We start from the raw sequence: 57,671 nt of genomic DNA on the forward strand, positions 1-57,671 counted from the left end.
TGGTAGGCCACTACCCCACCAACAAGCTGATAGGCCGCGAGCCCATCCCTGACCGAAAAAACTTTCCACACCCATCCGATGCCGGAAGATGTCGTATCCGGTATTAGACCCAGTTTCCCAGGCTTATCCCAGAGTCAGGGGCAGGTTACTCACGTGTTACTCACCCGTTCGCCGCTCGAGTACCCCGAAGGGCCTTTCCGCTCGACTTGCATGTGTTAAGCACGCCGCCAGCGTTCGTCCTGAGCCAGGATCAAACTCTCCAAAAGATGTCTTCAGAGATGTTCTCCCAGCCAACATTCGTCATGAATGTCAACCAAAGGAATCCGTCATCAAATGACGGGGTTGTGCATCATGCACTGGCTTTTAGCACACTGTTGAGTTCTCAAGAAACGGACTTGCATTTTGTCTTACTTTGTGCCTTTATCTTCTCAGTCGTCCCAGTTAGTGTCAAATCCAGCGACTTGACTTCTGAGCTCGTACCCGAGAGGAATTCGGCCGCTCCCGTTTGAGAGCAACCCCTCTAACTTACCAGCGATCGGAGCGGAAGGCGAACCAGCCGCACGAACGTTGAGTTCAGGGGATGAAGCAGCCCATGCCAGATCCGCCGTGAGGCGAGTGGATGGGGTTTCGCCGGACCAGGCCGACACGAGAAGACTAACAGTTCCCCCGACCACTCACGCCACAAACGACTGCCGAGGCCTGACAACCAACCTGGTCACTCGCGCATCTAAGTAGCACCGGTTCGAGAGCGGCCCGCATGACCTCGGTGAAGGCAAGCCGATGTCAAGCCGACCGCAATCCCTCCGGGATACGAATGAGATGCGGGAGTCACCCGGCGCCAACCCGGCGTCTGGACCCCCGCCGTGGAGGTGGCCATCATGACGCAGCGGTCGGAGTTCGACGACATCCGCGCCCACATCACGGCCGAGGCCGGGCATGCCGGCGATCTTCTGAGGATCGCCCGGGAGTTGCTCGACGACCTGGAGCAGGCGCGCATGCGTGAGGCGTCCCTGCGCAACTACTACCTCGCCCTCCTGACGGCGAGTCGCGCCACGGTCGCCGCCAACGCCGCCGGCGACGCCGAGCCGTTGACCTTCCTTGAGCACGAACTGGCCAAGAACGGCCAGCTGCCCGTGGGCGAGGAGGCCGCCCGGGTGCTCGCCGACGCCAAGACCGCCCAGGCCCTGGTCGCCGCGCTCGACGAGCAGCCGGTCCGCGAGCCCCGCCGCATGGGCCCGGCCAGCAGCCGGCTGCGCCGCTGCGTCAGCGTCCACCGCAGCCTCCCGCACTGACCACAGCCGTAGAGCCCGAAGCCACCGCGGCGTAACGCGGAAGGCGACCGCACCGGGGGCTGCCACCCCCGCGGCCGCCCTCCGCCGATGGCCCGCACCCCACACCCACACCGGGGTCCGGCCGGCCCGGTTCCGATCCCTATCGGAACCGGGCCACCCAAGCACCACTGAGGGGGAACGGGGGCCCGTCTCCGGGGGGTCGGAGTCGGGCCCCACACCCATGAGCGGAGACCGGCTCCCCCTCCGGACACGACAACCCCCGATTCGTGTACGAAGCCCGCGCGCCCTCTGCCCAGACGGCAACTCCCACCGTGCGGAAGCATCACTCGTCACCCCGGCTACTGCTGGGCGCAAGCGCCACCCATGACGCCGCTCCAGGCAACTGCGCAGGTGCGTGGTCGCGCTCGCGCCGGTCGCCGTGACATCTGCCGGTTTCGGCGGCCGAGCATCCAGACATCACAGCCCGCGCGCTGAAGCATCCACTCTCAGACGCGAAATTGCTTGTGGCGGCAGCCCCGCTGGTGCTGTGACCGGAAAGGTTCACCAAGTTCGGGATCGTCACAAGCCAACAGCAGCTTCTACGGCACGGCAAAGGTTTGCGGTCACCGCGCCAGACGCCAGGGGCGCAGGCTGTCAGTCAAGTCATGACCGCCCGTCGTCATTCCACGAACGTCGACAGCGCCACCGGACTCGCCGCCCGCGTTACACACCCCGCGGACTCAGACGTCCTCGTAGCAAGCCGGTGTTGGACCGACGTCGATGGCTTTTCGGGCAACGTCATCCATCGCACTTTCGCGGACCAGCGGGTTGCTGATCATGAACCGTGCGGTCCGTCTCGTCTGCCGTCGCAGCTATAGGCGTCCGGGGCCTCAAGTACGGTTCCGCACGTTGCCTGCCTGATGGTCATCCGGTTGCGTGCGACGTCAGGACCGGCCCGCGCGACAGAGTGTTCGGGTGTGGGGATGCCGAAACCCCTCATCGGAAAACCGACGTGAATTCCCGATATGACCGGCTAAGACACCACGCAGGAATTTCACCTGCATGACCCATCCGGAGAACTCACGAAATCCGGTGACCAGCGGAACTCGTACAGAAAAAACAAAGTGGCCCGGTTCCAGGGAACCGGGCCACTTTCTCTGTAGCGGGGACAGGATTTGAACCTGCGACCTCTGGGTTATGAGCCCAGCGAGCTACCGAGCTGCTCCACCCCGCGTCGGTATGCAGTAACACTATCCACGAACTGCGAGTGACGCAAATCAATAGACCGAACACGCGCCGGCTGAAAACGAAGCGGCCCGGCTCCAGGATCTGGAACCGGGCCGTTCACTTCAGTAGCGGGGACAGGATTTGAACCTGCGACCTCTGGGTTATGAGCCCAGCGAGCTACCGAGCTGCTCCACCCCGCGTCGGTGTGTCTAAAGACTATCCGGTGCGGGGTGGTGCGGCAAATCGGAGCTCAGATCAGGGCGTTTGCGGCGGTGACGGGGTCGGCGTCGGTGTCGCCGAGCCGGTCGCGCTCGGGGTCGCCGACGGGCTGGGCGCGGGTGTCGGAGTGACGCCCTGGGCCTTGGCCAGTTCGTCGAGCGCGGCCTTCAGGTCGGCCTGGGCGGTGCCGTAGGCGTTCCAGTTGGGCGGGTTGGCCGACAGGGCCGCCTGGGCGTCCTCGTAGGCCTTCTGCGCCTTGTCGAGAGCCGTGGTGACCGAGGCCTGCTGGGCCGGGGTCTCGGGCTGCTGCGGCTGTTCCGGCTGGTTCTCGGTGTTGGTCGGCTGGTTGGGGCCGGCCTCGCCGAAGACCTGTCTGAGCGCGTCGTCGAGGTTGTCGCCGAATCCGACCTTCTGGCCGTAGAGGACCAGGACCTTCTGGAGGGTCGGGAAGCGGCCGGAGGTCTCCTCCCTCGGCTGCACGTAGACCGGCTCGACGTAGAGCAGGCCGCCGCCGAACGGGAGGGTCAGGAGGTTGCCGTAGAGGACCTCCGTCGCGCCGCCCGTGCCTCTCAGGAGGTTGAGCTCCTGGGAGACCGTCGGGTTCGTCAGGAACGTGTTCTGTGCCTGTGGCGGACCCTGGATCGTCGTCGTGCTGGGCAGCTGGAGGATCTGGAGCGTGGCGTTCTTGGAGTCGGCCGAGGCGTCGACCGCCATGAACGCGGCCATGTTCTGCCGGCCGTTCGGGACGAACGTGGTCGTCAGCGAGAACTTCTCCTCGGCGGCGCCCGGCATCTTCATGGTCACGTAGTAGGGCGGCTGCTTGCTCTTCTTCGTCGCCGGGTCCTCCGGGACCTTCCAGAAGTCCTGGCCGCCGAAGAACGCGTCGGCGTCGGTGACGTGGTACTGCGTGAGGATCTCGCGCTGGGCCTTGAACAGGTCGGCCGGGTAGCGCAGGTGGTCACGCAGGTCCTGGGAGATCTCCGAGGCGGGCCTGATGATGCCGCCGAAGGCCTTCTGCCAGGTCTTCAGCACCGGGTCGGTGTCGTCCCACGCGTAGAGGGTGACGGTGCCGTCGTAGGCGTCGACCGTGGCCTTGACCGAGTTGCGGATGTAGTTGATGTTGTCGCGCGGCACCTGCGGCACGCCGGGCTGCAGCGAGGAGGTCACGTCGGTCGTGAGGGTCTCGAGGCTGCGCGGCTCGGAGTAGGGGAAGGCGTCGGAGGTGGTGTAGGCGTCGACGATCCACTTGATGCGGCCGTCGACGATGGCCGGGTAGGGGTCGCGGTCGAGCGTGAGGAACGGGGCGACGGCCTGGATCCGCTCGATGGGCTTGCGGATGTACATGATCCGCGACTCTTCGTTGATGCTGGAGTTCAGCAGCAGGTTGGTCTCGCCGTATTTCAGGGCGTAGAGGAACCGGGTGAACAGGCCGCCGATCGGCACGCCGCCGTTGCCGTTGTAGGTGTTGTTCTTCTGCCCGTTGGTGCCCTGCTCGGGATAGTCGAGCTCGTCGGCGCGGGCGCCGTCGGGGGCTCCGACGATCGAGTATTCGGGCGAGTTCTCGCCGAAGTAGATCCGCGGCTCGTATTTGCCGAGGACCTGGGTGGGCGGGATGTCCTTCTCGTTGAAGTTGGGCACGCCGCTGCCGTCGACCGCGTTGCCGGGGGCGGCGACGAAGCCGAACCCGTGGGTGTAGACCAGGTGGTCGTTGATCCAGTTGCGCTGGTCGAGCGGGACGCCCATCTCGCGGACCGCCACGACCGTGTCCTGGGCCTTGCCCGTGGTCGGGTTCTTGTAACGGTCGATGTCGAGCTGCTCGGGGAACTGGTAGTAGCCGCGGATCTGCTGCCGCTGCTGGTAGGTCGGGCTGAGCACGCTCGGGTCGAGCAGGCGCAGCGCCGGGATCTGCGACGACTCGGCCTGGAGCACCTCGGGCTTGGCCTCGGTGGCCGCGCCGTATTGGGTGACTTTCGCGTTGTCGACCCCGTAGGCGGATCTGGTCGCCTCGATGTTCCGGGCGATGTAGTCGCGCTCCTTGGCCTGCTGGTTCGGCTTGACCTGGAACTGCTCGACGAGCGCCGGGTAGACGCCGCCGATCAGGACGGCCGACAGGACGAGCAGGCCGAGGGCCACTCCGGGCAGCATGCCGCCGGGGCGGATCACGCCGGCGAAGAACAGCGCGGCGCAGATCAGGGCGACGAACGCCAGGATGGTCTTGGCCGGGAGCACCGCGTTGACGTCGGTGAACGAGGCGCCGAAGACCTTGCCCCGGTCGGAGAAGACCAGGCCGTAGGTGTCGAGCCAGTAGGCCAGCGCCTTCAGCAGCACGAACACGCCCAGTAGCACCGACAGGTGGACCCGCGCGCCGCGCGAGGCGTGGACCCCGCCGGGGGTCTGGATGCGGAAGCCGCCGTAGAGGTAGTGGACCAGCGCCGCCGCGATCGCGGACAGGACGACCGCGATGAACAGGAAGTTCAGCACCATCCGCAGGAACGGGAAGGTGAACGTGAAGAACGAGATGTCGATCCCGAACTCGGCGTCGACCTTGCCGAACGGCGTGGCGTTCTGGAACAGCAGCCAGGTCTTCCACTGACCCGAGGTGGACGACCCCGCGAACAGTGCGAGGATCGCCATCCCGACCAGGAAGATGATCTTCCGGTGCGGGTCGACGGCCAGCCGGTAGCGGTCGGCTCCCTGTGCGTTGCCGAACATGCCGGGGCCGAACATGGGACGGACCCGGAAGGCCAGCGCCATGTTCCCGCCGACGATGCCGACCATCAGCGCGGCGCCGACGACGAACAGCAGGATCTGGGTGATCAGCATGGTCGAGAAGACCGAGCTGAAATCGACCGAGTCATACCAGAGATAGTCGGTATAGAACCCGGCGAAGATGTAAAGGACGATCACGACCGCGACGATCGCGATTCCCACGGGAATGAGCAGGCGGGGCCGGCGGGGCACGCGCATCGCCCGACCGGCTCCGGGGCTCCGGAAGCTCAACGCCAAACCCCTTTGGTCAAAAGCACAAACGGTCTGTGCCTGGCAACCTACACCGCGTTCGGCAGTGCTGCGCTTCTGGAAACCCCTCGGGAAAGCGTTCAGGAAGTGCAGGCGGGGACGGATCCGGATCCGGTGCGAATCGCGTCGAGGGCCTTGATGGCGCCGTCGAGTGTGTCCACCTTGACCAGGCGCAATCCGTCGGGGACGGCCGCGGCGGCGGCGGGGCAGTTCGCGGAGGGCGTGAGGAAGACGGTCGCGCCGGCCTTCTTGGCCCCGACCATCTTCTGCTCGATGCCGCCGATGGCGCCGACCTTGCCGTCGCCGTCCATCGTGCCGGTGCCGGCGATGGCCTTGCCGCCGGTCAGCGGGCCGGGGGTGAGTTTGTCGTAGATGCCCAGGGAGAACATCAGGCCCGCGCTCGGGCCGCCGACGTCGCCGACGCTGATGTTGACGGTGAAGGGGAACTTGTACGACATGCCCATGCGGACGCCCACGATCGCCTGGCCGTCGGCGCCCGCGACGGTTTTCACGGTCACGTCCTGTTTGACGTTCTTGCGTTCGATGCCGAACACCACGTCGTCGCCGGGTTTGCGGGCCCGGACGGCCTTCGCGACCGCGTCCATGTCGGTGGCCGGGGTTCCGTCGACGGCGGTGATCAGGTCACCCGCCAGGAGCTTGCCCTCGGCGGGGGTGCCCTTGTCGGTGCTGGCGACCTTGACCACGTTTTGATAGGCGATCTTGAGTTCGCGCAGGGCGGCGGCGGTGGAGGTCTCCTGGGAGGTCGCCATCTCGGCGGTGTTCTCCTCCTCGACCTCCTCCACGGTCTGCTCCCTGGGGAAGATCGTCTCCTCGGGGACGACCGCGATGGTGTCGTCGAGCCAGCCGCGCAGGGCGGTCAGCAGGCCGATGCGGTTGCCGGGGCCGCCCTGGTAGGCGACGGTGACCATGCTGAGCATGCCCGATGTGGGGAAGGTCTCGTGGCCGGCGACGGTGATCACCGGCTTGCCCTTCACGTCGCCGATCGTGTTCTCGGTCGGGCCGGGTGACAGCACGACGTAGGGAACCGGGAGCATCGCGCCGCCCACAGCAAGCGCGAGCGTGAGGAAACCCGCCACGAGCAGGGTGAGGGCACGTCGGGACATGCCAGAACTCTAAAGGCTCTTCGATAAGGCGCGGCTAACAGGCGCCGACCCACTCGGCCGATCCGTCGGCGAAGCGCTGGTTCTTCCAGATCGGCACCTCGTGCTTGAGGTCGTCGATCAGCCGCCGGGACGCCGCGAACGCCTCGGCACGGTGGGGGCAGGCCACCGCGACGATCACCGCGATGTCGCCCAGCGCCAGGTCTCCGACCCGGTGGACGGCGGCCAGGGCGGTCACCGGGAACTCGGCGACGATCTTCCCCGCCACCCGCTCCAGCTCGTCGAGGGCGGTCGGGTGGGCCGAGTAGGACAGCCCGCTGACCTCCTTGCCGCCGTCGAGGTCGCGGACGGTGCCGACGAACAGGACCGTGCCCCCGGCGGCGGCGTCGCCGACGGCCGCGAAGACCTCGTCGACCGAGAGGGGGGTGTCGCGAATGGCCAGGAGGCGGATGACGTCCACCTGATCAGTCTAAATCTTCTTCTTCCTGCGGGCCGCGCGGACGATCGCCGCGGTGCCGATGACGGCGACGGTGGCGCCGGCGGCGGTGATGGTGGCGTCCTTGCCGCTCAGGCGGCGGCCGACGACGGCGTGTTTGCCCTCGCGGTAGGTCATGAGCTCGCGCAGGGCGGCCTCGTTGGTCCAGGTGGGCTTCCAGCCCGCCGCCCGCAGCGTCGCGCCGTCGACCACCCAGGGGTAGACGACGTAGTGGAGGTCGGTGGCCGGGGCCGGGGTGATGCCGAGGCGGTGGAGGCGCTGGGCCGTGGAGAAGGTCAGGCCGGCCGGGAGCTCGAAGCGGCGGACGCCGGAGACCTCCTCGACCTGGTCCATCTCCAGCCAGCCCTCGGAGCCGACCGCGACCACGCCGTTGACGTGGCCGAGCGCGGCCATCTCCAGGGCCGAGACGAGGTCGTCGATGTGGCAGAACTGCCAGCGCGGCAGGCAGCCCTTGACCACCAGCAGGCGCGGGGCCTCGAAGTGGCGGGTGACCACGGTGTCGACCTCGGGGCCGACCAGCGCGGCCGGGCGCAGCACCACGACCTCCAGGCCGGGGTGGGCCCGCAGCGAGCGGCGGACCAGCGACTCGATCTCCAGGTGGTCGCCGACCACGCCGGTGTCGGGCTCGGCCGCCACGGGGGCGTCTTCGGGCAGCGGGACGGGGTTGTCGGCGTCGGCGCCGTACACCATCGCGCTGGTGACCACGACGACCCGGCGCACCCGGGCGGCGGCCGAGGCGGTGAGGACGGTCTGGGCGGCCCGCAGGTTGTAGGCCCGGCGTTCGGTGGGGTCGCCGTCGAGGGTGAAGTCGCCCCCGAGGTGGACGAGCACGTCGACGTCGGAGATCCGGTTCGCCAAGAGCGGATCGCGGATGTCGAGCACCCGCCAGGTCACGTCGGTGACGTCGCCGCGTTGCTCGTCGATCGCCACCACACGGCGGAAATCCGCAGACGAGGCGACCTTCGACAGGAACGCCCTGCCTACTCCCGAGGCCGCGCCGGTGACGGCGACGACGGGCGGACGATGGCGTTTCGAGACTGGCACGCGGTCCTCACTTTGCGCTGACACGCCCCACGACGGATAACGTGGCGGATGTGGACTCCTCCATCCTGCACGAGGTGGCGCGGTGACTGACCTGCCAGGTCGCGAAAACGATCCTAACGAGAACCCGTTCGCCATGTTCGGCAACCCCGAGCAGATGGCCCAGGCGATGCGTCAGTTCGCCGACATGCTCTCGGCCCCACCCGGCTCAGGCCCGGTGAACTGGGAGATGGCGAAGAACATCGCCCGCCATGCCGTGGTCGCCGACGGCGGTGACCCCAGTGTGATGGAAGGGGAGAAACGCCAGATCGTCGACGCGCTGAACCTGGCCGACCTGTGGCTCAACGAAGCCACGACGTTGCCCAGCGGCGTGTCGAACCCGCAGGCGTGGAGCCGGTCGGAGTGGATCGAGAAGACCACCCCGATCTGGGGCCAGCTGTGCGACCCGGTGGCCGCCAAGATGGTGGAGACCATGGGCGGCAGCCTCGGCGCCGCCGGTCTTCCCGCCGAGGCCCAGGCCATGGCCGGGCCGCTGATGGGCATGCTGAAGCAGATGGGCGGCATGATGGTCGGCCAGCAGATCGGCCAGGCCCTCGGCACCCTCGCCCGTGAGGTGATCGGCACCAGCGACATCGGCCTGCCGCTGTCCGACACCGCCGCGCTGCTGCCCGGCGGGATCGCCGCGTTCAGCCAGGGGCTCGAACTGCCCGCCGAGGAGATCCGGCTCTACCTGGCCCTGCGCGAGGCGGCCCATCACCGGCTGTTCCAGCACGTGCCGTGGCTGAAGTCACACCTGCTCGGGGCGATCGAGGAGTACGCCCGCGGCATCACCGTCGACGTGTCGGCGCTCCAGGACAAGCTCCAGGGGCTCGACATCAACGACCCGTCGCGTCTTCAGGAGATCCTGTCGGGCGGCGACCTGCTCAAGCCGGCCGAGACCGAGCGCCAGAAGGTCGCGCTGAAGCGACTGGAGACCACGCTCGCGCTGGTCGAGGGCTGGGTCGCCACGGTGGTCGACGCCGCCGCGTCGGGCAAGCTGCCCTCGTCCGGGGCGCTGGGCGAGACCGTCCGCCGCCGCCGGGCCTCCGGCGGGCCGGCCGAGCTCACGTTCTCCACGCTGGTCGGCCTCGAACTGCGGCCCCGGCGGCTGCGTGAGGCGGCGGCGCTGTGGAAGGCGGTCGGCGACGCGCGCGGCATCGACGAGCGCGACGCCATCTGGGGCCACCCCGACCTCATGCCGACCCCGGCCGACCTCGACAACCCCGAGGCGTTCGTGGCCGGCAAGGAGGACTTCGACCTCGGGCTGCTCAAGCTCCTCGAAGAAAACGACGACGACGACAAGTGACCCTCCGCGACGAAGCCGCGGCGCTGCTCGCGGCCTGGACCGGCCCGACCCCCGAAGAGGAGACGCTCCGCCAGGAGTTCCTCCGTCATCTGGCCGACCACGAGAACGGGATGTGGCGCGAGTGCGTGCCGGGGCATCTGACCGCCACGACGGCGGTGCTGTCCCATGACGGCGCCCGGGTGCTGCTCACCTTCCACCACAAGGCGAAGATGTGGCTCCCGATGGGCGGCCACTGCGAGCCGGGCGATCTGACGCTGCCCGACGTCGCGCTGCGGGAGGCGGTCGAGGAGTCGGGCATCCCCGGCCTGACCCTGCTGCCCGGTCCGCTGGCGCTCGACCGCCACGAGGTGTGGTGTCATCCGCCGCAGTGCTGGCACCTCGACGTGGAGTTCGGCGCGGTGGCTCCCGAAGGGGCCGAGTTCGTGATCAGCGACGAGTCGCTCGCGCTCGATTGGTTCCCGGTCGACGAGATCCCGGATCCGAGCGACATGGCCACCCGGCGGCTGGCGAGCAGGGCCCGCGCCGTGCTCGCGCACAACCTTCACAATTGACTTACACGTCCTCTGCACACCGCTGGCTAGGGTTTTCGGCGTGGACACTCAGGTGGGCGTCGAAGTCGGCGGGGAGATCCGCTCCCCTGCCCCCTCGCGGGGGCGCAAGCGCCGGGCGTTCGCCTGGGTGCTCGCCGGGACCAGCGTGCTGTGGGCCTTCTTCCGGCTGACCGGCATCGAGCTGACCGGTTTCGGAACGCTCCTGTCGACGGGCACGCCCTACGCGCTGCTCGGGACCGTCGTGGCCGTGCTGGTCGCGGTGCTGGCCCGCGCGCGGTGGGCCGCCGTCGCGGCGCTGGCCTCGGTGATCGGGCTGTCGCTGGTGGTCGTGCCCCGGGCGCTGCCCTCGGAGCAGCCCGTCGTCGACGGGCCGTCGCTGCGGGTGCTGTCGGTCAACATGCGCTTCGGGCGCGCCGACGTGGGGTCTCTGATGGCTCTCGTACGGTCGGCGCGCCCCGATGTGATCTCGGTGCAGGAGCTGAGCCCCCGGGCGGTCGAGGGGCTGGCGGCGGCCGGGCTGGGGTCCCTGATGCCGTACGACCATCTGGAACCCCACTACAGCGCCTCGGGGTCGGGCATCTACTCGCGGTTCCCGGTGACGCCTCTGCCGGGGTTCGCCCCCGGTGACGGGCACCGGATGCCGTACGCGAGGATCGCGGTTCCCGGCGCTCCGCCGGTCGAGCTGATCGACGTGCACACGGTCGCGCCGCTGGGGCGTGACCTGGGGCTGTGGCGCGACGGGCTGCGGTCGCTGCCCCGGCCCGACGCGGGGACGATCCGCATCCTGGCCGGCGACTACAACGCGACGCTCGACCACGCCGAGTTCCGGGCGGTGGTCGGGCAGGGCTGGGTCGACGCCGCCGACGCGACCGGCAAGGGCCTGGTCACCACCTGGCCCGCCGGACGCCGTCCGCCGCCCCTCATCACGATCGACCACGTGCTGGTGGATCCGCGCGTGGCGGTCGACCACGTCTCCATCCACGACGTGGCGGGCACCGACCACCGGGCGTTCTTCACCGCGCTGCGGCTGCCGGCCGCGCTCTAGCCCTTGCGCGGCTGGTTGAAGCGCAGCAGGTTGCCTGAGGGGTCGCGGAAGGCGCAGTCGCGGACGCCGTAGAACTGGTCGATCGGCTCCTGGAGGACCTCGGCGCCGGAGGCGGCGATCTTCTCGAAGGTGGCGTCGCAGTCGTCGGTGGAGAAGATGAGGCCGCGCAGCAGGCCCTTGGCCAGCAGCTCCGACATGGTCTCCTTGTCCTCGGCCGAGGCGCCGGGGTCGGCCAGCGGCGGTTCGAGCACGATCTCCACGTCGGGCTGGGACGGCGGGCCGACGGTGACCCATCGCATGCCCTCGTAGGAGACGTCGTTGCGGACTTCCAGACCGAGCACGTCGCGGTAGAAGGCGAGCGCGGTGTCGTGGTCGTCGACGGCGATGAAGCACGTGCGGAGTTTGATGTCCATGCGTCTCACGCTACGGCGCGGCCGGTGACTTGGCTTCTCCGTTCCTGACCGGCCTGGTGTAGATCTTCGCGATGCAGGGCGGGATGGCGGCGGCGTCGTCGTGGGAGCGGGCGCGGTAGGCGCTGGGGCTCTCCCCGACCAGCTCGGTGAAGCGGGAGCTGAAGGAGCCGAGCGACGTACAGCCGACGGCGAAGCAGACCTCGGTGACCGACAGCACCCCGGCCCGCAGCAGCGCCTTGGCGCGCTCTATCCGGCGGGTCATCAGGTAGCTGTAGGGCGTCTCGCCGAAGGCGGCCCGGAAGCTGCGGGAGAAGTGGCCCGGCGACATGAGCGCGGCCTGCGCGAGGGCGGGGACGTCGAGGGGCTCGGCGTAGTCTCGGTCCATCATGTCGCGGACCCTGCGCAGGCGGACCAGGTCGTCGCGGTTCACGCCATCACCAGGGCCCGGGTGGAGTCCCAGCCCTCCAGGCCCGGGTCGAGGCGGGCGATGTCGGCGGGGGTGCGGAGCCGGTGCCAGCCCGGCCCGGTGGCGATCTTGCGTGGGCCCGGGGCCTGGGCGCGCAGCGCCTTGACGATCTCCGGGTGGTCGACGTCGAGGGTCGCCCAATCGGGGAACGGCAGGTGGGCGGCGACCGCGACGGCTCCCCCGTTGTCGGCCGGGCAGACGGCGATCTCGGCGCGGCCGAGCTCGCGGAAGAGCTTGCCGATCAGCAGCGGCGGCAGGTCGGGCGCGTCGCCGCAGACCACGACCGCCTGGTCGGCGGGCGGGAGGGCGGCGAAGGCCCGGTCGGCGGAGTCGACGGAGATCACCGGCGTGCCCGGCCAGGCGATCTCCTCCAAACCTGGAACTCCAACCGCTATGATCACTGGGGTGACCAGGTCGAGCCCGGCGACCATCTCGTAGGTGTCCTCGGCCACCGCGCGCAGGAACTCGTCGCGGCCGACACCCGGCGGGGCGGCGTCGCCGGTCGACGGGGTCACCAGCACGGCGACCAGCCGGTCGGTCAACACTCCTCCGGGGTGCCGCTGGCGGCCATGGAGAAACCCTCCAGGAAACCGCGCGCGCGTTCGGCCTTGGGGTAACGTTCGACCAGCGCCCAGAAGCGAGGGCCGTGACTCGGCACCAGCAGGTGCACCAGCTCATGCATGATCACGTAGTCTACGACCCACGCGGGCATACCCCGGAGTCTCACCGACAGCCGGATCGTGCCATGATCTGGAGTGCATGACCCCCATCGGTGGAGCTGGTTCTCGACCCAGCGGACACTCGACGGCGCGGCCCTGCCGTCCAGATACCGAGCCGACAGTTCCCGCGCGCGATCGAGCAGGTCGTCGTCGCTGGGTCTTTTACGCTGCTCCTTCGCCGCCAGGCGTTCGAGCATGCGGCGTACCCACTGCTCCTCGTCGGTCGTGCTCAGACCGGCAGGCAGCAGCACGATGGTTTTGTCTCCATCGCGGTACGCGGAAACGGTTCGCCGCCGACGTGCGCTCCGACGAACCTCGACTGTCTCGGGGGGCACATATGCACGGTACTCGACACGCGCGGAATTCCACAGGGGGTCAACGGCGTTCCCGCTGGTCAATCAACGTTTCCCGCATGTTAAGCCGACACACTGGCCACGTTGGTCATCCGTAGGACCGCTGGTGAGAGCGCCGGGAAAGGCCGATGCGCACCAGGTTTCCCCTGTTAAGGGGGCAACGGACGGTTATGGCCAGATGCCGAAACGCAAACTTTTTTCCTTTACGGCTCCGCCCGCCCGGCCCCGGCCGCCGTCTCCGGCCGCGCCCCGCATCCGGCGCCGACCGGCCGCGCCCGCTCCGGTTCCGGAGCGTCGGAAGGGTTATCCACAGGCGGCTCGAAAGCCTCTCGGCGGGTGCGCGGGGTATGACAGTTTCCCCGCCATGACACCACTGCTGGGCATGGCCAGCCGTCCGAGAGTGAAGCCCGCCATCGGGGTCGCGGCGCGCGACGAGGAGACGCTCCAGTTCGGCCTGCACCCCGCGCGGGCGGTCCTGCTGACCGGGCTCGACGAGCGGGCGCGGCGTTTCGTGGCCGCCCTCGACGGCACACGGACGCTGGCGCAGGCCGTCGCCGGGTCCGGGCTCGACGAGACGACCGCCACCCGGATCATCGAACTCCTCGCCGGCCGGGGCCTGCTCGACGACGTCTCGGGCCCCGCGCCGCTGACCTCGCTCAGCCGGGAGGAGCGCGACCGGTTCAGGCCCGACCTGGAGGCACTGTCGCTCCCGCCCACCGTCTACGAACTCCCCGCCGACCAGACAGCCCCTCCGGCGGCCCTGGACGGCGGCCTGAGGGCCTTTACCGCCCGACAAGGGTCATATGTCCGGATTTATGGCGGAGGCCGGATAGGGGCCCGTGTGGCCGCCCTGCTCGCGGCGGCCGGGGTCGGGCGGATCTGCGTCCTCGACCCCGAACCCGCGCGGCCCGAAGACGTGGTCCCGGGCGGGCTCGGCTGGGAACACGTCGGCAGGCCCCGCGAGGAGGGCGCGGTCAAGGTGGCCTCCACGGTGGCGCCGAGCGTCACGGCCTGGGAGGGGCGGGCCGCCGCCGGGCTGATGGACGGCGCGGCCACCCCCGACATGGTCGTGCTGGCTCCCGTCGGGGCGGCCGATCCGCTGCTGGCCCACGACCTCACCACGCTGGGCATCCCCCACCTCCTGGCCACCTGCGCCGAGGGATGCGGTTCGGTGGGGCCGGTGGTGGTCCCGGGGAGGTCGCCGTGCCTGGGCTGCATCGAGCTGACCCGGCGCGACCGCGATCCGGGCTGGCCGACGGTCCGGGCGGCCATCCGGGCGCAGACCGGATGCGACACCGTCACCTCGGGTCTCGTCGCGGGTCAGGCGGCCGGCCACGTGCTCGCGTTCCTCGACGGACGCGGCGTCGACGCGATCGGGACGGCGGAGATCCTGCCGGATTTACAGTGGCGGCGCCGGGTGTGGCCGCGTCATCCCCGATGCCGTTGTAGTCGAAACGACCAGGCTGGGCTAACAATGGTCGCGTGAGTGACCTTCCGCGCAACGCCGTGACGCGCTCGGCGAAGCTGGCGGCCCTGCCCCTGGGGTTCGCTGGGCGCACCGCTCTCGGCCTGGGGAAACGGATCGGCGGGAAATCCGCGGAAATCGTCGCCCAGGAGATCCAGGACCGTACCGCGGCGCAGATTTTCAAGATTCTCGGTGAGCTCAAGGGCGGGGCGATGAAGCTCGGCCAGGCTCTGTCGATCTTCGAGGCGGCGCTGCCGAGCGAGATCGCCGGGCCCTACCGAGCCACCCTGACCAAACTCCAGGACGCCGCGCCCCCGCTGCCCGCCGCGACCGTGCATCGGGTGCTGGCCGAGGAACTGGGGGCCGACTGGCGGGAGAACTTCCTCTCCTTCGACGACCGGCCGGCCGCCGCCGCCTCGATCGGGCAGGTCCACCGGGCGGTCTGGCACGACGGCCGCGAGGTCGCCGTGAAGATCCAGTATCCCGGGGCCGGGAAGGCGCTGATCGCCGACTTCAACCAGCTCGCCCGGCTGGGGAAGATGTTCGGGGCGCTGCTGCCGGGGCTCGACGTCAAGGCGGTGCTGGCCGAGCTGAAGGACCGGGTGGTCGAGGAGCTCGACTACTTCCTGGAGGCCGAGGCGCAGCACGCCTTCGCGGTCGGCTTCAAGGACGACCCCGACTTCCGCGTCCCCGACGTGATCGCGGCCAACGAGCACGTCCTGGTGACCGAGTGGATCGACGGCACCCCCCTGTCGAAGGTGATCACCGACGGCACCCCCGAGGAGCGCGACCGGGCCGGCCTGCTGCTGACCCGGTTCCTGTTCAGCTCTCCCGCCCGGGTGGGGATGCTGCACGCCGACCCGCACCCCGGGAACTTCCGCATGCTGCCCGACGGGCGGCTGGGGGTGCTCGACTTCGGCGCGGTCAACCGCCTGCCCGACGGCTATCCGCCGGTGTTCGGCCGCCTGGTGCGGATCTTCAACCAGGGCGACATGGAGACGGTCGTCGAGGGCCTGCGCGAAGAGGGCTTCATCCGCCCCCACATCGACGTCGACACCGAGGCGCTCCGGGCCTTCCTCGCCCCCTACGTCGAGCCGACCCAGGTCGAGGAGTTCACCTTCAGCCGGGCGTGGCTCCAGGCCCAGGCCGCCAGCGCCACCGACCTCCGCTCGACCAACGTGGTCCGCCAGCTGAACCTGCCCGCGACCTATGTCCTGATCCACCGCGTCCACGCGGCGGGCGTGGGCGTGCTCTGCCAGCTCGGCACCACCGCCCGCTTCCGCGACGAGGTCGCGACCTGGGTCCCCGGCTTCACCGACGAGACCGACTGAGGACGAAAGCCTGGGGGAAGCCGCGCTTCTCGTCCTCGCTCGGCGCGATGACCAGCCGCGCGAGTCCGTCATGGCCGTGAGCATGCAGAAAGGCCCGGGTGTGTAGTGGTACACCCGGGCCTTTTTCTGCAAGTGGCCGTTAGAGCCTCGACAGGGCCGCCTGGAGGGCGGCGGTCGCGCGGGCGGCTCGTTCACGCGCTTTGTTCGCGTTCGCTACCCGGCTGGCGAGGCGGTGCTCCGCGGCTTCCCGCTGGAGCCCTCGTATTCGCTCATCTACCAGTTCCTGGAAGAAATGTGGCGCCGAGGTGGTGTGGAAGGTCATCGGACTTCTCTTTTCTGTGGCTGTTCGTCGGTCGGGTGGTGAATTCGTCGTCAGAGCGGGAGCGGGGTCTTCCGCGGACGGCCACGGGGCCGCTTGCGCGGAACGACAGTGCCTCGCAGGATCAGCTCGCCGCCCCAGACACCCCAGGGCTCCTCACGCTCGAGGGCCCGGGCCAGGCAGGTCTCCCTGATGGGGCAGCCGCCGCAGAGCGCCTTCGCGAACTCGACGTCTTCGGGAGACTCGGCGAACCAGAGGTCGGGGTCGGTACGACAGGGGATCTCGGCTTCGATCAGGTCCATGACCGGGGCCGCCATCTGCGTCACCTCTTTGTGAATCGGGTTGGTCGTTTTGTCCTCTGCAGTGGGGGGATTCGAGGCCGGAAAACAAGAAGGCCGCGGATCCTGTGTGGGGATCCGCGGCCTGGAGGCTGATTGACCGGTCAGGTTGTGACTGGTCGACTCCAGGCAGGACGCGGACGCCCCACTCCACCGTTGCGGGTGGTGTGGACGGTCTGCTCGATACGCATGCGCCGGACTAGCTGGATCGGCGCGAAGGCGCGCTTGGCGCCGTGGGTGCCGCCGTCGACGCGCAGTTTGGCCTGCGGGCCATAACCGGACGCATCGGTGGCAGGGCATGCGGCGGCGAGCCACGGCGTGGCGCTCGAGAGAGTGATGTTCAGCACGGGGCTCACCTCCTGGTGGTTCTCATCGGGGGGCCGGACAGTACTGTCCGACTCGCATGTGCATGACCCTAAACGGCAAGCAGCCGAGTGGGCAACACATTTTCGACCTGCGATTTCACGGAAGTTTTCGGGGTTCAGCCAACCCGGATCAAGCACTCCTGGACGACCGACACGGCCAGTTCGCCGGAGGCGGTGAACATCTGGCCCTGGGCGAGCCCGCGCGCGCCTCCGGACCAGGGGGATTCCTGCGCGTACAGGATCCAGTCGTCGGCGCGGATCGGGCGGTGGAACCACATGGCGTGGTCGAGCGAGGCGCCGGAGATGTTCGACGGGCCCCAGGCCAGGCCGTGGGCCAACAACACTGTGTCCACGAGGGTGTAGTCGCTCGCGTAGGCGGCCAGGACGACGTGGAGCAGGGGGTCGTCGGGGAGGTCGGCGTCGTAGCGGAACCAGACCTGGTTCTCCGGGCCGATCAGGCTCGGGTCGCGGTTGGCCTCCCACGTGAGCGGGGTGACGTACCGGGCGTCGAGCGGGCGGGGGCGCGACAGCCAGGCCGACCACTGGGGGTCGTCGCCGATGAGCCTGCGCAGGCGCTCGTGGAGCGGGGCGAGCGTCTCGGCGGGCGGGACCTCGGGCATCACCGCCGCCTGGTGGTGGACGCCCTCCTCCTCGATGTGGAAGGAGGCGGACATCGTGAAGATGACCTTGCCGTGCTGGACGGCGACCACGCGGCGGGTGCTGAACGAACGCCCGTCGCGGACGCGGTCGACCGTGTAGACGATCGGCACGGCCGGGTCGCCGGGACGGATGAAGTAGGCGTGCAGCGAGTGGACCTGGCGTTCGCGGCCGACCGTGCGGGCCGCGGCCATGAGAGCCTGGGCGGCGACCTGGCCGCCGAAGACCCGCTGGAAGCTCTCCTCGGGACTGCGGCCACGGAAGATGTCGAGCTCGATCTGCTCGAGGTCGAGCAGGTCGAGCAACTCCTTGAGGGCGGAGTTCACGAGGCCTCCAGGCGGCGTCGGACGAGGGAGAGTACGGCATGACCGTATCGCTCCAGTTTGACGCGGCCGATCCCGGCTATCGCCAGGAGGGCCTCCTCGGTCGCCGGGGCGCGTTCGGCGATGGCCTGGAGGGTGACGTCGGTGAACACGACGTAGCTCGGTACCTTCGCCTCCTTGGCGGCTTCGGCGCGCCACGCCTTGAGTTCCTCCAGCAGCGCCTCGTCGTATTCGGCGGGGCAGGTCGCGCAGCGGCCGAGCTTCTGCTCGGGGCCCGTGGCCAGGGTGCGGGCGCAGATCCGGCAGGTCACGGGGGCGGCGACGGTCCTTCTGGCCGGCTGGGGGAAGGAGGGGGGCGGGGCGGAGGGCGTGCCGGAGAGGCTTTCGACGAAGCGCGACGGGCGGCGGGATCGACGGCCGCCGGGTGAGCGGGCCAGGGCCCACGACAGGTTCAGGTGGACGCGGGCCCGGGTGATCCCCACATAGAGGAGGCGGCGCTCCTCCTCGATCTGGTCGGGGGTCTCGGCGTACACGATCGGGAGCATGCCCTCGGTGAGGCCGATGAGGAAGACGGCGTCCCATTCGAGGCCCTTGGCGGCGTGGAGCGAGGCCAGGGTGACGCCCTCGACGGGCGGGGCGTGCTGCTCGGCGGCGCGGCGTTCCAGGTCGGCGACGAACGCGGGCAGGTCGCCGCCCCGGGCGGCCAGGTCCTCGGCGAGCTCGGCGATGGCGTTGAGCGACTCCCACTTCGCGCGGGCGGTGCCGCCGCCCGGACGCTCCGGGGTCAGCCCGATGCCGGCCAGGATCGCGTGGACGGCCGGCGCCAGCGGCTCCTCGTCGTTGGCCGAGCGGGCGGCGCCGCGCAGCAGGACCACGGCCTGGCGCACCTCGGGACGCTCGAAGAAGCGCTCGGCGCCGCGCAGCAGGTAGGGGACGCCCGCCTGGGTGAAGGCCTGTTCGTAGGCCTCCGACTGCGCGTTGACCCGGAACAGCACGGCGATCTCCCGCGCCGGGACGCCGTCGGCCATCAGCTTCTTGACCCGCAGCGCCACGCCCAGCGCCTCGGCGGGCTCGTCGTCGTATTCGGTGAAGACCGGTTCGGGGCCCTGCTCGCGCTGGGCGACCAGCTCCAGGCGGTGGGGGCTGCGGGCCATCACCCGGTTGGCCAGCGTGACCACCTCGGGGGTCGAGCGGTAGTCGCGCACCAGCCTGACGACCGCCGCGTTGGGGTGTTCGACGCCGAAGCCGGTCAGGAAATGAGGGCTGGCGCCGGTGAAGCTGTAGATCGTCTGGTTGGGGTCGCCGACCACGCAGACGTCGTCGCGGCCGCCGAGCCAGGTGTCGAGCAGGAGCTTCTGGAGCGGGTTGACGTCCTGGTATTCGTCGACCACGAAGTAGCGGTACTGCGAGCGGATCTGGGCGGCGACCTCGCGGTGCTCGGTCATCACGGCGGCGGTGAGTTCGAGGATGGTCTCGAAGTCGACCAGGTGGCGGGCGCGGCGGAGCTTCTCGTACTGGTCGAAGAGGCGGGCGAGCTCCTCGGCCGGGATCGGCGGGGTGCGGCGGGCCTTGGCGGCGGCGGCCGGATAGTCCTCGGGGGCGTGCTGGGTGACCTTGGCCCACTCGATCTCGCTGGCGACGTCGCGGAGCTCGGCGCGGTCGGGGTTGCGGCGCAGCATCCGGGCCGCCTCGATCAGCAGCGGCAGCTTCGACTCGATCACCTGGGGCGGGTCGCCGCCGATGACGCGCGGCCAGAAGTAGGTGAGCTGACGCAGCGCGGCGGCGTGGAAGGTGCGCGCCTGGACGCCGGGCGCGCCGAGCTCGCGCAGCCGGTGGCGGAGCTCCCCGGCGGCGCGGGTGGTGAACGTCACAGCCAGCACGCTGGGCGCGTCGGCGATACCGGTTCGCACCGCATGGGCGATCCGGTGGGTGATGGCCCTGGTCTTGCCGGTCCCCGCCCCGGCCAGCACGCACACCGGCCCGCGCAGGGTTTCGGCCACCGCGCGCTGCTCGGGATCGAGGCCCGAAAGGACGTCCAAATAAGGCTCCCAACGTGCGCGGCGGGTGATCTGCTGGCATCATCCTTGCAGCACCCGGCCAAGCGCGTCTCAAGAGCCGGGCTGCCACAGGCAAAGAGGGAGCGTTCCCGGCGGGCACGACGGGGCGCGCGCGGGGAGGTTTCAGACCGTTGAAGAAAGCGGCCGTCGCCGGTGCGCTCGCACTCGCCGCCCTTGGTCTCAGCGTTCCGGTGAGCGCCCACGCGACCACCGTCAGCCCGCAGCCGACGGCCTCGGTCTCGCCGACGCCGAGCCCGTCGTCGTCGACGGCCCCGTCGCCCTCGCCGAGCACGACCTCGACGCCGCCGCCGGTGCAGGAGCGCAAGACGCTCGTCAAGTACGGCAGGCACGTCAAGCAGCGGATGGACGTCTACTGGCGCGCCAACGACCCGCTGACCCGCCCCGTCGTGTTCATGATCCACGGCGGCTGGTGGTCGGGCGGCGACAAGGCCTACATGAAGGCCGTCACCCGCAGCTACTTCGACCTCGGCTACGTCGTGGTCAACATCAACTACCGCCTGTCGGGTGACGCGAGGTGGCCGGCGCAGCGCGACGACGCGCTCGACGCGATCGCCACCGCGCGCCTGATGGCGGGCCAGTTCGGCCTCGACGCCGACCGCTACGCCATCATCGGCTTCTCGGCCGGGGGCCACATCGCCGCGTCGGTGGGCACCTACGGCGACGGCCTGCCCGGGTTACGCGCGGTCGTCGGCGTCTCGCCGGTCATCTCCCCGCTGAGCGCCTACGCCGACGGCGGCGCCGACGCCACCCACGAGCAGCGCAAGCTCCGCCAGGCCGCCGTGGCGCTGGCCGGAGGCTGCCGCCCCACCCGGTGCCCGCGCGTCTGGTCGAGCATGGAGGTGCCGTTCCACGCCTCCGCGGGTGACGCGCCGATGCTCAGCGTCCACTCGACCAGGGAGTTCGTGCCGCCCTACCAGAGCGAACTGCTGCGCGAGTCGCTGGCGCCCTACGGGGTGAACATGTCGGTCCGGAAGTACCCTGGCCACTACCACAGCTCGCCGCTCTTCCGGGAGCCCGGTGTGGCCGAGACGATCCAGACGTGGGTCATCGGACATCTGGCGTACTAGTGGGAAGATGAGTGCCATCCGTTGTGTTGGCAATGTCTGCCGACAGAAAGGGACGACAATGGCGCTCACGGTATACACCACCACGTGGTGTGGCCCATGCAAGCGGCTCAAGAGCCAGCTCACCCGCGAGGGCATCGCCTACCGGGAGGTCGACGTCGAAGCCGATCCCCAGGCGGCCTCGTTCGTGGAGAGCGTCAACAAGGGCAACCGCGTCGTCCCGACCGTGGTCTTCCCGGACGGCAGCGCGGCGACCAACCCCTCGGTGATCGAGGTCAAGCGCCGTCTCGAGTCGCTGGGCCAGTCGATCTAGTCGCCTCTCGACGACCGATGCGCGAACCGGTCGACCCCGACGTCGATCTCCATGTGCCCGCTCAGCGGAGCGAGCTGTCCTGGCCGACGATCGGGGCGATCTCGGCCGGTGGGGTCGCGGGGTCTCTGGTCCGCTACGGACTGGGGGTGCTCTTCCCGAGCGCCCCCGGTTTCCCGTGGACGACCCTCGCGATCAACGTCACCGGATGCCTGCTGATCGGCGTGCTCATGGTGGCGATCACCGAGATCTGGTCCGCGCCCCCGTGGGTGCGCCCGCTGCTGGGGGTCGGCGTGCTGGGCGGCTACACCACGTTCTCGACCTACATCGCCGACGTCGGCCTGCTGTTCGACGGCGGCGCGCCCCGGGAGGCGCTGATCTACCTGCTGGTCACGCCGCTGCTGGCGCTGGCCGCCGTGTGGGCGGGCGCGGCGGCGACCCGGCGGCTCGGGGGGAGAGCCCGGTGACCGGTCTGCTGACCGCGCTGCTGGTGGCGGCGGGGGCGGCGGTCGGCGCGCCGCTGCGTTACCTGACCGACCGGTACATCCAGTCGCGCCACGACAGCGTGTTCCCGTGGGGGACGTTCGGAGTCAACCTGGCCGGGTCGGCCCTGCTCGGCTTCCTGGTCGCGCTGCCCGCCGACGGCGCGGTGAGGGCGCTGGCCGGGATCGGCTTCTGCGGGGCCCTCACCACCTATTCGACGTTCAGCTACGAGACGCTGCGGCTGGTCCAGGAAGGGGCGCGGTTCGCAGCCGCGGCCAACGTCGTGGCGAGCGTCGCGGGCGGGCTGGGGGCCGGGGTGTGCGGGGTGCTGCTCGCCCGCGCCGTCACCGGGTGACGGGTCAGCGGCTCCAGGTCCCCTCGCCGTCGATCGCCGAGCCGTACCAGGTCTCGATCAGGCGTCTGGCGATGGAGACGGGGGGCGGGATGCGGAGCTCGCCGGTGGCCATGGCGACGCGCATCTCCTCGCGGGTGAACCAGCGGGCCTCGGCGATCTCCTTCGGGTCGAGGGTCAGCTCGCTGTCGAGGGCGCGGGCGAAGAAGCCCAGCATCAGGCTCCTCGGGAACGGCCACGGCTGGCTGCCGAGGTAGCGGGGGTCGGCCACCCGTACGCCCACTTCCTCGAAGACCTCCCGGGCCAGGGCCGCCTCCAGGGACTCCCCCGGCTCGACGAAACCGGCCAGGACCGACATGCGGCCCTCGGGCCACTGCGGGCCGCGGGCCAGCAGGATCCGGTCGTCGTGGTCGCGGATCAGCATGATCACGGCGGGGTCGACGCGGGGGAAGTGCTGGCTGCCGTCGTTGGGGCAGACGCGGACGTGGCCGCCCTGGGTGACCGTCGTCTCGGCGCCGCACCGCGGGCAGAAGCGGTGGGTCGAGTGCCACGCCTCCAGCGCCACGGCGTAGACGAACAGGCCGGCGTCACGGTCGTCGAGCAGGGAACCGGCCTCGCGCAGGCCGGCCGCGTCGGCGTCGGCGGGCAGCTGCGCCGAGACGGAGAAGTAGGCGACCCCGTCGGCGACGCCCAGCAGGTGGCGCCGGCCCTCGGGGGCCCGGTCGGTCGGGAGCAGGACGATCGTGGCCTCGTCGCCGCTCCGCTTGATCATCGTCTGACCGTCGGAGATCACCAGGACCCGGGTGGACGGATCACTCCACACCCGGTCGAGCCAGGCGGGGTCGTGCCGGAGCTGGGCGGATCGGTCGATGGTGCTTCGGCTGAGCAGCAGGGGGCCCAAGAGCCCCTCGGTGATGTCCACAGGGATATCCTTGCGTATTGCCGCACGCCGACGGCTGTACCCCAGTACAGTTCTAGAGGTTAGGTAAGCCTTACCTCAGGGGATGCACTTGCGGCTGTACCTCACTTCGCTCAACCCCACCGACTCGGTCTCGCGGGGATTCCTGCCCGCCGCCAAGGCCCTCGGCTGGGAGATCACCGTCCTGACCGACCACCCCGGCTCCTATCCCGGGTACGACGTGATCGACACCGACGTCCGTGACCCGAAGACCGTCATCGACGTGATCGCGCGCCACCACCGGCCGGACGTGATCTTCTCCAACTCCGACCACCTCCAGGTCGAGACCGCTCTGGCCGCCGACTACTTCGGCCTGCCGGGCAAGGACTGGCGGGCCTGCCTGACCGCCAAGAACAAGGCGCTCACCCGGCGCGCGCTCGGCGACGTGCGCTCGGCCCGGCTGGTGCCGGGCGAACCGCTGCCCGACGTGGACCTCCCCGTCGTGCTGAAACCGCGCGAGGGGGTGGCCAGCGAGGACGTCGTGCTGGTCAGGGAGGGCCTCCGCGAGAAGGCCGAGGACATCTGGACCCGGCGGCCGGGGGCCGTGCTGGTCGCGGAGGAGTACCTCGACGGGCCGCTGATGACCCTTGAGACGCTGGGCGACGGGCGGACGACCAGGATCCTCGGCGGGTTCCGCACCACCCTCGGCCCGCTGCCCCACTTCGTGGAGGAGCGGCTCGACTGGTCGCCGGACCTGCCGGGGGCCGCCGAGGTGCTGGCCCGGCTCGACGCCATGAACGTCGGATTCGGCGCCTGTCACACCGAATACGTCCTGACCGACGAGGGGCCGAGGATCGTCGAGGTCAACTACCGGGTCATCGGCGACAACTGCGACCTGCTGCTGGCCGACCACCTCGACGTGCCGCTGTTCGAGTGGATCCTGCGGGTGCACGCCGGCGAACCCGCCCCCGAGGTGCCACAGGTGACCGGGCACGCCGCCACGATCAGCGTGCTGGCCACCCGGTCGGGCACGATCATGAAGGCGCCCCGGGAGCTCACCGGGTCCCACGAGGACGTGCGGCTCTGGCACCTGCCGCTGAAGGAGGCCGGGCAGCCGGTCTCGGTGACCCACACCAACCGCGACTACCTGGCGCTGCTGCGCGCGGTCGGGCCCGATCCCGGCGCCGTCGACGCGGCGGCCAAGGCCTTCCTGGACGCCCACCCCTGGGTGGTCGCGTGACGAACGCCACTGCGGTGCGGGTGGGGCGGGAGACCTACCTGGCGGCGCGGGTGCTCAACGCTCTCGTCCGGGAGAACGTGGGAGGTCTCGCGGGCCGGTTGAGCTGGGACAAGGCGGGCGCCTACGTGCCGCTGTCGGCCTCCCGCCGGGTGCGGCTCGCGCCGGGGTTCCCCTCCGGTGGCCTCGACGGGCTGTTCCAGGACTTCACCGTCGCGCCGGGCGAGCGGCTGCGGCTGCGCGAGGTGCTGGCGACGCTGGGCCGGATCGCCGACCCGGCCGACGCCGAGGGGGTGGCGGCCTTCCGTGAGGAGTGCCGCCAGACGCTGACCGGCCTGGAGCTGCTCGACCGCCACCGCGCGTCGGTGGAGGACCGGCTGCCCGAGCTCGGGCAGATCCGCTACGAGGTACTGGCCGCGTTCACCGACCACCCGATCTACCCGACCGCGCGCTGCCGCCACGGGCTGAGCGAGGAGGAGCTGCTCGCCTACGCGCCCGAGTTCGCGCCGCGCTTCACCCTGCGCTGGGCGGCCGTGCCAGGAGCGGGGCCCGTTCCGGAGTTCTTCCCCTCGTTCGCCGCCGTCGGGCTGCCGCCCGGCCTGGCCGCGACCCATCGCCTCTTCCCGGTGCATCCGCTGTCGCTGCCGCGCGTGAACGCCGTGGTCGCGCCGCTGGACTTCCTGCCGGTACGCCCCACGCTGTCGATGCGGACCGTCGAGGTCGCGCCGCGCACCCACCTGAAGATGCCGCTCGCCACCGCGACGCTCGGCGCGCGCAACCGGCGGTCGATCAAGCCGGGTGTGCTCGACGACGGCGCCCGTGCCGAACGGCTGCTCGCCGAGGTCCTCGACCGGCATCCGGGGATGCGGGTGTGCCTGGCCGGGGAGCAGGAGTTCGCCCATTCGGGCGATGAGTTCCTGGCCTGGATGGCCCGGCGGCTGCCCGAGGGCGAGATCGTGTCGGTGGCCGCGCTGACCGTGCCGGGCGTCGCCGAAGCGCTGGCCGACCGCCACTACCGGGGCGACGCCGAGGCGCTCCTCACCGACTACCTCCGGGCGCTGCTGAGCTGGAACGTCGCCCTGTTCGTCCGCTACGGCGTCGCATTGGAGGCGCACCAGCAGAACCTCGCGCTGGTCTTCGGCGACGGGCCCATGCGGCTGCTGGTCAAGGACAACGACGGGCTGCTGGCCTCCCCCGACCACCTGGCCGCCGCCGGGATCGACGTGCCCGCCTTCGCCGACGAGCGCATGCTCACCGGCGACCCCCACGCGCTGGCCGACGTGTTCGTCACGATCACCCTGCATCTCGCCGCCGCCGCGGTGACCCTGCGGCCCGGCCTGGTCAGGGCCGTGCTGGCCGAGACGCTGGCGGCCTACGGCGACCACCCGATGGCCCGGCTGCTGCGCAACCGCACCCTGGAGGCCGCCCGGCTGGTCGGCAAGAGCATGGTCACCGCCGGGAGCCTGGTCTCCAAGGCCCGGTCGGGGGCCAAGGACATCAACAAGTTCTACGGGACCAGCGGCCCGAACTATCTCCGCCCCGTCGATCAGAGAAGGGGGTCCCCCGGCCCATGTACATAGACGTCGCGGAGCGCGCCACCGTCGCGGCTCTGTTCCGGTGCTGCGTCCGCGAGTTGCCCGGCCAGGCGTTCCCGGCGGGGGCGTACACGATGGTGCGGGTCGGCGGGGTGTGGCTCAGGGCGCTGACCGGCGGCGGGACGGCCGTCCGCCTCAGCGGCCCGCAGCGCCTGACCGGTTCGGCGTGGGAGCCGCTGACGTCGGCCGATCTGGTGGAGCTGATCGGGCGGGAGCTCCCGGGCGTCAACGGGGAGTTCGCCGAGCAGGTGACCGGGAGCCGGAAGGTCATCGAGCGGGTGCTGGCGGCGCGGGCCCACGCGAAGCCGCCCGCCGACCCGTGGATGGCCTCCGAGCAGGAACTCGTGTTCGGGCACCCGTTCCACCCGGCGCCCAAGGCGCGGGAGGCGGTCAAGGGCGACTGGATCGACTACGCGCCCGAGGCGCACGCCACCTTCCCGCTGCGGCTGCTGGCGGTCCGCGAGGACCTGGTCGTCGAAGAGGGCGACGTGAGCGCCGTCGACCGGATCCCGGCGGAGGTGCCGCCGGGCTACCGGCTGCTGCCGGTGCATCCCTGGCAGTACGAGCTGATCCAGCCGCCCCTCGGCGATTCGGGGCTGCTCGACCTGGGGTGGGCCGACCACGAGGTGCTGCCGACGTCGTCGGTGCGGACCGTCTACGACCCGCTGCTCGACAAGTGCCTCAAGTTCTCCCTCGACGTGCGGATCACCAACTGCGTGCGGAAGAACGCCTGGTACGAGCTGTCGGGCGCGGTCGAGCTGTCACGGCGGCTGGCGCCGGTCTTCGCCGCCCTCACCGAGCGGTTCCCGGGGACCCGGTGGCTGCCGGAGCCCGGCTACCGGAGCGTCGACCTCGGCAGGGAGATGCTCGAAGGGCTCGGGGTGCTGGTGCGGTGCAGCCCTCACGGGCGGTGCGGGCCGGGGGTGACGCCGGTGCTCGCGGGGGCGCTGGCGCTGCGCGACATCGGGGGCGGCGACCCCGTGTCGTGGTGGCGGGCCTACGTCGAGGTGGTCGCGCTGCCGGTGCTGGAGGCCTACTTCCGGCACGGGGTGGTGCTGGAGCCGCATCTGCAGAACGTGCTCGTCGGGCTCGACCCGGCCGGGTGGCCGGTGCAGGCGGTGTTCCGGGACCTGGAGGGGACCAAGCTCGTCGGGCACGACCTGGCGGGGGTGCCCGGGGAGGTGGCGGCGGCGATGACGTACACGCCGGAGAAGGGATGGGACCGGGTGGTCTACTGCCTGGTCGTCAACCATCTGGCCGAGATCGCGGCCTCGCTGGGGGCGCCGCTGGAGACGTTGTGGGGCGTGGCGGCGGAGGAGATCTCCGCCTACGGCGACTCGATCGGGTGGCCGGAACCCCTCCGGCGGCTCATGTCGGGGGTGCCGCTGCCGGCCAAGGCCAACCTGACCGTGCGGTGGGCGCGGCGGGCCGATCGGGCGGCGACGTACGTGCCGGTGGCGAACCCGCTGGTGGTCGCGTGACCGCCGAGCTCCGGGAGATCGCCGGGCGTCTGGGTGACGTCCCGGCCTACGTGTACGACCTCGCCGCGCTCGACGCGCACGCCGCCCGGGTCCGGGAGGCCATGCGCGGGACCGAGGTCTACTACGCCGTCAAGGCCAACCCCGACCCGGCGGTCCTGCGGACCCTCGCGCCCCACGTCGACGGGTTCGAGGTGTCGTCGGGCGGCGAGTTCGACCACGTCTCGGCGCTGTTCCCGGGCAGGCGGCTGGCCTTCGGCGGGCCGGGGAAGACCGCCGCCGACCTGGCCCGCAGGCCCTACCGGTTCCATGTGGAGAGCCCCCGGGAGCTCGACCTGCTCACCGGGGACGTGCTGCTGCGGGTGAATCTCCGGGTGGCCTCGGAGGGCGCCGCGCTGGCGATGAGCGGGCCGTTCGGGATGGACCCGGAGATGGTGGCCGAGTGCAGGAACAGGTCCGGAGATTTCCGGATCAGGGGCATCCACGCCCACCTCGCCAGCGGCCTCGACGCCCCCGCCCTCCTCGGCCTGGCCAAGACGATCGCCGACCACGCCCTTCCCGGCGAGGAGATGTGCGTCGGGGGCGGGATGGCCGTCGACTACACCGATCCGGCGAACGTCTTCGACTGGGAGACCTACGGCGAGGGCCTGCGCGGTCTGGGCAGGCCGGTGATCAGGATCGAGCCCGGCCGGGCCATGACCGCCTACTGCGGCTGGTACCTGACGAAGGTCCTCGACGTGAAGCGCGTCCACGGCGAGCTGTTCGCCGTCCTCACCGGCGGCACCCACCATCTCCGCACCCCGGTGACCAAGGGCCACGACCAGCCCTTCACGGTCTTCGGCTCAGCGGGCCAGGACGAGGAGATCACCCTCGTCGGCCAGCTCTGCACCCCGAAGGACGTCTTCGCCCGCCGGGTCAGGGCCGCGCTGCGGCCGGGTGACGTCGTGGCCTTCGCGATGGCGGGGGCCTACGCGTACAACATCTCCCACCACGACTTCCTGATGCACCCGAAGCCGGAGTTCCACTACGTCTCGGGGATGCCGTAGATCAGCGCCGTCAGGTCGTCGAGGTCCATGAGGTCGACCGGCCGGACGGTGCGGTTCTCCAGCACGTAGTGGAAGGCCGCGCCGACCCGCGTCACCGGCACCTCGGCCAGCTTCGACCAGGCCAGCCGGTAGGCCGCGAGCTGGATGGCCTGGATGCGGGCGGCGGCGGAGTTGCGCGGCCGGTGCCCGGTCTTCCAGTCGACGACCACGTAGCCGCCGTCCCGCCACGGGAAGACGGCGTCCATGCGTCCCCGGACCAGCCGGTCGGCGATCACGGTCTCGAACGGGACCTCCAGGTCGACGGGCGTGCGGTCGGCCCACTCGCTCTCCTCGAACCGCTCCTGGAGTTCGCGGAGCTGGTTGTCGGCCTCGTTGACCTCGTCGGCCGCGCCGGGCAGGTCGAGTTCGTCGATGAGCCGCTGCTGGCCCCACCGGGTCTCCAGCCAGCGGTGGAAGGAGGTGCCCCGCCGGGCCAGCGGCGCGGGCTTGTGCGGCAGCGGGCGGCGGACCTCCCGGGCGTACGCGGAGGGGTCCTTGGCCAGCGACACCAGCGAGGAGACCGACAGGCGCAGCGGCAGTTCGACGAGGTTGCCCTCCCGGCGGCGGTCGCGCTCGCGCAGCAGCAGCGTCGTGTCGCGCGCCCACGACTGCATGCGCTCCTGCTCCCACTGGCGCAGTTCGCCGACGCCCTCCTCGTCGAGCCCGTCGAGGGCCTCCCGGATGAACCTGGCCCCTTCGGCGATCCCGTCGCGGACGGCCACCGAGGGCCAGTCGGCGGTGGCGGGCTCGGCCAGCAGTGGGTTCTCCACGGCGTCGTCCTCGGTCCAGACCGGGACCGTGGACGCGGTGTCGCGCACCTCCAGCAGGAACCGCGACGGCTCCAGCGGCCGGGACGCGGTCCCCCACCGGTAGCCCGAGGCGATCAGCAGGTAGTGCGCCCTGGTCACCGCCACGTAGGCCAGCCGGCGTTCCTCCCGCAGGTCACGCTCCCGGCAGGCCTCGTCGAAGGCGGCCAGGTCCTCCTTGGCCAGCCCTTCGAGGGCGGGCAGGTCGCGGGCGTCGCCCCGCAGCGCGTAGGGCAGTTTGCGCGGGTTGTCGGTCCACCGCGAGTTGGTCACCGGGGTCGCCGGGAAGATGCTGCCCCGGGCCAGCCCGCCGGCCGCCGTGGTCACCTCCGACAGGCCGGGCACGATCACGATCGGCCATTCGAGGCCCTTGGAGGCGTGCACGGTCATCAGCTTGACGCTGTTGGTCTCGCCCACCCGGCCGCCTTCCAGGCCGAACTCCTCGGTCTCGGCGGCCTTGAGATAGGCCAGGAACGCCCCGAGCGTCGGGTCCTCCGCGTCGCCGGCGAACCGGGCCGCCGCGTCGAGGAAGGCGTCGAGGTCGGCGCGGGCGGCCAGCGGGCTGCCGCCCCGGGAGGCCACCTCGACGTCGAGGCCGGTCCGGCGTTCGACCTCGGAGATCAGGTCGGGCAGCGGCAGCCCGGCGTGGGAGCGCAGGGTCCGCAGCTCCAGGGCGAGCACCGGCAGCCGCTCGCGGGCCAGCGGGGAGAAGGGGTCGAGCCAGTCGGGCCGGTCGGGCAGCTCGTCGAGGGCGTCGATGATGCTGCCGCGTTCGGACTCCAGGTCGGCGACCACCTGGTCGAGCGGGTCGCTGGGCCGCCCGCCGCGCTGGTCGCGCTCGCGGTTGAGCTCCCGGGACAGGTCGCCGAGCTGTTTCAGGTCGGCCGGGCCGATGCGCCAGCGCGGCCCCGCCAGCAGCCGGATCAGGGCGTCGCCGGCGGTGGGGTCGTACATGACCCGGAGGGTGGAGACGATGTCGGCCACCTCGGGCACGGTGAGGAGCCCGCCGAGCCCGACCACCTCGACCGGGATGCCGCGCGCCTCCAGCGCCCGGCGCAGGGTGGGGAACTGCGAGCGCTTGCGCGCCAGGATCGCCACGTCGCCGGGCTGGATCGCCGGTCCCTGACGGGGCTTGCTCCGCTCGCCCTCCCCCCACGGAAGGCCGTCGGGCGCGATCTCCAGGCCCAGCTGCCTCTGCACGCCCTCCGCGATCCACTCGGCCTCGTCGTGAGCGGTGGCATGGTAGGCGGCCACCACGCGCCCCCGGTCGGCCCGGTTCTCCCCCGGCGTCAGCACGGGCACCTCGGCGGTCTCCCGCCGCAGGTCGGTCTGGACCCGGGCGGCGACGTCGAGGACCCGCTCGCCGTTGCGGAAGCTGATCGACAGCTGCCGGACCGGCGCGGGCTCCCCCTGGACGGTCGGGAAGTCGTGCGGGAACCGGGACAGGTTGCCCGCCGAGGCCCCGCGCCAGCCGTAGATCGACTGGCAGGGGTCGCCGACGGCCGTGACGGGGTGCCCGCCCCGGAACAGCGACCGCAGCAATACGAGCTGGGCGTGGCTGGTGTCCTGGTATTCGTCGAGCAGCACGACCGTGAAGCGCTCGCGCTCGACCTCGCCGACCTCGTCGTGCCGGGAGGCGATGCGGGCGGCCAGCGCCATCTGGTCGCCGTAGTCGATCACCTCGCGGGCCTGCTTGAGCCGCTGGTACGCCTCAACGAGCGGCAGCAGCTGCTCGCGCATGGCCTGGATCTGCACCGGCTTGCGCTGGGCCGCGGTGACCCGGCCCGGGAGCAGCGCCAGCCGTTCGGCCCAGCGCTTCCCGTAGTCGCGGACCTCGCCGGCGGTGGTCAGGTGTTCGGCCATCTCCCCGGCCAGGTCGAGCACGGCGGCGGTGACGCTCGGGGGGCCGAGGTCGACCTGGTCCATCGGGCCGTCGTACTGGCCGACCACGCGGGCCGCCATCTGCCAGGCGACGGCCGGGGTGACCAGGCGCATCGTCGGTTCCATCGCCTCGCGCAGGGCGTTGTCGGTGACCAGGCGGGCGGCGAAGGCGTGGTAGGTCGAGATCGTCGGCTCGACCTCCAGGTCCATCGGCGTCTCGGTCTTCTCGGCGAGGGTCGTCAGCCGCTTGTGCACGCGCTCGGCGAGCTCGGCCGCCGCCTTGCGGGTGAAGGTGAGGCCGAGGATCTGCTCGGGCTTGGCGAAGCCGTTGGCGACGAGCCAGACGACCCGCCCGGCCATGGTCTCGGACTTGCCCGACCCGGCCCCGGCGATGACGACCATCGGCCCGAGGTCGGCGGAGATCACGGCGGCCTGCTCGGCGGTGGGCGGTGGCACTCCCAGCGTCGCCGCCAGGTCGAACGGGCTCAGCACACCTGGCCCCCGCCGTCGTTCACCGGGCACGACAGCCGGGCCGCGCAGGTGCGGCAGCCGTCGTTGACCTTGGCCACGAACAGGTTGGCCGACATCCCGGCCGCGACCGTGGTGACCAGGTCGTTGGCCCACTCTGGGTCGACGTCGTCGCGGAGCGGGATCTGCGACTGCTCCTTGGCCAGCGGGCCCGTGCCGGCCGCCTTGCCGACCTGGAGCAGCGCGGCCCCGCCGGGCTCGGTCATGCCGTGGCGCTCGAACGCGCCCAGCACGGTCGCGAGCTGGTAGACGCCGAGCTGCGGGTGGCGGTCGAGCTCGTCGTCGCGCGGCTTGGCGGTGCCGGTCTTGATGTCGATGATGACCGCCCGGCCGTCGCCGTCGCGCTCCACCCGGTCGACCCGGCCCTTGATGACGACCCCGTCAGAGACCACCTGGGTGAACGACTCCTCGAAGCCGACCAGCTCGCGCGGGTTCTCCCGGTGCCAGGTGAGGAAGCGGTCGACCATCTTCTCGGCGACGTGACGCTGCTTGCGGTTGAACCAGATGCCGCCGAAGTCGAGCTCGTCCCACACGTCGTCGAGCCGTTTGGCCAGCTCGTCGGTGGAGTGTTCCTCGGCCGCGAGGACGGCGATGGCGTGGATGACGTTGCCGAAGACCTGGGGGACGCTCTCGCCGCCCGTGCCGACCGCCGTCTCCAGGATCCACCGCAGGCCGCACTTGGTGAACTTCTCCACCGCCGACGGCGAGATCTGGACCACCCCGTCGGGCCAGCCGAGAGGGCGGTCGTCGGAGATCTCGGTGAGGGCGTACCAGGTCTTGGGGTCGGCCCCCGGCACGCCCTCGTCGGCGAGCCGGGCGAGGTGGCGGGCGGCGGCGCGGCGCATCGGCTCGGGCCTGGTCGGGTCGCAGACGGCCGCGCGCAGGTCGGCCACCAGGGCGGGCATGCTGAGCCAGCGGGCCCGGTCGTCGACGGTGGCGTTCTCCAGGCCGCCGGGCACGAGCTCGTTGAGGAACCGGGAGGGGCGCTCCTCGGCGTCCTCGCCGCCGACCGCGGTGACGACGATCCTGGTCCGGGCCCGGGTGGCGGCGACGTAGAACAGCCGGCGCTCCTCGGCCAGCATCTTGGCGCCGAGCGCGGCCCTGACCTGGTCGGTGCCGTCGAGCGCGACCCCGCCGGAGACCTCGACCAGCGACTCGACGCCCAGCAGCGACCCGCGCACCCGCAGGTCGGGCCAGACGCCCTCCTGCACCCCGGCGGCGACGACGACGTCCCATTCGAGGCCCTTGGAGCGGTGGGCGGTGAGGATGCGGACGGCCTCGCCGTCGGGCGCCTGGGCGGCCAGCGAGTCGGCCGGGATCTCCTGGGCCATCAGGTCGTCGACGAACACCTCGACCCCGGCCTGCGGCAGCCGGTCGACGAACTTGGCGACGTAGTCGAACAGGTTCACCACGGCGTCGAGGTCGCGGTCGGCCTGGCCGCCCCGCGCGCCGCCGCCGAGGCTGGAGTGGGTCCAGCGGTCGGACAGGCCGCTGGCCTTCCAGACCTCCCAGAGCGCGTCCTCGGCCGACATCTCCTGGACCACGGTCTCGCGGGCGGTGGCGAGCAGGTCGGCCAGCCTCTGCGCCGGACCGGCGACATGGGGTTCCAGCAGGATCAGCTCGCGCGGGTCCTGCACCGCCGCCACCAGCAGCTCGTCACTCGATCTCGGCGGTACGGCCCCCGCCTCGTGCTCGGCGATCCGCAGCCCGCGCCGCAGCCGGCGGACCCCGATCATGTCGGTGCCCCCGAGCGGGCCGGTCAGCAGCTCCTCGGCGGTGGCCACGTCGAGCGACTCGGGCCGCGCCGCCGCCTTCAGCAGCAGGATGAACGGCCGCACGCCCGGCTCGGTGATCAGCGGCCCCTCGTCGCCCGTGACGACCACGGGCACCCCCGCCGTCTGGAGCGCCCGGCGCAGCATCGGCACCTGCCGGGTGGCGCTGCGCACCAGCACCGCCATCCGCTGCCACGGCACGCCGTCGAGCAGATGCGCCCGGCGCAGCGTGTCGGCGACCACGGCGGCCTCCTGGGCGACGCTGTCGGCGATCACGACCCGGACCGACCCGGGCTCCAGCCCCTCGACGGCGTGGATGTCCCGGTGGGGCGCGTCGCGCATGCCGCGCGGCACCGGCAGCCGGGCGGCCACCCGGCGGGAGGCGGCCAGCAGGTCCTCGCCGCTGCGGCGGCAGGTGCGCAGCGCCACGATCGGCGCGGGCCGGTCGTCGAGGGTCCGGAACCGCTCGGGGAAGTCGAGGATGTTCTGCACCTCGGCGCCCCGGAAGCCGTAGATGGCCTGGTCGGGGTCGCCGACCACGATGAGGTCGCGGCCGTCTCCGGCCAGGCCGCGCAGCAGCGCCTCCTGGGCCGGGTCGGTGTCCTGGTATTCGTCCACGAACACCACGTCGTAGGCCGAGCGTTCGCGATCGCGCACGGGACCGTCGGCCAGCAGCGCGGCGGCCTCCCTGACCAGTTCGGCGTAGTCGAGCGTCCAGATCGGGTCGAGGTCGAACCGCTCCTGGTAGCGGGCGGCGAACCGGCCCACCGCCACCCAGTCGGAGCGCCCGTGGGTGTGGCCCAGCTCGACGAGTGCGCGCCCGTCGAGGCCGCGCTCGCGGGCGCGGGCCAGGAAGTCGCGGACCTCCTCGGCGAACCCGCGGGTCTTGAGCCACTCGCGCATCGCCTCGGGCCACCGCGTGGCGCCGTCCTCCAGCTCGCCGTGGAGCAGGCGGCGCACCTCCAGCAGCTGTTCGGGGCCGGTGAGCAGCCGGGGCGGCGGCTGGCCCGCTTCGAGGGCCTCGCGGCGCAGCAGGGCGAAGGCGTAGCTGTGGAAGGTCAGCGCGAGCGGGGTGCGGGTGGTGCGGCGCAGCCGCGCGGTCACACGGTCGCGCAGGTCCCCGGCGGCGCGGCGGCTGAAGGTCAGCACGAGGACGCGCTCGGGGTCGATCCCCCGCGCCTCGACCCGGTCGACGACGCTCTCGACTATGGTGGTCGTCTTCCCGGCGCCCGGCCCGGCCAGCACGAGCAACGGCCCGCTCTCATGTGCCACCACGGCCCGCTGGTGCTCGTCGAGCACAGGACCGGGCCCACGCCCCACGCCCCCACGCCGCACCAGCCGGTAGTTCATAACCCGTCATTTCATCACGTCACGGCCACGTGATGCGCGGCGAACGGTGGTAGTCGACCCCCCATCGGTCCCAGACGGTCGCAATCGGGGCCAGACGGGCCGCGAACGCGTCGAACGAGCGCTCACCCTGCGGCGTCCACGCGACCTCGGCGACGGCCGGGAGGCGGGGGAAGGCGAGGTGCTCGACGTCGTCGAGGGTGACGACGGTCTCGGTCCACAGGGCCATCTCGACGCCCTCGATCCGGTCTTCGCCGACGCCGTCGATCAGGGTCGCCGGGTCCCAGTCGTAGGCGTCGTCGATCTCGGTGGTGCCGGCCCAGGTCTGGCCGATCCGGGTCGTGTCGTCGTACTTCATGTCGAGGTAGACCTTGCTCGCCGGGGACATGATGACCCTCGCCCCCTGGGCGACCGCGCGTTCGACGTCCTCGGGGCCGCCGTTGGTCTGCCAGTACTGGACCAGCGAGCCGGGCGGCAGCGCGGTCTTGCCCGCCTCCTGCCAGGCGACGACCTGCTTGCGGTTGGCGGTCACCGCGTGGGCGGCCTGCTCGACGATCTGGGCGTATTCGGCGTCGCTGAGCTTCTCGACCTCGTCGCCGCCGATGTGCACGTAGGGCCCGACGGTGCGCAGGGCCACCTCGGTCAGCACCTTGGTGAGGAAGCGCTCCGTCTCGGGTTTCCCCGGGCACAGCGCCGAGAACCCGACCTTGATCCCCGTGTACGGTTCGGGCGCCACCCCGTCGCAGTTGAGCTCCGGGAGGGAGGCCAGGGCGGCGTTGGTGTGGCCGGGCAGGTCGATCTCGGGCACGACCGTGATGAAGCGCAGCCCGGCGTACGCGGCGATGTCCATGTACTGCTCGACCGTGTAGAACCCGCCGGGCCCGCCGCCCACCTCGGTCGAGCCGCCGACCTCGGTCAGCTCGGGACGGCCGGGGATCGCGACCCGCCAGCCCTGGTCGTCGGTCAGGTGCAGGTGCAGGACGTTGAGCTTGTAGGCGGCCATCAGGTCGATGAAGCGCTTGACGTCCTCGACCGGGCGGAAGTGCCGGGCCACGTCGAGCATCGCGCCGCGCCAGCGGAAGCGGGGCCGGTCGGAGATCCGCACCCCCGGGACGGTCCGGTCGCGGGCGAGCTGCCGGAGGGTCTGCACGCCCCGGAACAGCCCCTCGACGGTCGCGGCGCTGATCCGCGCGCCGTTCTCGTCGGCGGTCAGCTCATAGCCCTCAGGCCCGGCCTGGGCGGCGTCGAGGTCGAGTTTGATCCGGCCGCCCGCGCCGAGAGCGAGCTCCACCCCGGTGTCGGCCAGCACCCCGCTGACCACGAAACCGCCGATCGTCGCGTCCGGCGCGGTCACCACGTCGCCGGAGGCCAGGGTGAAGCCTTCGCCCTGCCGGGTCACCGAGGCGGGATAGGGCACCAGGGAGAGCTGGGGTTCCGCCGGGGTACCCGAACCGCACGACGTCACCGAAATCACCAGTCCCAACAGAAGCCGCCGCCACACGACCCTCATTGGACCATGTGACGGCGGCAACTGGAAAGTTTCTTTAACGTTATCCGGTGAAGACGTGGTCGACCAGGCGGGCCGTCGCCTTCCCGGAGTCGTGCGGGGCGTACGTCCGGGCGAAGGCCAGATACCGGTCGGCGAGCCGGACCGACACCGAGTCGATGGTGCGCAGCACCTCGACCACCTCGGCCGAGCTGGCCAGGCGCGGGCCGGGCCGCTGGGCCTCCAGGTCGAGGTACAGACCCCGGCTGTTGCGGTACTTGTCCAGGTCGGGCGTGAACAGCACGACCGGCCGTCCGGTGGCCACGAAGTCGAACAGGCACGACGAGTAGTCCGTCACCAGCACGTCGGCGACGAGCATCAGGTCGGCCATGTCGGGATAGGTGGTCACGTCGATCGCGAACCCGCCGAGCGACTGGACGTGCGGGAACGCCTGCATCATGTGCCCGCGCACCAGGATCACGTGGTCGTCGCCCAGCGCCCGCTGCGCGTCGGCCAGGTCGAGCTTGACCGAGGCGTTGCGGCGGTCCCAGTCACGGAAGGTCGGGGCGTACAGCACGACCCGCTTGCCCTCAGGGATGCCCAGGCGGCGGCGGATGGCCGGGGCCAGCGCGTCGCGGTCGAACAGCACGTCGTTGCGCGGGTTGCCGCATTCGAGGATCTCGCCCTCGTAGCCGAACGCCTTGCGCAGGACGCCCGAGGCCCACGGCGACTGCGAGATCAGCAGGTCCCACTGGCGGACCTCGGTGGTCTGGCGGGCGTACACCGGCGGGCGCGGCTCGCGCCGCATGTGGGGCAGGTCGCGGCCGATGTGCTTGACCGGGGTGCCGTGCCAGGTCTGGACGTAGACCTGGTCGTCCCTGGCCCGGAACCACTGCGGCAGGAACTGGTTGGCCACGATGTAGCGGGCGCGGGCCAGGGCCTCGTAGTGCTCCCGGCTGCCCTCCCGCACGACCGTCGGCACGATGCCCTCGCCGAGCCCCAGCTCCGCCGAGCCCGGCGGCACGAAGGCGCCGTCGCGGACGACCCAGATGTGCTCGCCCTCGTCGCCCCGGCGCACCCGCTCCTCGTAGATGGCGCGCGGGTTGTCGGAGTAGGACCGGCCGTCGAAGGAGGCGTAGACCGTGGCCTCGCGGATCGGCTTGGCCTTCTCGGCCGGGTAGAACGTGCGGCTGAGCGCCCACACCCCGGCCGCGCTGCGCTCGTCGCCGGGCCGCTCCTCGGCCGCCACCAGGACGGGCACGTCGTAGCGGGTGGCGACGAACCGGTAGACCCGGCCGCCGACGGTCCGCTGCTCCTCGTCCAGGGTGGCGAGGGCGGCGTGGTCGACGCGGACGGGGACCATCGCGGGGCCGTACTTGCCGGGCGGGGCCACCGACATCGTCCAGGTGCCCTCGCTCAGCGCGGTGGTGGCGGCGAAGCGGGGCATCGCGCCGGGCGCGAACTCCACCGAGAAGGCGGTGCCCTCGCGGCGCAGCGGCACCCGGTAGGTCAGCCCGCCCCGGTGCCGCAGCACCAGGTCGCGCTCGCCCGCCTCGGCCGGGTATTCGCCCTTGAGCTCCAGCGCGCCGTCGCGCCAGGCCATGCTCTTGATGACCGGCAGCACCTTGTGGCCCGAGACGACCACGCGGTCGCGCCGGTCGCCCTGGACGGTGATCTCGCGGTCGCCCAGCAGCAGCCGGGTCTCCGGGGTGCCCTCCAGCATGACCGAGGCCGCCGGGTCGCCCTTCGGCTCGACCCACAGCCGCCGCGCGTCGGCGGTCAGCAGGGTCTGCACGCCCAGCGAGAGCGAGAAGACGCTGCCGCCCTCGGCGGGGGTGAACTCGGCCGGCATGCGGTGGCCGCCGACGCGGGCCTTGCCCTTGTCCACGGGACGCCCCGGCAGGAAGCCGGTCAGCTCGATCTGATCGCCGTCGATCTTGACGCCGGTCAGCTCGGCCCGGGTGGGCTGGAGCACGATCTGGAGCGCCTTGTCGGAGGTCCAGACCGGCCGCACCCACCAGCGGTCGCGGGTCTTGAGACCGGCGGGCCGCTCGACCCGGCCGATGGACGGACCCCGCAGCACGCCCTTGGCGCGGGCGGCCCGCGACCAGATCACGATCTCGGCCCGCCAGGTGGTGGTGTCCTGGACGGTGTGGCGCCGCTTGATCATCCGCTTGGCGCCGCGGACCATCGCCCGCAGCCCGGCCCGCCAGCGCAGCGAGAACGGGTTGAGCTCGGCCTGGAAGCCGGCCCAGTCGTAGTTGCAGCCGGGTTCCTTGGCGTCGTGGGTGGCCTCGGGCCGGAAGACGCGGGTGGTCTTCATCGTGACCGGCGGCAGCCAGCGCGGCCCCCGCAGCACCACGGTGGCCCGGTTGAACCGCCGGGACCGCACGGAGAGCCCGGCCAGGTAGGCGTGGCCGGTGACGCGGAGCGTGCCGCCTTCCCAGGTGATGTCGTCGATCTGGGTGACCGGCACCATGTCGGCGGGCCGCAGGCGCAGCAGCGACTGGTCGTCGACCTCGACGGGGAGGTCGGCGTACCAGCGCAGGCCCTTGCGGACGCGGCGGGACGGCTCGGCGGCCGCGGCGGCCAGCTTGGCCAGCGCGTCGCCGTCGGCCAGCGCCTTGGCGTCGGCGGTCTCGACCAGGTGGAAGGCCACCCTCCGGCCGACCGGCAGGTCGCGCTTGACCTTGGGGTCGACGGAGGCCAGGTAGGGGCGCAGCACCTCGATGGCCTGGGCCCGGCGGGCGGGGCCGCGCTTGGCGGCGGCGTCGAGCCGGGCGCCCAGGCAGCCGGCCAGCACCTCGGCGTCGAGCCGGGCGCGCTCGGCGCCCGTCAGGCCCTCCGCGCGGACGAGCTCCACCAGGGCGTCGAGTGGCTCGCCCCGGTCATAGAGCTCCTGGACAGCCCGCAGTCGATCGGCGACGGAATCGCCCTGGCGAGCGGGTGTCATAAGGGGGCACCACCCTTCGGATGACCGGTGTTTCAGAAATGGTAATGCCGGTTAAAAGGGGATTCCGTCCCATCGAGCCTCACGCATCAATGCGCGTTCCCCTTTCACCGGTGTTCCTTCCGCACGCCACCTGCGGAGACATTCGGCCTCCAGCCCCGGCGGCGGGCTCCCATCCGTTCTGATCACTCGCCACCATGAGACGGCTCCGCCCCATGTGGCCATCACCCGCCCCACCTGCCGGGGCCCGCCCTCACCGAGGAACTCGGCCACGTCTCCGTACGACATGACCCTCCCGGGCGGGATCCGGTCGACCAGGTCGAGGACCCGGTCGGCGAAAGGTGGCGGGTGATCGTTCATTGGCTCCAGCTCGTCGGCCCGGCGTAGAGGAGGTCCTCCACCTTGCCGAACTCGACGTCGCCCTGCTCCAGAATTCCGTCGCGGACGCCGTAGGTCTCGCCGTCCTCGCCGACCAGTCGCCCGCCCAGCAGCTCGGCGACGCGCGCCAGGTGGGCGAGGTGCCAGTCGGAGGCGGGCGAGCCGGTCAGCCGGCCCGACCACACGGCCACCTGGTGACCTTCGTCGCCGTGCCGCGCGACGACCTCTCCCGCCTCGGCCGATCCGCGCACCTCGACGTCGGAGTGGCCCGACAGCGCGCGGACGAGTTCGGCGTAGGCGAGCGGTGATTCACGCTCGACGCGCAGCTCGTAACCCATGGTGCGCGACGATAGCGAACCTTTGCCCCTTGTTGTGATGAGAAAGGGCAAGTTTCCCTCTAAGTCGTCATCTCCTTCTGCGCACCAGCAGCGCCGCGAGAAGACCGAAGGCCGCCAGGCTCAGCACGGCCCCCGCGCCGTAGACCCAGAGCCGCAGCGGGTCGGCGCCGGGCGGCTGCGGACCGGCCGACTTGGGCCCGCCGCCGAAGTAGAGGTCGTCGCCGACCGGCGCGGCCGGCTGGTATCTCGCCAGCTCACCGGCGCGGGTGAGGGCTCCGGCGGCGTTCACCACGCCGAAGCCGATCTTGTCGTCGTAGCCGTTCTTCGGATGCGGCCCGGCCGAGTCGGACATCGCCCGGACGACCAGTTCGGCGGGCAGCCGGGGGAACTTGGACCGGATCAACGCGGCCACCCCGCCCACCATGGCGCTCGCCGCCTGGGTGCCGTTCACCGCCGGCGGCCGGCCTCCCGCCTGGCCCGCCGGGACGCGCACGCCCGGAGCGGCGACCAGCACCGACAGGTTGTCGGAGCTGTCGGGGGCGCGGACCCCGGCGTCGTCCACGGCGGCCACCCCGATCACGCCGGGGAACCCGGCCGGGAACTGCCAGTAGGAGGTGCCGTTGGCGGTGGACGAGGGCCACCGGCCGACGTCGCCCGCCCCCGAGACGATCACGACGTCACGCTGGAGGGCGTAGGCGACCGCGTCGCGCTCGACCCGGCCGACGCCGAAGATGCCCATCGGCACCACGATGACCTGGGCGCCGTGGTTGACGGCGTAGCGCACGCCCCGGGCGATCGGGCTGTCGAGCGGCGTGCCGGGGGCCGCCTCGGGGTCGACCAGGTCGCCGTCGAGGGGCGCCGCGGTGATCGGCACCGACAGCACCGAGGCCTCGGGCGCGGTGCCCTGACGGCCGCCGCCCGCCCCGTCGCCCGCGACCAGCCCGGCCAGGACGGTCGAGTAGTCGTTGACGCGCATCTCGTCGCCCTCGAAGAAGGTGCCCGTCATGTCGGGCGCCTGGACGACCCTGCCCTTGAGCTCGGCCGGTTCGCCCACCCGGTCGTGGAGCAGCGCGACGGTCACCCCGGCGCCCTTGGTCTGGGCCCAGGCGGCGTCGATGTTCAGTTCGTCGAGCGGCGCCGGCGCGGCCGCGACGACCAGGAGCGCGGCCACCGCGACGGCTGCGGGTCTCAAGGCGGGTCTCAACACTCGTTCCCCTGGGTGCAGCGCGGAACCTCGGGCTCCTCGCCCAGAGACCGGGCGACCCGGCCGCCGAGGGCCTGCGCGGTCGGCCACAGCTCGCTGTGCAACAGCTCCTCCTGCGGGATCGCGTCACGGGTCCGCCCGTCGGTGTACCCGGCGGTGAAGAAGACGATGTACGGCCCAACCCCGACCCAGCCCGAACGCTGCCGCTGGGCCGCGCCGAACAGGTCGGTGACGGTGCCGGGGAAGGCCACCGGCCGCACCCCCACCCGGTCGTCGACGGGCAGCTTGGCCGAGGCGGCGGTGCGGGCGTCCTCGTCGGCCATGACGGCCACGCCGACGGTGATCGCGAAGGCGCCCGACTGGTCGACGTAGGTCGCCCGGAGCAGCGACCGGCAGGACACCTCGCGGAAGACCGAGGCGACCGACCGGTCGACCCCGGCCCAGCAGGGGATCTCGGGCGCGATGCCGACCCGGCGGGCGAACTGCTGAGACCGGGCCAGGCCGACGTATTCGAGCTCGTCGGGGAAGACCATGGACGCCGGCCAGTCGTGCCAGCGGCGGGCGACGTCCTGCTTCACGTAGTCGGCGCGCTCCTCGCCGGTCAGCGGGCGGGAACGGGTCTCCTGGACCACGCCGATGCCGCCGACGACCGCGTTGACGGCGGCCACGAGCACGGCGGCCGTCAGCAGACTGGTGACGATCCCCCGTCGGCGGACGCCCTTCTCGAGCTCCCGCCGCTCCTTGGCGGCCTGGACCGCCGCCGCGCGCCCGCGCGTGGCCGGCCATGAGCGCACCCGGGTCCGCGGGGCCCGAGGCTGCTGTGGCGACATTCCTCAATGTTACGCCGAAGACTCCATACGCCAACGATTCGGTAGAGGTCTCCTACGTGGCGATTTCTGGTGAAGCCTCCCGGCGCCTGGCCCGGCGGGCCACGACGACGATCACCGCGACCGCTCCACCTGCGCCGATCAGCCCGGCGACCCCGGCGCCGCCGTAGAGGGCGATCATCCGGCGGTCGCGCTTCACCATCGCGATCGGCTGAGGGGAGGCGGTGGAGAAGGGACGGTCGGGATCGTGGGCCCTCTTCCCCGAAGCGGTCGGTCCATACCCGGCGAGCCGGGCGGCCGCGGTCAGCGCGCGGCCGGCGTTCACCACGCCGAAGCCGGTGGCGGTGTTGTAGCCGGCGCCCTTGGGGGCGACGGCCGAGCCGGAGAGGGCCTGGGCCACCAGCGCGGGCGACATCTTCGGGTGCTCGGCCTTGATCAGGGCGGCCACCCCCGACACCAGGGCGGTCGCCTGCGACGTGCCCCGGCCGACCCAGTATTCGTCGCCGGGCCCGGCCCCGAGGATGTCGACGCCCGGCGCCGCCAGCATCACCGAGGCGTTGCGGGTGGAGAAGAAGGCCCGCCGCATCGTGCCGGTCACCGCCGCGACCGAGATCACCCCGGGCAGCGAGGCCGGGTAGGAGTAGTGGCCGCCGGTGTCCTCCGCGCCGTCGTTGCCGGCCGCCGCGACCAGGACCACGTTCCTGGAGATCGCGTACGCCACCGCGGCCCGGTCGGCCTCCGTCGCGGCGCCCTTCGCGATCGACAGGTTGATGACGTCGGCGCCCTCCTCGACGGCGTAGCGGATGCCCCGGGCCATCACGCCCTCGTAGCGCTCGTCCATGTTGAACTTCTTGAAGCCCGGCTCGTCGTCCTCCAGGATCACCCGGACCGACAGGATCCGCGCCTCGGGCGCGACCCCGATCACACCGTCGCGCCCGCCGGGGCCGTGGCCGTGCCCGGCGATGAGCGAGGCCATGTACGTGCCGTGGAGCCGCTGGGGCGCGACGTCGGCCGGGTTGGCGCCCTTGGTGAAGTCGCGGCCCACCCGGACCGACCCCGCGAGGTCGCGGTGGCCGGGGTCGACCCCGGAGTCGAGCACGGCCACCAGCACGCCGTCGCCCTTGGTGACCCGCCAGGCCTGGTCGATGCCGATCGTGCCGAGCGTGCCGGTCTGCCCGCTCCGGACCTCGTCGGCGGCGGCGGCCGTGCCGAGGAAGGGCCCGGTCAGCACGACGAGGGCGGCCAGCGCCCGTCTCAGCACAGGAAGCCCTCCGACTGACAGCCCGTCGGCACCGGGGCGACCAGGGTGCGGGCGATCTGCTCCGACAGCTCGTCGGTGAAGGTGAACATCGAGGTCAGCGGGCGGCCCAGCGCCTTGGCGGGGCGGCCGTCGACCTGCCCGGCGGTGACCATCACGAGGTAGGGCCCGGCCCGGTGGTAGGTGCCGTACTGACGCCCGGCGGCGGTGAAGAGCTCGGTGACCGTCTTGGGGAAGGGCAGCGGGCGCAGCCCCGGCGAGGGGCGGTGTTCGCGGGGCAGCGCGGTGGTGGCGGCCATCACGGCGGTGGCGTCCCGGAAGGCGCCGACCCCGATGGTGACCACGACGCCCTGGACGGCGTCGAGATAGGTGGCGCGGATGACCCCCCGGCAGCCGGCCGCCTCCATCGAGGCTCTCAGCGCGGCGTCGACGGCCGCGGCGCAGCCGGTGCCCGTGCCGATGCCGACCCGCCGGGCGACCTCACGGCCGCCCTGCTCGGAGGTGTAGCCGAGGCGTTCGGGAAAGATCTTTCCGGCCGGCCAGGTGCGCCAGCGGCGGGCCAGTTCCTCGGCCGCCGCGGCGCGGTGTTCCTGCTTGCTGGGCCCCCGGGTCAGCTCGGTCATCGCCGAACTGACCCCGACCCCCGCGACGACCGCGCAGCTCACCGTGAGGGCCGACGCCACGACGAGCGCCGGCCAACTGCGTCTTTCCGTCACGGACCGACTTTAACCGGCCCAGATGGGTCGTATCAGTAAGTCGGCAGAGACGGGTCTACCGTCTTGACCCAGCTCAAAACGCCTCCACCCACGTGGACGGCGTCGGCGAACCCGGCGTTCTTCAGCACCGCGAGCACCTCGGCCGAGCGCGCGCCCGACTTGCAGTGCAGGACGATCTTCTTGTCCTGCGGCATCTTCTCCAGGGCCGAGCCGTTGAGGAACTCGCCCTTGGGGATGAGGGTCGCGCCGGGGATGCTGACGATCTCGTACTCGCCCTGCTCGCGGACGTCGACGAGGTAGATGTTCTCGCCCTCGTCCTGCCACTTCTTGAGCTCGGCGGCGGTGATCGTCGAGCCCTGGGCGGCCTGCTGGGCCTCGTCGGAGACGACGCCGCAGAACGCCTCGTAGTCTTCGAGCAGCGCGGTGACGGTGGGGTTCTTGCCGCACAGCACGCACTCGGGGTCCTTGCGGACCTTGACGTCGCGGTACTTCATCTCCAGCGCGTCGTAGATCATCAGACGGCCGACCAGCGGGTCGCCGATGCCCGTCAGCAGCTTGATGGCCTCGTTGACCTGGATCGAGCCGATCGAGGCGCACAGCACGCCGAGCACGCCGCCCTCGGCGCAGGAGGGGACCATGCCGGGGGGCGGGGGCTCCGGGTAGAGGCAGCGGTAGCAGGGGCCGTGCTCGGCCCAGAAGACGCTGGCCTGGCCGTCGAAGCGGTAGATCGAGCCCCAGACGTAGGGCTTGCCGAGCAGGACCGCCGCGTCGTTGACCATGTAGCGGGTGGCGAAGTTGTCGGTGCCGTCGACGATGAGGTCGTAGCCCGAGAAGATGTCCATCACGTTGTCGGTGGTGAGGGCCACGTTGTGGATCACCACGTTGACGAGCGGGTTGATCTCGCGCACGGTCGCGGCGGCCGACTCGGCCTTGAGACGGCCGACGTCGGACTGGCCGTGGATGATCTGACGCTGCAGGTTCGACTCGTCGACGACGTCGAAGTCGATGACGCCGAGCGTGCCCACACCTGCCGCGGCCAGGTACATCAGGGCCGGGGAACCGAGGCCGCCGGCGCCCACACACAGGACCTTGGCGTTCTTCAGCCGCTTCTGGCCGGTCATCCCCACGTCGGGGATGATCAGGTGGCGCGAGTAGCGGCGCACCTCGTCGACGGTGAGCTCGGGGGCCGGCTCGACCAGCGGTGGCAACGACACAGTTCCACTCCCGTTTCAGGGCAATCGAGGGTCTGGCTCGTGCCCCCGAGGGGGCACGCTCCACATCACAACCTAACCGGCGCGTCCGCGCATTCCCGAATCAGCGCCCGCGCCTCGCGGGCGACGATCTGAGGCGACTCCATCTGGGCCACGTGACCGGCCCACGGCAGCGTCACGATGCGGACGTCGCGGAACGCGCGCGAGGCGCGGGCGGCCATGCGCGCGTCGACGATGCGGTCGCGGCGCCCGTGGATGACCAGGGTGGGGGCCTCGACCCGGGCCGCCTCACGCCAGAGGTCGGGCCGGAAGTACTCGCGCACGATGCCCCGGGCCGAGCCGATCATGGCCGAGGCGGAGTAGGGGAGGTCGTCGCGGCGGCGCAGCTCCTCGACGGCGGCGGCCAGCCGGTCGGGGTGCACGCAGCCGACCTCGCCGTAACACATCGACATGGTGGCCTGGATGCGCTTCTCCGGCGGGACCGCCGCCGACATCCGGCCGATCACGAACTCGGCCACCCCCGGCACCGCCGTCAGGGCCACCCGCGCCGGGCCCACCCGGGGCAGCAGGTCGGGCATCGCCGGTGAGACCAGGGTGAGCGACTTCACCAGGTCGGGCCGCCAGGCGGCCACCCGCACCGACACCGCCCCACCCAGCGAGTTGCCGAACAGGTGGACCGGGCCGCCCACCCACTCGATGAAGCGGATCATCGAGCGCGCGTGCGCGGAGACCGAGTAGTCGCGGTCGGCCGGTTCCGGCGACCATCCCGCTCCCGGCAGGTCGGGCGCGAAGGAGCGCACCTCCTCCTTGAGCAGGTCGGACAGGTCGGTCCAGTTGGTCCCCGACCCCGCGAGCCCGTGGATCATCACGGCCCTCTCCGAGGGTCCCGCCGGTGTCGCCCGGTAGCTGAGCCGCAGGTCGCCCAGGTCGGTCCGCTCGCTGGGCCAGTCGGGGACCGGGCCCGAGATCCCCGCAGAAATCGGGCTTTTGGTGCGGTCTGTCACGTCACGTCCTCCCGCCGTTTACGGACAATCCACCCCATCGTACTCCATGACTACGCTAAGTGACCGTAAAGGCCGGATACTGCCCGTTTTGTCACGCAGAGTGAGGACATAACACGATCAGGCACCAGCCAATCACAAGGAGTAATTGATGCAGCTCAAGAAGCTCGCCAGCACCCTGGCTACCGCCGCCCTCGTCGGTGGCGGCGCCATCCTGGCCCTCGCGACCCCTGCCGCCGCCGGCGACGGAGGCTACGAGTGGGCTGGCGACGACTACGGCCACAACTACGGCCGTGGCCACCACCACGGTCACCACAACCACACCTGCGTCTTCAAGGTCCGCGAGGGCAGCCACCACGCCGACCCGAAGCTGCACCACGGCGTCTTCCCGGCGGGCCGCTTCCGTCACTACGTCAAGGTCCACCACCACCCGACGCACCGCAGCCGCATCGTCGGTTACCTGCACGCCGGTGGTTACACCATCGGTAAGTGCCACCCGGTTCGCCACGGTCACCACGGTCACCACGGTGGCTGGGACGGCGGGGACTGGGACGGCGGCGGCGACTGGGGCGGCGGCGGTGACTGGGGCCACGGCTGGCACCACGGCCACCACTTCCACAAGGTCAAGTCGCACTTCAAGCGTCACCGCTGGAGCCCGCGTACCGGCTTCACCGAGGGCTGGCACCTCCAGAAGCAGTACCGCTGGCACCGCAACTAGTTTCACCTGATCACAGGATGACCTACGTCGTCTCCTGAGATCGCCGCGACGATCGTGCCGCGATGACTCCAAGTCATCGCGGCACGTTTCGTTTGGTCACACAGGGTTATCACCGAGAGCATCACGATGATTACTAGGAGTGATGATGGTTACCCGTCTGACTGGAATCGCCCTCGCGGCGGCCCTGGCCTCCGGCGCCCTGGTGACGGCGGCGGCCCCCGCGGGCGCGACGGCCTGCTCGTACCAGCTCGTCAAGGGCGCGGCGAGCATGTTCAACGCGGGCGCGCCCGTCCACCAGTACCCGAGCGTCAAGAGCAAAGTGATCGACGACCTCTACAACCTCGGTGACTTCATGACCGGCGGCTGCCGGTTCTACGGCAACGGCCAGTGGCGCAAGATCGTGGGCGTGGGCAACGGCCGGGTGGGCTACACCCTGGCGGCCTACCTGAAGAGGGGCAACAGGTTCCAGCTCGACCCCTACGACAACAGGTGACTAGGCGCTCTTGCGGGTCTTCTTCTTGGGCTCCGCCTTCTTCTTCTGCGTGCCCTCGCGCTCGCGCTTGGCCGCGTCGACGCTGGCCCGCAGAGCGGCCATGAGGTCGACGGCCGGGCCCGCCTCGGCCGGCCCCTCGACCTGGACGACCTCGCGCCCGGCCACCTTGGCGTCGATGACCTCCTGGAGCGCCTCGCGGTAGGCGTCCTTGTACTCCGAGGGGTCGAAGTCGGCCACCATCGTCTCGATCAGCGACTCGGCCATCTTGAGCTCCTGCGGGCGCAGGTCGATGTCCTCGTCGAGGAAGCCGAAGTCGGCGGTGCGGACCTCGTCGGGCCAGAGCATCGTCTCCAGGACGAAGATCCCGTCGCGGACGCGGAGGGTGGCCAGCGATTCGCGCTGGCGCAGCGCGACCTTCACGATCGCGACCTGGCCCGACCGTTCGAGCGCGTCGCGCAGCAGCACGTAGGGCTTCGCGCCCTGGGCGTCCGGCTCCAGGAAGTAGGACTTGGCGAAGTAGATGGGGTCGATCTGGTCGACGGGGGTGAACTGGAGGACGTCGATGCGGCGCGAGCTCGACAGCGGAAGGTCGGCGAAGTCGTCGTCGGTCAGCACCACCATGTCGCCGGTGGGCAGTTCGTAGCCCTTGGCGATGTCGGCGTAGGCGACCTCCTCGCCGTCGACCGTGCAGACCCGCTTGTAGCGGATGCGCCCGCCGTCCTCCCGGTGCACCTGGTGGAAGGAGACGTCCTTCTGCTCGGTCGCCGAGTAGAGCTTGACCGGGATCGTCACCAGCCCGAACGAGATGGCGCCCTTCCAGATGCTGCGCATGGCCACATTCTCGTCTCTGTGTTCGAATCACGCTATGTCGGGATTCAAGGGACTTACCTAAGGGGGACATACCCTCTGTGGCACTGTCATATCCGGTCGAACCGATGCTCGCCGTACCCGGCGCACTGCCGTCGGACGGTTCCCGGTACGTGCTCGAGGTCAAGTGGGACGGCATCCGCGTCCTGGCCTACCTGGAGGGCTCGCCGCGCCTGTTCGGGCGCAAGGGGGTCGAGGTCACCGGGCGGTATCCCGAGGTCTGCCGCCTGGAGGTGCCCGGTCACCGGGTCGTGCTCGACGGCGAGGTGGTCGCCTTCGACCACGAGGGGAAGCCGTCGTTCGAGCTGGTCCAGCGGCGGATGCACGTCGGCGATCCGGCCGCCCACGGGCTGCTGGGGACGGTGCCGGTCACGTACATGCCCTTCGACCTGCTCGCCCTCGACGGCGCGCCGCTGCTCGACCGGCCCTACTACGAGCGGCGCGCCCTGCTGGAGTCGCTCGGGATCACGGTCGCGCCCACCTTCCCGTGCCATCCCGACGTCGTGGCCGCGACGAGGCAGCAGGGGCTCGAAGGGGTGGTGGCCAAGCACGTCGACTCGCGCTACCGGCCGGGCACCCGGTCACCGTGGTGGGTCAAGGTGAAGAACGTGACCGAGCGCGAGGTCGTGATCGGCGGGTGGCGGCCGGGCCGGGGGCGGCGCTCCGGCGGGATCGGGTCGCTGCTGATGGGCGCCTTCGGGCCCGAGGGCCTCGTCTTCCTCGGCCACGTCGGCACGGGGTTCAGCGACGCCGCCCTCGACGAACTGCTCGCGCTGCTCGCGCCGCTGGAGATCCCGCGCAGCGCGTACGCGAAGGTGCTGCCACGGGAGATCGCCAGAGACGCCCGCTGGGTGCGCCCGGAGATCGTCGGCGAGGTCACCTACGCCAACCAGACCACCGAGGGCCGCCTGCGCGCCCCCTCCTGGCGCGGGCTGCGCCCGGACAAGATCCCGGCGGAGGTACGGCTGTGAAGAAGGTCCCCGTCCAGGTCGAGGGCCGTGACCTGGTGCTGAGCAACCTCGACAAGGTCCTCTATCCCGAGGTGGGCTTCACCAAGGCCGAGGTGATCGACTACTACACCCGGATCTCCCCCGTGCTGCTCCCCCACCTGAGGGGCCGCCCGCTGACGGTGAAGCGCTACCCGAACGGCGTCGGCGGCGCCTTCTTCTTCGAGAAGAACGCGCCCCGCCACACCCCGTCGTGGATCAGGACGGTACGCCTGCCCGTCCCCGGCAGCACGAAGGACCGCGAGACCATCGACTTCCCCGTCGTCGACGACCTGCCCACGCTGGTCTACTTCGCGAATCTGGCGGCCCTGGAGCTCCACGTGCCCATGTGGCGGGTTTCGGACGCGGGCGAGGCGCTGCCGCCCGATCTGCTCGTCTTCGACCTCGACCCCGGCGAGCCGGCCACCATCGTCGAGTGCTGCGCGGTCGCCCTGCTGCTCCGCGACGCCCTCGCCGAGGACGGCCACGAGTGCTTCCCCAAGACCAGCGGCAACAAGGGCATGCAACTCCACGTGCCGTGGGACTCCCAGGAGAGCACCTCCGCCTACGCGAAGGCCCTCGCCGAACGGCTCGCCCGCAAATACGACTTCGTCACCGCCGTGATGGCTAAGCGAGAGCGCCCGGGGAAGGTGTTCATCGACTGGAGCCAGAACAACCCCGCCAAGACCACCGTCGCCGTCTACTCGATCCGCGCCAACCCGCAACCGACCGTCTCCACCCCGCTGACCTGGGACGAGGTCGCCGACTGCGACGACCCCGACCAGCTCAGACTCACCACGGCCGACGTGCTGGCACGGGTCAGGGCACACGGGGACCTGTTCCCGTAATGTGAGCCGGAAGGAGGACATCATGTCCGAGAGTGGAAGCGAGGCCCCCGAGGCCGACGTCGCCGAGCAGAACCGCCCGCTCGACGACGAGCCCGAGGAGAACCCCTGGCCGGAGGATCTGCCCCTGGAGGCCGACCCGGCGGACGCCACCGACCAGAACCGGACATACGACGACGACGAGGACGACTATCGCTGACCTGGTGGCCCAGCCGTAGGATGGGGCCGCCGAAAGCGAGACGCGGACGGCCGAAGGCCGGCTGTGGCTCGCGCTTGGGAATCTGCCTAGAAGCTTCGCGCGCAAGGAGTGGCTGTGACCGCAACCCCGGATGCCAAACCCCGGGGCACCCGGCTGCCCCGGCTCGCCCGCCGCCGCCAGCTGCTCAGCGCTGCGCAGGAGGTCTTCGTGGAGAACGGCTACCACGCGGCCGCCATGGACGAGATCGCCGAGCGGGCCGGAGTCAGCAAGCCGGTGCTCTACCAGCACTTCCCCGGGAAGCTGGAGCTCTATCTGGCGCTGCTCGACGTCCACGTCGACGACATGGTCGCGCGCTGCAACGAGGCGCTGGCCTCCACGAGCGACAACAAGCAGCGCGTCCAGGCCGCGATCGGCGCCTTCTTCGACTTCGTCTCCAGCCAGGGCGAGGCCTTCCGCCTGGTCTTCGAGAGCGACCTGCGCAACGTCGCGGCCGTCCGCGAGCGCATGGAGCGGTCGCTGCGCCAGAGCGCCGACGCGATCGCCGAGGTCATCCAGGAGGACACCGGCTGCTCCAGCGAAGACGCCCACCTGCTCGGCGTCGGGCTCGTCGGCATGGCCGAGGTGAGCGCCCGCTACTGGCTGACCAGCGGCGGCGCGATCCCGAAGGACGCGGCGGCCGGGCTCATCGCCCGCCTCGCCTGGCGCGGCATCGGCGGTTTCCCCCGCACAACCTGAGTTTTACGCCTGTCGCGATCAGGCACTGCCGGTGGGATTTCCGGGGTCACCATGGAAACCTCTCGAAAGGGGCCCAGATGGAAATCAAGATCGCAGTGCAGTCGGTGCACCGTGAACTCGTCGTCGAGACCGACCTCACCGTCGAGGAGATCGAGGCGGAGGTCCGCAACGCGCTCGCGGCCGACCGCGGCGTCTTCTCCATCACCGACGTCAAGGGGACCCGGGTGATCGTGCCGGTCGCGGCACTCGGCTTCATCGAGATCGGCGAGGGGGCCAGCCGCTCGGTCGGCTTCGGCGGCACCCTCTGATCCCAGGCGGATTCAGTGCCGCGAGCCACGGCCGCCTCTCGTTTGAGGGCCGTCGGGCGCCGCTGTGAAAGGCGGCGCCCACTGGCTTCTCTAATGTGGACCGTGGATACAACCCGGCGGACGTCTGCGTGGGACATGTGCGTCGTCCCTGCGTCTGCTGATGGTCGGGCATCCTGAGCTCGCCCTGCGCATCACTGCGCGGGAGGCCCATCGATTCGGTCCACATCTTGTCAAGGAACTGCCGTAGCGGCGCGAGGCCCTCATAACTCGCACGGTACAACCCCTTGGCGCCTTCACGCCTCTCGATCATCACTCTGGGGCGCCTGATTCAGCCTCCGGGAGTGAGCCCCAGCGCCGACATCCGCTTGCCGTGTTCCTCTGTGAGCTGCGCGAACATCCGCCCGATGGCCGCCAGGTCGTCGCCGTCGACCAGCAGTTCGGCCAGTTCCGGCCGGGCCGCCGCGACCCGGTGTGCCTGGCTCAGCGCCTCGCCCACGAGCCGCCGCGCCCACAGGGCCAGCCGGCCGCCCAGCCTCGGGTCGTCCTCCATGGCCTTCCGCACCCGCTCCACGACCAGCTCCGAGCGGGCCTCGTCGGCCAGCGCCTGGTCGACCAGCTTCTGGGTCTCCTCGTCGACCCGCCGCGCGGCCACCCGGTAGAAGTCGCCCGCCAGGCCGGTGCCGACGTAGGCCTTGACCAGGGCCTCGTACCAGTCGCTCGGCTGGGTCTGCTCGTGCCAGGCGTCGAGCGCCGGGGCGAAGGGGGCCATCGCCGCCTCGGGGTCGGCCCCGAGAACGCTGATCCGGTCGCGGACGAGCTGGAAGTGAGCGTATTCGGCGGCCGCCACGTCGCCCAGCGCGGCCGTGTCGGTCAGCGAGGGAGCCAGCAGGGAGGCGTCCTGCGCCATCCGGAGGAAAGCGGTGAGCTCGGCGTAGGCGAGCACGCCCAGAAGATCGACGACACCGGGGCGGGTAATGGTCATGGCAGCAGCGTAGGGCCCGTGTCTCACGAAGAAACATGTGAAACACGCCGCAAATCGGTTAGCAGCTGTGGTATCGAGTAGACTACTTGCGAGAAGTGCGACCGCACTGTGTTGATCCGGGGTATTGATCCCCCGGATAACCCCCAGAGAGCTTGGCTGCGAGCGGTCGCGTACGACGTCGAAGGCGCCTTTCGTAAGGACCCGGCACGCGAGCCCGTTTGGTCACGAAGCCGCCTTCGCCACACGACTGAGGCAGGCGACGATTACGACGTTCCGAGACCTGGGTGTCATCCCAGAGATCGCCGATGCCCTGGAGACAGAGGGCATCGTCTCACCCTTCCCCATCCAGGAGATGGCTCTCCCCCTCGCGCTGTCCGGCCAGGACGTCATCGGCCAGGCCCGCACCGGGACCGGAAAGACCTACGCCTTCGGCGTCGCGATGCTCCAGTCCGTGGGGAAGCCCCGCAAGAACCGCAAGAAGCCCCGGGGCCTCGTCCTGGTTCCGACCCGTGAGCTGGCCCTCCAGGTGACCGAGGACCTCGTCCTCGCCGCCGGGAAGCTCGGCTCGCGCATCCTGACCGTCTACGGCGGGCGCGCCTACGAGCCCCAGGTCGAGGCGCTGAAGAGCGGTGTCGACGTGATCGTCGGCACCCCCGGCCGGCTGCTCGACCTGATCAAGCAGAAGCACCTCGACCTCAGCCAGATCACCATGATGGTGCTCGACGAGGCCGACCGGATGCTTGACCTGGGCTTCCTGCCCGACATCGAGCGCATCATCAAGCTGGTTCCGCAGGAGCGGCAGACCATGCTCTTCTCGGCCACCATGCCGGGCGAGATCGTGGCCCTCTCGCGGCGCTACCTGACGCGTCCCATCCACGTGCGCGCGGAAACGACCGAGGAGGAGAACGAAGCCCCCTCGAACACCACGCAGTTCGTCTACCGCACCCACCGGATGGACAAGATCGAGATCGTGGCCCGGCTGCTCCAGGCCGAGGGCCGCGGGCTCACGATGGTCTTCTGCGAGACCAAGCGGGCCTGCGACATGGTCCACGAGCAGCTCAAGGACCGCGGCTTCGCGGCCGCGGCCGTCCACGGCGACCTCGGCCAGGGCCAGCGCGAGCAGGCTCTGCGGGCCTTCCGCAACGGCAAGATCGACGTGCTGGTCGCCACCGACGTGGCCGCCCGCGGCATCGACATCGACGACGTGACCCACGTCGTCAACTACGACCTGCCGCAGGACGAGAAGACCTACGTCCACCGCATCGGCCGCACCGGCCGGGCCGGCCGCACCGGTGTCGCGGTGACGTTCGTCGAATGGACCGAGATGACCCGCTGGAAGGTCATCAACAACGCCCTGGGCCTCGGCAACCCCGAGCCGGCCGAGTCCTACTCCAGCTCGCCCCACGTGTTCGAGGAACTGCACATCCCGGCGGGCACCAAGGGCGTGCTGCCGCGCGCCAACCGCTCGCGGGCCGGCCTCGACGCCGAGGAGATCGAGGACCTCGGCGAGACCGGCCGCACCCGCAGCCGCCGGGGCGACAGAGACCGGGACAGAGACCGGGACAGAGACCGGGACCGCGACCGGGAGAGGGACGAGCGCAAGGAGCGCCCGGCCCGCAACCGCCGCCGCACCCGCGCCGGCCGCACGTCCGACGAGACGGCCGAGGTCACCGAGACCGTCACACCAGTCGCAGCCGTCGCAGCCGTCACACCGGTCGCCGCGCCCGTCGCCGAAGCCGTCAAGGCCGTCGAGGAGCCCGTCGTGCCGCTGTTCGAGGGCGACATCCTCGACCCGATCCACGATGAGATCCACGAAGTCGAAGAGGAGGTGGAGATCTCTCCCATGGAGACCACCAGGACAGCCGAACCCGAGAAGATCATCCCGGCCAGCCCGTTCGCGATCATCTTCCGCTCGCCCGACCTGGCCACCGACGACGATCTGCCCGCGCCCTCGGCCGCGACCGAGCGCAAGGCCCAGCGTCGCGGCGGCCCGCACAACGGCTCGGGCGGCAACCGCCCGCGCCCGCGCCGCAACTAGCTCCGAACACCGCAGGGCTCCGCTCATCTGCGGCGCCCTGCGGGTTTCAGTATCGTGGCTTCACGTGAGTACGCCGAGATTCCTGACCCTGCCACCAGGGGTGAGCCCCAAGCGGATCGAGACGCCCGAAGGGGTGTTCGCCGCTCTTGAGGCCCTTCCCGGCAGCGGCCTGCCCGACCGGTGGCCGGCCGTGCTGGTGCCCGGCTACACGGGCAGCAAGGAAGACTTCATCTCGGTCCTGCAGACCCTGGCCCAGGCCGGCCGCCGCGTCGTCGCCATCGACCTGAAGGGCCAGTTCGAGACACCCGGCCCCGACGACCCCTCCGCCTACACGTGCGCGGCCCTGGGCCGCGACGTCGACGCCCTGGTGAACGTGGTGGGCGGCGGAGAGCCCGTCCACCTGCTCGGACACTCCTTCGGCGGCCTGGTCACCCGCGAGACCGTGCTCGACGGCACGGCCAAGCTGGCGTCCTACACGCTCATGTCCACCGGGCCCGCCGGAATGGTCGGCCCCCGCGAGGTGGCCGGGCGGCGGATGCTGGCCAAGATGCCCGAGCTCGACCTCGAAGCGATGTGGACCGAGAAGATGGAGCCCGACGCGCTCCGCGCGGGCGTGCCCGAGGAGATCGTCGACTTCCTGCGCCGGCGTCTGTTCGCCAACTCGCTGGTCGGCCTGGAGTGCATGGGCCGCGCCGTCCTCGACGCCGACGACCGCGTCGACGAACTCGCCGAGACCGGCCTGCCGACCCTGGTCCTCTACGGCGAACACGACGACGGCTGGCCGCCCAGGCTCCAGTCGGAGATGGCCGACCGCCTCGACTGCGAGTGCGTCGTCGTCCCGGGTGCGGTCCACAGCCCCGCGGTCGAGGCCCCGGAGACGACGGCGGCGGCCCTCACGAGGTTCTGGAACACCGCCGAGAGCGCGATGCTGTCGCGCTAGCCGAGGGGCGCCAGGCCGTCCCAGGGTTCCTTGTCGGGGGCGGCCGCCTGACCCTCGGGGCAGTGGCGGCGGAAGTCGCACCAGGAGCACAGCACGCCCGGCGACGGCGCGAAGGTCTCGTCCTTCGCCTCGCCCGCGCGGTAGGCCTCGTCGGCCTCCTGGGCCTCGGCCGCGATCTGGTCGGCCCGCGACAGATGCCGGGCCAGGGACTCGTCGGTGTGTTCCCACTCGACGACCTCGCCGGTCGGTAAATGGTGCAGCTCGACCCGGTGGCACGGACGCCGCAGGACCCGGCTCGCCGCGACGGCGTAGATCGCCAGGGCGAGGGAGCCGCGCGCGTCGTCGCTGGTCAGCGGGCGGCGGCCGGTCTTGTAGTCGACCACGACCAGCTCTTCGCCACGCCGGTCGAGACGGTCGATGCGGCCGGAGACAGCCATCACCGAGGTGCGGGTCGCGACCGTGCGTTCCACGCCCACCGGCTCGTCGGAGGGGTCGAGCGTGGAGACGTAGCCGGAGACCATCTCCCTGGCGCGGTCACGCCACTTCAGCGACTGTTCCGCGTCGCGGAAACCCTCGGTGATCCAGCCGTTGGAGACCAGGATCGCCGCCGACAGCGGGGTTCGCCGCTGGTAGGGCTCCCGCCACCACGCCGCCAGGGCGTTGTGGACCGACGCGCCGACGCTGTTGTGGCCCCACGGCGGCCCCTTCTGGGGGGCGGGCCGGTCGAGGTAGGTGAACCGGTAGCGGCGGCGGCAGTCGAGCCAGGAGTTCAGCCGCGACGGCGTGCAGGAAAAGAGCCGCCGCGGCATGCCTTCCAGGGGGAGTTGCTCCACCGCGCTCAGTGGTCGTCGACGTTGAGGCGGATGCCCGACGCGCGGGTGCCGTCGGTCAGCGGGCCCTCCTGCGGCTGCTCCTCGGGGTCGGCGGTCAGCGAACCGGAGAGCCACCGGTCGAACAGGGGCTCCAGGTCGCCGATCGTGGTCTCTTCGCCGTGGGCGGGGAGGACCCGGGTGTCGCCGGGGAGGGTGAAGAGCCGCTCGCCGATGGAGGTGAGCTGGTCGGCCAGGGCCGGGTAGTCACCGCCGAGCTTGCCGGGGCCGTCGGCCAGCAGGGTCTTGCCGGTGAACACGACGCCCAGCGACTCGGCCAGCAGCGACACGCCGCCCGAGGTCACACCCGGGGTGCTCATGACCTCGAGCTCGGTGTCGGCGACGGCGAACAGGCCCTCGTCCTCCATCTCGATGTCGGGCCAGGTGTCTTCCCAGGTCTGCCGCCACAGGCGCTTGTCCTTGGGGCTCAGGGCGATCACGGCCTCGTCGCGGGCGGCCACCTCGATGGCGCCGCCGACGTGGTCGGGCAGCCCGTGAGTGCAGATGACGGCGAGAACCTGTCGCTCGCCGACCTTCTCCAGGATCTTCTCCGCGTCACGCGCGGGGTCGATGACGATGACCTCCTCGTCGTCACCCACGATCCAGGTGTTGTTCTCAACCTTGTGCTCGACGTCGTCGATCTCGACGACCCCCGAGGTCACCACTCGCTCGATACGCGCTGTCACGAACAGCACTCTAGCCCGTCTCCGCTGCGCCTTCCCCCGTCAGACGGGGAGAGAACGCCCCGAAGGGCACGTCCCATTCGAGATCGCGGAGATCGGCCAGCGCGAGCTGCATCAGCGTGATCAGGTTTCCGGCCTCGGCGGGCCACGCGACGGCCCACAGCCAGCGCCCGGCGGCCTCGCCTACATAGACGGCCCGATCCGCCGGCACACCCCTGCGCACCACCCAGAGCGGGATCGAATGGCCGTTGGCGTCGATCTTGGTGATCGGCGGCCGGTCGGCGATGTCACCGGGGTCGGGCCCAGGGAGGCCGGCGTACGCGGACCCCAGCCCCACCCCCACCTCCTCGGAGATGATCAGCAGGTCGGCGGGCCCGTAGCTGAGCGAGGGCCCGGAGACGGCGACGACGCTGGCCCGGTCGCCCGCCTCGGCGAACCCGGTGACGAGCCACCCGGCGGGCAGCGGCCACGGCACCCAGACGGGCACGGCGGAGCCCCTCATGAGTTCGACGGCGGCCGGGCCGGGCGGGTGGGAGTGGTGCGGCAGCACCTCACCGTGGACGGGACATCGCCAGCCGCCGGACCGCGTGCCTTGCTCGGTCAGCGTGCCGAAACACCGGGGACAGGTGGGCGCGGCTCTCA

General features: G+C 71.1%; 53 protein-coding genes, 2 tRNA genes and 1 rRNA gene (1 of these 56 running past the window's edge). 23 read left to right on the top strand and 33 right to left on the bottom strand.

Going from position 1 to position 57,671, the window contains the following annotated elements:
* A 16S ribosomal RNA gene (locus AW270_RS31395) occupies positions 1-266 on the bottom strand; the annotation flags it as partial.
* A gap of 612 nt (positions 267-878) precedes the next feature.
* Between AW270_RS31395 and AW270_RS31400 the strand changes: the two genes are divergently transcribed.
* A complete protein-coding gene (locus tag AW270_RS31400) occupies positions 879-1,292 on the top strand; it encodes a hypothetical protein (protein WP_061299871.1) in 414 nt (137 codons plus the stop codon).
* A 1,139-nt stretch (positions 1,293-2,431) separates the two neighbouring features.
* Here the strand turns inward: AW270_RS31400 and AW270_RS31405 are convergent.
* The 6 genes from AW270_RS31405 to AW270_RS31430 form a co-directional block, all read right to left on the bottom strand.
* Positions 2,432-2,505: transfer RNA gene (locus tag AW270_RS31405), tRNA-Met, on the bottom strand.
* Between the two features lie 119 nt (positions 2,506-2,624).
* Positions 2,625-2,698, bottom strand: a tRNA-Met gene (locus AW270_RS31410).
* 55 nt (positions 2,699-2,753) lie between these two features.
* A complete protein-coding gene (locus AW270_RS31415) occupies positions 2,754-5,648 on the bottom strand; it encodes a UPF0182 family membrane protein (RefSeq protein WP_369409011.1) in 2,895 nt (964 codons plus the stop codon).
* 167 nt (positions 5,649-5,815) lie between these two features.
* The gene (locus AW270_RS31420) at positions 5,816-6,859 is read right to left on the bottom strand and encodes a YlbL family protein (protein WP_061299758.1); all 1,044 of its coding nucleotides are present in this window, start codon (positions 6,857-6,859) and stop codon (positions 5,816-5,818) included.
* Positions 6,860-6,893: 34 nt separating this feature from the next.
* A complete protein-coding gene (locus tag AW270_RS31425; protein ID WP_061299759.1) occupies positions 6,894-7,316 on the bottom strand; it encodes a molybdenum cofactor biosynthesis protein MoaE in 423 nt (140 codons plus the stop codon).
* Between the two features lie 9 nt (positions 7,317-7,325).
* On the bottom strand, positions 7,326-8,396 hold the full coding sequence (locus tag AW270_RS31430; protein WP_245674948.1) for an NAD-dependent epimerase/dehydratase family protein: 1,071 nt from the start codon (positions 8,394-8,396) through the stop codon (positions 7,326-7,328).
* Positions 8,397-8,478: 82 nt separating this feature from the next.
* On the opposite strand from AW270_RS31430, the gene AW270_RS31435 reads away from it, so the two are divergent.
* The 3 genes from AW270_RS31435 to AW270_RS31445 are packed head-to-tail and all read left to right on the top strand — an operon-like array spanning position 8,479 to position 11,334.
* Positions 8,479-9,738 (top strand): zinc-dependent metalloprotease, encoded by a 1,260-nt coding sequence (locus AW270_RS31435; RefSeq protein WP_061299761.1) that lies wholly within the window; start codon positions 8,479-8,481, stop codon positions 9,736-9,738.
* Positions 9,735-10,289 (top strand): NUDIX hydrolase, encoded by a 555-nt coding sequence (locus AW270_RS31440; protein ID WP_061299762.1) that lies wholly within the window; start codon positions 9,735-9,737, stop codon positions 10,287-10,289. Before AW270_RS31435 ends, AW270_RS31440 begins: the two co-directional genes overlap by 4 nt.
* Before the next feature lie 40 nt (positions 10,290-10,329).
* On the top strand, positions 10,330-11,334 hold the full coding sequence (locus AW270_RS31445) for an endonuclease/exonuclease/phosphatase family protein (protein ID WP_061299763.1): 1,005 nt from the start codon (positions 10,330-10,332) through the stop codon (positions 11,332-11,334).
* Here AW270_RS31445 and AW270_RS31450 read toward each other — a convergent pair.
* Genes AW270_RS31450 through AW270_RS31465 form a run of 4 tightly spaced genes read right to left on the bottom strand, consistent with a single transcriptional unit; the run spans position 11,331 to position 13,267 of the window.
* On the bottom strand, positions 11,331-11,747 hold the full coding sequence (locus AW270_RS31450) for a VOC family protein (protein ID WP_061299764.1): 417 nt from the start codon (positions 11,745-11,747) through the stop codon (positions 11,331-11,333). The two genes, AW270_RS31445 and AW270_RS31450, sit on opposite strands and share 4 nt — an antisense overlap.
* Before the next feature lie 10 nt (positions 11,748-11,757).
* Positions 11,758-12,132, bottom strand: a complete 375-nt coding sequence (locus AW270_RS31455; protein ID WP_218009393.1) for a helix-turn-helix transcriptional regulator — start codon at positions 12,130-12,132, stop codon at positions 11,758-11,760.
* A 41-nt stretch (positions 12,133-12,173) separates the two neighbouring features.
* Positions 12,174-12,758, bottom strand: coding sequence for a hypothetical protein (locus AW270_RS31460; RefSeq protein WP_061299765.1), 585 nt, complete (start codon positions 12,756-12,758; stop codon positions 12,174-12,176).
* Positions 12,752-13,267 (bottom strand): M48 metallopeptidase family protein, encoded by a 516-nt coding sequence (locus AW270_RS31465; RefSeq protein ID WP_051759450.1) that lies wholly within the window; start codon positions 13,265-13,267, stop codon positions 12,752-12,754. Before AW270_RS31465 ends, AW270_RS31460 begins: the two co-directional genes overlap by 7 nt.
* A gap of 382 nt (positions 13,268-13,649) precedes the next feature.
* Here AW270_RS31465 and AW270_RS31470 point away from each other — a divergent pair, with 382 nt between their 5' ends.
* Both AW270_RS31470 and AW270_RS31475 read left to right on the top strand, forming a co-directional pair.
* Positions 13,650-14,771 carry a ThiF family adenylyltransferase gene (locus AW270_RS31470; RefSeq protein ID WP_245674949.1) on the top strand — a complete coding sequence of 374 codons (1,122 nt, stop codon included), beginning with the start codon at positions 13,650-13,652 and terminating at the stop codon, positions 14,769-14,771.
* Entirely contained in the window at positions 14,768-16,081 is a 1,314-nt protein-coding gene (locus tag AW270_RS31475) for an ABC1 kinase family protein (protein WP_061299767.1), read from the top strand. The genes AW270_RS31470 and AW270_RS31475 overlap by 4 nt, the downstream gene beginning before the upstream one ends.
* 372 nt (positions 16,082-16,453) lie before the next feature.
* Here the strand turns inward: AW270_RS31475 and AW270_RS31480 are convergent, their stop codons facing one another.
* From AW270_RS31480 to AW270_RS31490, 4 genes are all read right to left on the bottom strand, one after another.
* Entirely contained in the window at positions 16,454-16,717 is a 264-nt protein-coding gene (locus tag AW270_RS31480) for a WhiB family transcriptional regulator (RefSeq protein ID WP_030451771.1), read from the bottom strand.
* Between the two features lie 125 nt (positions 16,718-16,842).
* A complete protein-coding gene (locus tag AW270_RS39205) occupies positions 16,843-17,085 on the bottom strand; it encodes a hypothetical protein (protein ID WP_157522894.1) in 243 nt (80 codons plus the stop codon).
* Between the two features lie 134 nt (positions 17,086-17,219).
* On the bottom strand, positions 17,220-18,086 hold the full coding sequence (locus tag AW270_RS39210) for an acyl-CoA thioesterase (protein WP_061299768.1): 867 nt from the start codon (positions 18,084-18,086) through the stop codon (positions 17,220-17,222).
* Entirely contained in the window at positions 18,083-20,122 is a 2,040-nt protein-coding gene (locus AW270_RS31490) for an ATP-dependent DNA helicase UvrD2 (RefSeq protein ID WP_061299769.1), read from the bottom strand. Before AW270_RS31490 ends, AW270_RS39210 begins: the two co-directional genes overlap by 4 nt.
* Positions 20,123-20,271: 149 nt before the next feature.
* On the opposite strand from AW270_RS31490, the gene AW270_RS31495 reads away from it, so the two are divergent.
* The 4 genes from AW270_RS31495 to crcB are packed head-to-tail and all read left to right on the top strand — an operon-like array spanning position 20,272 to position 22,373.
* Positions 20,272-21,228, top strand: coding sequence for an alpha/beta hydrolase (locus tag AW270_RS31495; RefSeq protein ID WP_061299770.1), 957 nt, complete (start codon positions 20,272-20,274; stop codon positions 21,226-21,228).
* Positions 21,229-21,286: 58 nt separating this feature from the next.
* The gene (locus AW270_RS31500; protein ID WP_082801969.1) at positions 21,287-21,538 is read left to right on the top strand and encodes a mycoredoxin; all 252 of its coding nucleotides are present in this window, start codon (positions 21,287-21,289) and stop codon (positions 21,536-21,538) included.
* A gap of 17 nt (positions 21,539-21,555) precedes the next feature.
* On the top strand, positions 21,556-22,002 hold the full coding sequence (locus tag AW270_RS31505; protein ID WP_061299772.1) for a fluoride efflux transporter FluC: 447 nt from the start codon (positions 21,556-21,558) through the stop codon (positions 22,000-22,002).
* An 8-nt stretch (positions 22,003-22,010) separates the two neighbouring features.
* Positions 22,011-22,373: a fluoride efflux transporter CrcB gene (crcB, locus tag AW270_RS31510; RefSeq protein ID WP_061299873.1), complete on the top strand. Its 363-nt coding sequence runs from the start codon at positions 22,011-22,013 to the stop codon at positions 22,371-22,373.
* Between the two features lie 4 nt (positions 22,374-22,377).
* Here the strand turns inward: crcB and nudC are convergent, their stop codons facing one another.
* A complete protein-coding gene (gene nudC / locus AW270_RS31515; protein WP_439649091.1) occupies positions 22,378-23,298 on the bottom strand; it encodes an NAD(+) diphosphatase in 921 nt (306 codons plus the stop codon).
* Between the two features lie 76 nt (positions 23,299-23,374).
* On the opposite strand from nudC, the gene AW270_RS31520 reads away from it, so the two are divergent.
* Genes AW270_RS31520 through AW270_RS31535 form a run of 4 tightly spaced genes read left to right on the top strand, consistent with a single transcriptional unit; the run spans position 23,375 to position 28,624 of the window.
* On the top strand, positions 23,375-24,508 hold the full coding sequence (locus AW270_RS31520) for an ATP-grasp domain-containing protein (RefSeq protein WP_245674950.1): 1,134 nt from the start codon (positions 23,375-23,377) through the stop codon (positions 24,506-24,508).
* Positions 24,505-26,085: an IucA/IucC family protein gene (locus AW270_RS31525; RefSeq protein ID WP_063819407.1), complete on the top strand. Its 1,581-nt coding sequence runs from the start codon at positions 24,505-24,507 to the stop codon at positions 26,083-26,085. The genes AW270_RS31520 and AW270_RS31525 overlap by 4 nt, the downstream gene beginning before the upstream one ends.
* A complete protein-coding gene (locus tag AW270_RS41545; RefSeq protein WP_061299774.1) occupies positions 26,076-27,581 on the top strand; it encodes an IucA/IucC family protein in 1,506 nt (501 codons plus the stop codon). Before AW270_RS31525 ends, AW270_RS41545 begins: the two co-directional genes overlap by 10 nt.
* Entirely contained in the window at positions 27,578-28,624 is a 1,047-nt protein-coding gene (locus AW270_RS31535; RefSeq protein ID WP_061299775.1) for a type III PLP-dependent enzyme domain-containing protein, read from the top strand. The genes AW270_RS41545 and AW270_RS31535 overlap by 4 nt, the downstream gene beginning before the upstream one ends.
* On the opposite strand, the gene AW270_RS31540 is transcribed toward AW270_RS31535, so the two are convergent.
* The 12 genes from AW270_RS31540 to AW270_RS31590 form a co-directional block, all read right to left on the bottom strand.
* Positions 28,603-31,842 (bottom strand): ATP-dependent helicase, encoded by a 3,240-nt coding sequence (locus tag AW270_RS31540; protein WP_061299776.1) that lies wholly within the window; start codon positions 31,840-31,842, stop codon positions 28,603-28,605. The two genes, AW270_RS31535 and AW270_RS31540, sit on opposite strands and share 22 nt — an antisense overlap.
* Positions 31,836-35,000 (bottom strand): ATP-dependent helicase, encoded by a 3,165-nt coding sequence (locus AW270_RS31545; RefSeq protein WP_061299777.1) that lies wholly within the window; start codon positions 34,998-35,000, stop codon positions 31,836-31,838. Before AW270_RS31545 ends, AW270_RS31540 begins: the two co-directional genes overlap by 7 nt.
* 19 nt (positions 35,001-35,019) lie before the next feature.
* Positions 35,020-36,471 (bottom strand): beta-N-acetylhexosaminidase, encoded by a 1,452-nt coding sequence (locus AW270_RS31550; protein WP_061299778.1) that lies wholly within the window; start codon positions 36,469-36,471, stop codon positions 35,020-35,022.
* A 76-nt stretch (positions 36,472-36,547) separates the two neighbouring features.
* Positions 36,548-39,436, bottom strand: coding sequence for a CDP-glycerol glycerophosphotransferase family protein (locus tag AW270_RS31555; RefSeq protein ID WP_061299779.1), 2,889 nt, complete (start codon positions 39,434-39,436; stop codon positions 36,548-36,550).
* A 51-nt stretch (positions 39,437-39,487) separates the two neighbouring features.
* The gene (locus AW270_RS38130) at positions 39,488-39,793 is read right to left on the bottom strand and encodes an MGMT family protein (protein WP_082801972.1); all 306 of its coding nucleotides are present in this window, start codon (positions 39,791-39,793) and stop codon (positions 39,488-39,490) included.
* Complete coding sequence (locus AW270_RS31560) at positions 39,790-40,149, bottom strand: hypothetical protein (RefSeq protein WP_061299780.1); 360 nt, start codon at positions 40,147-40,149, stop codon at positions 39,790-39,792. Before AW270_RS31560 ends, AW270_RS38130 begins: the two co-directional genes overlap by 4 nt.
* 67 nt (positions 40,150-40,216) lie before the next feature.
* Positions 40,217-41,341: a S8 family serine peptidase gene (locus AW270_RS31565; protein ID WP_063819408.1), complete on the bottom strand. Its 1,125-nt coding sequence runs from the start codon at positions 41,339-41,341 to the stop codon at positions 40,217-40,219.
* A gap of 8 nt (positions 41,342-41,349) precedes the next feature.
* Positions 41,350-42,147, bottom strand: coding sequence for a hypothetical protein (locus AW270_RS31570; RefSeq protein WP_245674951.1), 798 nt, complete (start codon positions 42,145-42,147; stop codon positions 41,350-41,352).
* Positions 42,148-42,235: 88 nt separating this feature from the next.
* A complete protein-coding gene (locus AW270_RS31575; RefSeq protein WP_061299783.1) occupies positions 42,236-43,441 on the bottom strand; it encodes a S8 family serine peptidase in 1,206 nt (401 codons plus the stop codon).
* Entirely contained in the window at positions 43,435-44,154 is a 720-nt protein-coding gene (locus tag AW270_RS31580) for a hypothetical protein (RefSeq protein WP_245674952.1), read from the bottom strand. Before AW270_RS31580 ends, AW270_RS31575 begins: the two co-directional genes overlap by 7 nt.
* A 32-nt stretch (positions 44,155-44,186) precedes the next feature.
* Positions 44,187-45,368, bottom strand: coding sequence for an adenylyltransferase/sulfurtransferase MoeZ (moeZ, locus tag AW270_RS31585; protein ID WP_061299785.1), 1,182 nt, complete (start codon positions 45,366-45,368; stop codon positions 44,187-44,189).
* Between the two features lie 65 nt (positions 45,369-45,433).
* The gene (locus AW270_RS31590; protein WP_245674953.1) at positions 45,434-46,369 is read right to left on the bottom strand and encodes an alpha/beta fold hydrolase; all 936 of its coding nucleotides are present in this window, start codon (positions 46,367-46,369) and stop codon (positions 45,434-45,436) included.
* A gap of 148 nt (positions 46,370-46,517) precedes the next feature.
* On the opposite strand from AW270_RS31590, the gene AW270_RS31595 reads away from it, so the two are divergent.
* Both AW270_RS31595 and AW270_RS31600 read left to right on the top strand, forming a co-directional pair.
* Complete coding sequence (locus tag AW270_RS31595) at positions 46,518-47,084, top strand: hypothetical protein (RefSeq protein ID WP_061299786.1); 567 nt, start codon at positions 46,518-46,520, stop codon at positions 47,082-47,084.
* 145 nt (positions 47,085-47,229) lie between these two features.
* Entirely contained in the window at positions 47,230-47,577 is a 348-nt protein-coding gene (locus tag AW270_RS31600) for a hypothetical protein (RefSeq protein ID WP_157522900.1), read from the top strand.
* Here AW270_RS31600 and ku read toward each other — a convergent pair whose 3' ends face one another.
* The gene (gene ku / locus AW270_RS31605) at positions 47,578-48,408 is read right to left on the bottom strand and encodes a non-homologous end joining protein Ku (RefSeq protein WP_061299788.1); all 831 of its coding nucleotides are present in this window, start codon (positions 48,406-48,408) and stop codon (positions 47,578-47,580) included. It lies immediately after the preceding gene.
* 104 nt (positions 48,409-48,512) lie between these two features.
* On the opposite strand from ku, the gene ligD (AW270_RS31610) reads away from it, so the two are divergent.
* The 5 genes from ligD (AW270_RS31610) (at position 48,513) to AW270_RS31630 (ending at position 51,517) form a co-directional block, all read left to right on the top strand.
* Positions 48,513-49,415 carry a non-homologous end-joining DNA ligase gene (gene ligD / locus AW270_RS31610; protein ID WP_061299877.1) on the top strand — a complete coding sequence of 301 codons (903 nt, stop codon included), beginning with the start codon at positions 48,513-48,515 and terminating at the stop codon, positions 49,413-49,415.
* A complete protein-coding gene (gene ligD, locus AW270_RS31615; RefSeq protein WP_061299789.1) occupies positions 49,412-50,278 on the top strand; it encodes a non-homologous end-joining DNA ligase in 867 nt (288 codons plus the stop codon). Before ligD (AW270_RS31610) ends, ligD (AW270_RS31615) begins: the two co-directional genes overlap by 4 nt.
* Before the next feature lie 22 nt (positions 50,279-50,300).
* On the top strand, positions 50,301-50,474 hold the full coding sequence (locus AW270_RS39745) for a hypothetical protein (protein ID WP_169807400.1): 174 nt from the start codon (positions 50,301-50,303) through the stop codon (positions 50,472-50,474).
* Between the two features lie 114 nt (positions 50,475-50,588).
* A complete protein-coding gene (locus AW270_RS31625; RefSeq protein WP_082801973.1) occupies positions 50,589-51,209 on the top strand; it encodes a TetR/AcrR family transcriptional regulator in 621 nt (206 codons plus the stop codon).
* 77 nt (positions 51,210-51,286) lie between these two features.
* A complete protein-coding gene (locus AW270_RS31630) occupies positions 51,287-51,517 on the top strand; it encodes a DUF3107 domain-containing protein (RefSeq protein ID WP_061299792.1) in 231 nt (76 codons plus the stop codon).
* A gap of 328 nt (positions 51,518-51,845) precedes the next feature.
* Here AW270_RS31630 and AW270_RS31635 read toward each other — a convergent pair whose 3' ends face one another.
* Positions 51,846-52,499 carry a ferritin-like fold-containing protein gene (locus AW270_RS31635; protein ID WP_061299793.1) on the bottom strand — a complete coding sequence of 218 codons (654 nt, stop codon included), beginning with the start codon at positions 52,497-52,499 and terminating at the stop codon, positions 51,846-51,848.
* Positions 52,500-52,851: 352 nt separating this feature from the next.
* On the opposite strand from AW270_RS31635, the gene AW270_RS31640 reads away from it, so the two are divergent.
* Positions 52,852-54,537, top strand: a complete 1,686-nt coding sequence (locus AW270_RS31640) for a DEAD/DEAH box helicase (RefSeq protein ID WP_061299794.1) — start codon at positions 52,852-52,854, stop codon at positions 54,535-54,537.
* A gap of 64 nt (positions 54,538-54,601) precedes the next feature.
* Positions 54,602-55,477 carry an alpha/beta fold hydrolase gene (locus AW270_RS31645; RefSeq protein WP_061299795.1) on the top strand — a complete coding sequence of 292 codons (876 nt, stop codon included), beginning with the start codon at positions 54,602-54,604 and terminating at the stop codon, positions 55,475-55,477.
* On the opposite strand, the gene AW270_RS31650 is transcribed toward AW270_RS31645, so the two are convergent.
* The 3 genes in view from AW270_RS31650 to AW270_RS31660 are tightly spaced (at most 29 nt apart) and all read right to left on the bottom strand, a layout consistent with a single transcriptional unit that may run on beyond the window.
* Entirely contained in the window at positions 55,474-56,286 is an 813-nt protein-coding gene (locus AW270_RS31650) for a RecB family exonuclease (RefSeq protein WP_174549906.1), read from the bottom strand. The genes AW270_RS31645 and AW270_RS31650 overlap by 4 nt on opposite strands.
* Positions 56,287-56,315: 29 nt before the next feature.
* Positions 56,316-57,032 carry an MBL fold metallo-hydrolase gene (locus AW270_RS31655; RefSeq protein ID WP_061299878.1) on the bottom strand — a complete coding sequence of 239 codons (717 nt, stop codon included), beginning with the start codon at positions 57,030-57,032 and terminating at the stop codon, positions 56,316-56,318.
* Between the two features lie 10 nt (positions 57,033-57,042).
* Positions 57,043-57,671, bottom strand: the 3' portion of a protein-coding gene (locus AW270_RS31660) for a DUF6758 family protein (RefSeq protein WP_082801974.1). The gene runs 1 nt beyond the window's last position; the window shows 629 of its 630 coding nt (coding positions 2-630); the start codon is cut by the window's right edge — 2 of its three bases fall inside, at positions 57,670-57,671; the stop codon is at positions 57,043-57,045.

It is taken from the genome of Herbidospora cretacea, from assembly GCF_001570605.1.
Classification (GTDB): domain Bacteria; phylum Actinomycetota; class Actinomycetes; order Streptosporangiales; family Streptosporangiaceae; genus Herbidospora; species Herbidospora cretacea.

Excerpts from the sequence above, each read along its gene's own strand:
- AW270_RS31400 (WP_061299871.1), top strand. The coding sequence starts at position 879 with ATGACGCAGCGGTCGGAGTTCGACGACATCCGCGCCCACATCACGGCC.
- AW270_RS31480 (WP_030451771.1), bottom strand. The coding sequence starts at position 16,717 with ATGGCGGCCCCGGTCATGGACCTGATCGAAGCCGAGATCCCCTGTCGT.
- AW270_RS38130 (WP_082801972.1), bottom strand. The coding sequence starts at position 39,793 with ATGAACGATCACCCGCCACCTTTCGCCGACCGGGTCCTCGACCTGGTC.
- AW270_RS31420 (WP_061299758.1), bottom strand. The coding sequence starts at position 6,859 with ATGTCCCGACGTGCCCTCACCCTGCTCGTGGCGGGTTTCCTCACGCTC.
- AW270_RS31545 (WP_061299777.1), bottom strand. The coding sequence starts at position 35,000 with ATGAACTACCGGCTGGTGCGGCGTGGGGGCGTGGGGCGTGGGCCCGGT.
- AW270_RS31455 (WP_218009393.1), bottom strand. The coding sequence starts at position 12,132 with ATGGACCGAGACTACGCCGAGCCCCTCGACGTCCCCGCCCTCGCGCAG.
- AW270_RS31500 (WP_082801969.1), top strand. The coding sequence starts at position 21,287 with ATGGCGCTCACGGTATACACCACCACGTGGTGTGGCCCATGCAAGCGG.
- AW270_RS31505 (WP_061299772.1), top strand. The coding sequence starts at position 21,556 with ATGCGCGAACCGGTCGACCCCGACGTCGATCTCCATGTGCCCGCTCAG.
- AW270_RS39745 (WP_169807400.1), top strand. The coding sequence starts at position 50,301 with ATGTCCGAGAGTGGAAGCGAGGCCCCCGAGGCCGACGTCGCCGAGCAG.
- AW270_RS31450 (WP_061299764.1), bottom strand. The coding sequence starts at position 11,747 with ATGGACATCAAACTCCGCACGTGCTTCATCGCCGTCGACGACCACGAC.
- AW270_RS31560 (WP_061299780.1), bottom strand. The coding sequence starts at position 40,149 with ATGGGTTACGAGCTGCGCGTCGAGCGTGAATCACCGCTCGCCTACGCC.
- AW270_RS31635 (WP_061299793.1), bottom strand. The coding sequence starts at position 52,499 with ATGACCATTACCCGCCCCGGTGTCGTCGATCTTCTGGGCGTGCTCGCC.
- AW270_RS31555 (WP_061299779.1), bottom strand. The coding sequence starts at position 39,436 with ATGACACCCGCTCGCCAGGGCGATTCCGTCGCCGATCGACTGCGGGCT.
- AW270_RS31630 (WP_061299792.1), top strand. The coding sequence starts at position 51,287 with ATGGAAATCAAGATCGCAGTGCAGTCGGTGCACCGTGAACTCGTCGTC.
- AW270_RS31520 (WP_245674950.1), top strand. The coding sequence starts at position 23,375 with ATGCACTTGCGGCTGTACCTCACTTCGCTCAACCCCACCGACTCGGTC.
- AW270_RS31640 (WP_061299794.1), top strand. The coding sequence starts at position 52,852 with ATGGCTCTCCCCCTCGCGCTGTCCGGCCAGGACGTCATCGGCCAGGCC.
- AW270_RS41545 (WP_061299774.1), top strand. The coding sequence starts at position 26,076 with ATGTACATAGACGTCGCGGAGCGCGCCACCGTCGCGGCTCTGTTCCGG.
- AW270_RS31470 (WP_245674949.1), top strand. The coding sequence starts at position 13,650 with ATGACACCACTGCTGGGCATGGCCAGCCGTCCGAGAGTGAAGCCCGCC.
- ligD (WP_061299877.1), top strand. The coding sequence starts at position 48,513 with ATGCTCGCCGTACCCGGCGCACTGCCGTCGGACGGTTCCCGGTACGTG.
- AW270_RS31600 (WP_157522900.1), top strand. The coding sequence starts at position 47,230 with ATGGTTACCCGTCTGACTGGAATCGCCCTCGCGGCGGCCCTGGCCTCC.
- AW270_RS31650 (WP_174549906.1), bottom strand. The coding sequence starts at position 56,286 with ATGCCGCGGCGGCTCTTTTCCTGCACGCCGTCGCGGCTGAACTCCTGG.
- ku (WP_061299788.1), bottom strand. The coding sequence starts at position 48,408 with ATGCGCAGCATCTGGAAGGGCGCCATCTCGTTCGGGCTGGTGACGATC.
- AW270_RS31595 (WP_061299786.1), top strand. The coding sequence starts at position 46,518 with ATGCAGCTCAAGAAGCTCGCCAGCACCCTGGCTACCGCCGCCCTCGTC.